Here is a 57,671-nt window from a genome sequence, read left to right as displayed (position 1 = left end):
GTGGCATCGTGATGTGGTTCATGGCGTTGAGCATGGCGGCTTGGACCTTCTGGGCTCCTTTTTATGCACGCACGCGTGTGCTGGTGCGCTTCGACCGTCCGAAGTGGGCCGTGATCAAGCGCTTGATCAGCATTGGCCTGCCGATCGGTATTGCAGTCTTCGCCGAGTCCAGCATCTTCGCGGTCATCGCCCTGCTGATCGGCAGCCTCGGCTCGACCGTGGTGGCCGGGCATCAAATTGCCCTGAACATCAGCTCGCTGCTGTTCATGATTCCTTACTCGCTGGGCATGGCGGTGACCGTGCGGGTCGGTCAGGCACTGGGGGCCGGAAATCCGTATCAGGCGCGCTTCGCAGCGAAAGTCGGGCTCGGCGCGGCACTGGTGTTCGCGGCCTTCTCGGCGGCCCTGATTCTGCTCCTGCGCGAACAAATCGCCTCGATCTACACGCCTGACAGGGCCGTGATCCAGATTGCGTCGATGTTGATTGTATATGCCGCGCTGTACCAGTTTTCCGATGCCATCCAGGTGATTTGCGCGGGCGCGCTACGTGGCTATCAGGACACTCGGGTGACGATGATCCTGACACTGTTCGCGTATTGGGGCATCGGCCTGCCAGTCGGCTACGTGCTGGGACTGACCGATTTGTTCGGTCCGGCGAGTGGCCCGAACGGGCTGTGGGAAGGGTTGATTGCCGGCCTGAGTTGCGCGGCGCTGATGCTGTCGATTCGACTGACGCGCAGTGCACGCAAACGAATTCGACTTAGCCACTCGGCGGGGTGATCGCACAGACAAAAAGACCTGCTTTCGCAGGTCTTTTTTTGTTTGCGTCAAACGGACTTCTTGCGGATCCAGTACAGATAGGTGCCCGCCTCTTCGTGCTGCCCCACCAGTTCATGGTCGAGAAACACGCAGAACTTGGGAATGTCGCGACGGGTCGACGGGTCAGTGGCGATCACCTTGAGCAGGCCGCCAGGCACCAGGTCACGGATGTGCTGGTGCAGCATCATCACCGGTTCCGGGCAGTTGAGGCCAGTGGCATCGAGGGTGCCGTCTACCGGCGTATCAAGCATTTCACTCATGATTAACTCCTGAAACTGGCCGACATTGTCGCGCATTGCCGGGTACTCGGTCATCTCTGGCATAACGCCAGCTTTTGTAGGAGCTGGCTTGCCAGCGAAGGCGTACTGTCAGGTACGCCCTGCCAAATGTGCCACCGCGTTCGCCAGCAAGCCGGCTCCTACAGATCATTCATCGTCCGTCGACTCATCGTTGAACGGAACTTCACCTTCTTCTGTAGGAGCTGGCTTGCCAGCGAAGGCGTACTGTCAGGCACCACGCTGTCAAATGTGCCGCCGCCTTCGCCAGCAAGCCGGCTCCTACAGATCATTCATCGTCCGTCGACTCATCGTTGAACGGAACTTCACCTTCTTCTGTAGGAGCTGGCTTGCCAGCGAAGGCGTTCTGTCAGGCACCGCCCTGTCAAATGTGCCGCCGCCTTCGCCAGCAAGCCGGCTCCTACAGGTTATGCATTGTCCGTCGACTCATCGTTGAACGGAACTTCACCTTCTTCTGTAGGAGCTGGCTTGCCAGCGAAGGCGTACTGTCAGGTACGCCCTGCCAAATGTGCCACCGCGTTCGCCAGCAAGCCGGCTCCTACAGGTTATGCATTGTCCGTCGACTCATCGTTCAGCGGGATTTCGGTTTCTTCACATCCAGCCGGCGCAGGTGACAGGTCACTTCTTCGCGGTCGTGGTACAGCTGCTTGCAACCGATCTCGACCCGAATGCCCCGCGCCTTGAAGCCGTCGGCAATCCGTTCCAGCAAGCGTTTGACCTCGGCATAGCGCTGCTTCATCGGCAGCTTGAGGTTGACCACCGCTTCGCGGCAATGCCCGTCGCCGATCCACTCTTCGAGCATGGCGGCGTTGCGCGCCGGTTTCTCGACGATGTCGCAGACCATCCAGTCCACCGGCTGCTTGGGCTTGAAGGTGAAACCGTCGGCCATCAAGTGCTGTACAAGGCCGGTGTCCATCAGGCTTTCAGCCATCGGACCGTTATCAATGGCAGTGACCAGCATGCCGCGGTTGACCAATTGCCAGGTCCAGCCACCCGGCGCAGCACCGAGGTCGACGCCCGTCATGTCACCGTGCAGGCGCTCGTCCCACTGGTCACGCGGGATGAAGTGGTGCCACGCCTCTTCCAGCTTGAGCGTCGAACGGCTCGGCGCCTCGCGAGGAAACTTCAAACGGGGAATGCCCATCGGCCACATCGCCGAGTTGTTCGACTCCGCCAGCCCCATGAACACTTCGCGACCACTTTTGAACGTCAGCAACAAACGCGGCTTGTGTGCGTCTTCCACCAGTTTGCCGGCGGCCATCAGCGCTTTGCGCAAGTGCACTTCGAATTTTTTGCAGAAGTTCGACAGCTCTTTGCCATCGTTGGTGTCGACCATCTCCAGCCACAGGCTGCCGCACAGCGGAAAGTCGGCCATGTGCGCGAGGATCACGCTGATACGGTCGGTTTCCGGCAGATCAATGAAAATTCCCCGGGCCCACTGGCGCGGGAAGATCAGATCGGCGAAACGCTGACCACGCATCAGGCGCTCGGCACCGTCTTCTTCGGTGCAGACAAATTCGGCGCAGGCGCTGGCAGTCTTGGCCTTGGCATAACCGGCCACGTTCAAACGCGCGGCGAGGTCGGAAATCTCGGAACAGACTTCACCTTCGAAGCCTGGTCGGCAATGCATAAAAAGGGTGTTCATTCTTACTCCTGGGCAATGGCGACCAATTTCAGCCACTGCGCGATGCCCAGACTTGCTCTAAAGCAAAGCCTGTCACGAAAACCCGCGCATGATAGCCGAGTTCGGAACCTTGAACTTGCCCATAGAGTCCAGTTATTAGCCAGCTACTGAAAACAGGACTAGGTTTAAGGCTCTGCCCGTCCCCTCAGTCCGTAACCGTGCGGACTCACAGGAGTGATCGTAATGCTGTCCCTCAATAGCCTGAACGCTCTGAAAGAACTGCAAGTCGACGCCAAGACCTACCACTATTTCAGCCTGCCGGAAGCCGCCAAGACCCTGGGCGATCTGGACAAGTTGCCGATGTCGCTGAAGGTGCTGCTGGAAAACCTGCTGCGCTGGGAGGACGAAAAGACCGTCACCGGCGCCGACCTCAAGGCGATTGCCGCATGGCTCAAGGAGCGTCGCTCGGATCGCGAAATCCAGTACCGCCCGGCGCGGGTCCTGATGCAAGACTTCACCGGCGTGCCCGCCGTGGTCGACCTGGCCGCCATGCGCGCGGCGATGGCCAAGGCCGGTGGCGATCCGCAACGCATCAACCCGCTCTCCCCCGTCGACCTGGTGATCGACCACTCGGTGATGGTCGACAAATTTGCGACCAGCAGCGCCTTCGAGCAGAACGTCGACATCGAGATGCAACGCAACGGCGAACGCTATGCCTTTCTGCGCTGGGGCCAAAGTGCTTTCGATAACTTCAGCGTGGTGCCGCCGGGCACCGGGATCTGCCATCAGGTGAACCTGGAATACCTGGGGCGCACGGTGTGGACCAAAGATGAAGACGGTCGCACCTATGCCTTCCCCGACACCCTGGTCGGCACCGATTCCCACACCACCATGATCAACGGTCTCGGCGTCCTCGGTTGGGGTGTCGGCGGTATCGAGGCGGAAGCCGCGATGCTGGGGCAACCGGTGTCGATGCTGATACCCGAAGTGATCGGTTTCAAACTGACTGGCAAACTCAAGGAAGGCATCACCGCCACTGACCTTGTGCTGACAGTGACGCAGATGCTGCGCAAAAAAGGCGTGGTGGGGAAATTCGTCGAATTCTATGGTGACGGCCTCGCCGACCTGCCATTGGCCGACCGCGCGACCATCGCCAACATGGCCCCGGAATACGGCGCCACCTGCGGCTTCTTCCCGGTGGACGAGGTGACGCTGGACTACCTGCGCCTGTCCGGCCGCCCCGCCGAGACCGTAAAACTGGTTGAGGCGTACAGCAAGGCTCAGGGTTTGTGGCGCCTTCCGGGCCAGGAACCGGTGTTCACCGACAGCCTGGCGCTGGACATGACCAGCGTCGAAGCCTGCCTGGCAGGGCCGAAACGTCCACAGGACCGCGTTGCACTGCCCAACGTTGCGCAAGCGTTCAGCGACTTCACTGACCTGCAGTTCAAGCCCACCAGCAAGGAAGAAGGCCGACTCGAAAGCGAGGGCGGTGGCGGTGTCGCCGTCGGCAACGCCGATCTGGCCGGTGAAGCGGATTACCACTATGAAGGCCAGACCTATCGCCTGAAAAACGGCGCCGTGGTCATCGCCGCGATCACGTCCTGCACCAACACCTCAAACCCGAGCGTGATGATGGCCGCCGGGTTGCTGGCGAAGAAGGCCGTGGAAAAAGGCCTCAAGCGCAAGCCATGGGTGAAAAGCTCGCTGGCGCCCGGCTCGAAAGTCGTCACCGACTACTACAAAGCGGCAGGCCTGACGCACTACCTTGATGAGCTGGGTTTTGCCTTGGTCGGTTACGGCTGTACCACGTGCATCGGCAACTCGGGTCCGTTATCGGAGCCGATCGAAAAAGCTATCCAGCAAGCCGACCTGACGGTGGCATCGGTGCTGTCGGGCAATCGCAACTTCGAAGGGCGCGTGCATCCATTGGTCAAAACCAACTGGCTGGCCTCCCCGCCCTTGGTGGTGGCCTACGCCTTGGCCGGGACGGTACGGATCGACATCAGTCGCGAACCCTTGGGCGAGGACAAGGACGGCAACCCGGTTTATTTGCGGGACATCTGGCCGAGCAGCAAGGAAATCGCTGACGCGGTGAACCAGGTCAACACGGCCATGTTCCACAAGGAATACGCCGAAGTGTTTGCCGGTGACGAACAGTGGCAAGCGATCAAAGTCCCGCAAGCGGCGACCTATGTCTGGCAGGACGATTCGACCTACATCCAGCATCCGCCGTTCTTCGATGACATTGCTGGCCCGCCGCCCGTGGTCAAGGATGTCTCGGGGGCGCGGATCCTCGCACTGCTCGGCGACTCGGTGACCACCGATCACATTTCCCCGGCCGGCAACATCAAGGCCGACAGCCCGGCAGGACAATACCTGCGCGACAAAGGCGTGGAGCCACGGGACTTCAACTCTTATGGCTCGCGCCGTGGCAACCATGAAGTGATGATGCGCGGCACCTTCGCCAACATCCGCATTCGCAACGAAATGCTCGGCGGCGAAGAAGGCGGCAATACGTTCTACATCCCGACCATGGAAAAGATGCCGATCTACGACGCGGCCATGCGCTATCAGGCTGCGGGCACACCGTTGGTGGTGATCGCCGGCCAGGAATACGGCACCGGTTCAAGCCGCGACTGGGCGGCCAAGGGTACCAATCTGCTGGGTGTAAAAGCCGTCATCGCCGAGAGTTTCGAACGGATCCACCGCTCCAACCTGGTGGGCATGGGCGTGTTGCCTCTGCAGTTCAAGCTGGATCAAAACCGCCAGAGCCTGAACCTGACCGGCCGGGAAACGCTGGACATCCTCGGTTTGACCGGCGTCGAACTGACGCCGCGGATGAATCTGACCCTGGTCATCACCCGCGAGAATGGCACCCGCGAGCGAATCGAAGTGTTGTGCCGGATCGATACATTGAATGAAGTGGAATACTTCAAGTCAGGAGGGATTCTGCATTATGTGTTGCGGCAGTTGATTGCGTCGTAATCGGCAGTTGTTACAAACACCGCCTTCGGGCGGTGTTTTTGTTTGGACGCTACCCCGTACAATCGCGCCTTTATGTTCGCGAACATAATCCGTGCAGGCCCGCAAAATTTCGGACACAAGGATTTTCAATGCTCGCCCTGCCATGGACGCTTCTGGCCCTTCTCTCCCTCGGTTACGGCATGGCGCTGGCTTACGGCCACCTCAGTGGGTTCGCCGGAATCTCTGTCGCATTGCTCCTCATTGCCGGCCTTGCCGTTCGCCAGCAAAAACTCCAATTTGGCCGCTTTCTCGGTCACAGCCTGTTCATCTTCCTGGCCCTGGCCTTGGCGATGCACTGGTTACCGGGTTTCTATAACGGTCGTGTGATACCGCCCCAGCGTTTTACCGACGATGCCGTCACGTTCGCGATGCATTTGAATCTGGACAAGCCACTGATCGGCTTCTGGTTGTTGATCGCCTGTCCCTGGATCGTCTCCCGGCGTTCGCTGCGGGCTTCCCTCTCTGCAACTGTCGTGGCGCTCTTCTTGAGCGTCGTCCTCGCACTCGGAGGTGCGATGCTGCTGGGTGTCATCGCTTGGGCGCCCAAATGGCCGGAGCACGCCTGGTTATGGCTGCTGAACAATCTGCTCATGGTGACGCTGGTCGAAGAAGCGCTGTTCCGCGGCTACATTCAGGGCGGATTGAGCCGGTGCATGAAACATCTGCCCCAGGGCGAAAACCTTGCCTTGCTGCTGGCAGCATCGATCTTCGGCCTGGCTCATGCAGGGGCAGGATGGCAATGGGCGCTGCTGGCGACCCTGGCCGGCATGGGTTACGGCCTGGCCTACCGTTTTGGCGGATTGGCTGCGGCCATTGCCACTCATTTTGGCTTGAACCTGCTGCACTTCGGCCTGTTCACCTATCCGATGCTTGCGCGCTGACGCAAGGGTCATTTTGCGACGCACTGCCGACTATCAAAAAATAACCTCAATAAATGCCGGGAGATGCCGATACAGCGCTTGAAAGCCTTGCGGATTAAATATGCCATGCGTAACAACCAGCCCATTACCCAACGCGAACGGACCTTCCCGGCTCAGCAGCGGTTGATTTCCACCACCGATGCCAAGGGCGTGATCACCTACTGTAACGACGCATTCGTCGAAATCAGCGGGTTTTCCCGTGAGGAACTGATCCGTGCACCGCACAACCTGGTGCGTCACCCTGACGTCCCGTCGGCGGTCTTCGCGCACATGTGGGGCACACTCAAACAAGGCTTGCCATGGATGGGCATCGTCAAGAATCGCTGCAAGACCGGCGACCATTACTGGGTCAACGCCTACGTCACGCCGGTCTTCGATGGCAATCAGGTAATCGGTTACGAGTCGGTCCGGGTCAAGCCCACCGCCGAACAGATCCGCCGTGCCGAAGCGCTCTACCAACGCATCAACCAGGGCAAGTCAGCCATTCCCTCCTCGGATAAATGGCTGCCGGTTCTGCAGGACTGGCTGCCGTTTATTCTGGTCAGCCAACTGAGCTTCATGATTGGCGCGTCGCTCAACTCCCACTGGGGCTTCGCCCTGGCGGCCGGCCTCTCGGTGCCGCTGGGCCTGATGGGCTTGAGCTGGCAACAGCGCGGCCTCAAGCGCTTGCTGCGCCTGGCTGAGCAGACCACGTCTGACCCGCTGATTGCGCAGATGTACACCGACAGCCGTGGCGCCCAGGCACGTCTGGAGATGTCGATCCTCAGCCAGGAAGCACGCCTGAAAACCTGCCTGACCCGTCTGCAGGACACCGCCGAACACTTGACCGATCAGGCCAGACAGTCCGACGCCCTGGCGCACAAAAGCTCCAGCGGTCTGGAGCGCCAACGCGTCGAGACCGAGCAAGTGGCGACCGCCGTCAACCAGATGGCCGCGACCACTCAGGAAGTCGCCAGCCATGTGCAACGCACCGCCGACGCCACCCAGGAAGCCAATCGCCTGACCGGCCGTGGTCGTGACATTGCCGGGGAAACCCGCGAAGCCATCCAGCGCCTGTCGGTGGTGGTCGGTGAAACCGGCCAGACCGTGACCCAACTGGCCAAGGACAGCAACGAAATCGGTGGCGTGGTCGATGTGATCAAAGGCATCGCCGACCAGACCAACCTGCTGGCGCTGAACGCCGCTATCGAAGCGGCCCGTGCCGGTGAGATGGGTCGCGGCTTTGCGGTGGTCGCCGATGAAGTTCGTCAGCTGGCGCAACGCACCACCGAATCCACCGGGCAGATTCACGCGCTGATCGCCAAGCTCCAGCAAACCGCCGGCACCGCCGTGCAAACCATGGAAGCCGGGCATCGTCAGGCGGAAGAAGGTGTGGCGCGGGTGCTGGAAGCGGATCAGGCGTTGGTGGGGATCAGCGAGGCGGTGGCCAACATCACCGACATGACCACCCAGATCGCCGCTGCGACCGAAGAACAAAGTGCCGTGGCCGAAGAGATCAGCCGCAACATCAGCAATATCTCGGAACTGGCGGACCAGACCTCGGAACAGGCGCAGAACTCGGCGTTGTTGAGTGAAGAACTGACCCGCACGGCGAATACCCAGTACTCGTTGGTGGAACGGTTTAACCGCTAGGCCTTGATACCGCCATCGCTGGCAAGCCAGCTCCTACAGAGACCGCAATCCCCTGTAGGAGCTGGCTTGCCAGCGATGAGGCCCTGACTGCTGGCGAAAACTTTACTGAATAAACACCGCGACTTCCCCCGCCACTGACCAAAACACGATACTGCCTGGAAGGCCGCCTTCGCTGGCAAGCCAGCTCCTACAGAAACGCTGCAACCTTCTGCGCTGCAGCCGCCAAATGCTGCTCATGGGTAAACCCGGAAACCTTCAACGGTTTCAAATCATGATCCCCCGCCACCAGCCAGAACACCTCGATACTCGGCGATAGCGCATAACCCTCGACCGCCTCGCGATTGCCCAGCGCATCCCGCTCGCCTTGCACGATCAATGTCCGGGTTTTCAGGGAAGCCAAATGCTCGACCCGCGGTTTCTCCGGCTTGCCCACGGCATAAAACGGATAACCCAGGCACACCAACGCATCCGCCTTCAATTCATCGGCCAGCAAACTGGCCATCCGCCCGCCCATGGACTTGCCGCCAATGGCCAGCAACCCAGTGACATGGCGTCGCACCTGGGCATACACCTCGCGCCAGCATTCCAGCAGTTTCGGGGCCGGATTCGGTGGGCGTTTACTGCCGTCGACACGCCGCTGCGCCATGTACGGAAACTCGAAGCGCAACACGTTCACGCCTTGTGCCGCGAGGCGTGCAGCCATGTCGCTCATCCAGCTACTGTCCATCGGTGCGCCGGCGCCGTGGGCAAGAATCAGCGTCGCCGAAGCCTTGCCGGCAGCGGCATTCCACAGCCATCCATGATCCTGCACGCACTGCGCCCATTGATCCCCGTCAATACTGGCCTTGTGCTGTTTGTCCATGCTTGCCTCGCTTTTAGTCTGCCTATAACTCCAGGCGAAGGATGCGCCGTTTGCGCTCACTTCGGCTGAACCGTGGATGGGGAACCATGAACACTTCTATCAGTACCGCCTACAACTACAAGGTGGTCCGCCAATTCGCCATTATGACGGTGGTGTGGGGCATCGTCGGCATGGGGCTCGGGGTTTTTCTCGCGGCCCAGTTGGTCTGGCCCGAACTCAACTTCAATTTGCCGTGGACCAGCTTCGGCCGCTTGCGCCCGCTGCACACCAATGCGGTGATCTTCGCCTTTGGCGGCTGCGCACTGTTCGCCAGTTCGTTTTATTCGGTGCAACGCACCTGCCAGACTCAACTGTTCGCGCCGAAAATCGCCGCGTTCTGCTTCTGGGGCTGGCAACTGGTGATTCTATTGGCAGCGATCAGCCTGCCGCTGGGCTACACCAGTTCCAAGGAATACGCCGAGCTGGAATGGCCGATCGACATCCTGATCACCATCGTCTGGGTCGCCTACGCCGTCGTGTTCTTCGGCACGATCATGAAGCGCAAGACCAAGCACATTTATGTGGGTAACTGGTTCTTTGGCGCGTTCATCGTCACCGTGGCGATCCTGCATATCGTCAACAACATGGAACTGCCGGTCAGCTTCACCAAGTCCTACTCGCTCTACTCAGGCGCCACCGACGCGATGGTGCAGTGGTGGTACGGGCACAACGCCGTGGGCTTTTTCCTCACCGCCGGTTTCCTCGGGATGATGTACTACTTCGTGCCGAAACAGGCCGAGCGTCCGGTGTACTCCTATCGCCTGTCGATCGTGCACTTCTGGGCGCTGATCACCCTGTACATCTGGGCCGGTCCGCACCACTTGCACTACACCGCGCTGCCAGACTGGGCGCAATCGCTGGGCATGGTGATGTCGCTGGTCCTGCTGGCACCGAGCTGGGGCGGCATGATCAACGGCATGATGACCTTGTCGGGCGCCTGGCATAAGTTGCGCAGCGACCCGATCCTGCGCTTCCTCGTGGTGTCGCTGGCGTTCTACGGCATGTCGACCTTCGAAGGGCCGATGATGGCGATCAAGACCGTGAACGCCCTCTCCCACTACACCGACTGGACCATCGGCCACGTACACGCCGGTGCGCTCGGCTGGGTGGCGATGATTTCCATCGGCGCGCTGTATCACATGATCCCGAAAGTCTTCGGTCGCGAGCAGATGCACAGCATCGGCCTGATCAACGCGCACTTCTGGCTCGCCACCATCGGCACCGTTCTGTACATCGCCTCGATGTGGGTCAACGGCATCGCCCAGGGCCTGATGTGGCGTGCAGTGAACGAAGACGGCACGCTGACCTACTCCTTCGTCGAGACGCTGGTGGCCAGCCACCCTGGCTTCGTCGTGCGACTGGTGGGCGGCGCGATCTTCCTCAGCGGCATGTTCCTGATGGCCTACAACACCTGGCGCACCGTGCGGGCCTCGCAGCCTGCCGAAGCCGCCGCTGCCGCGCAGATGGTCTGAGGAGTCCGCCATGAAACACGAAACTATCGAGAAAAACGTCGGCCTGTTACTGCTGCTGATGATCCTGGCGGTGAGCATTGGCGGTCTGACCCAGATCGTCCCGCTGTTCTTCCAGGACGTAACCAATAAACCGGTGGAAGGCATGAAGCCCTACACCGCGCTGCAATTGGAAGGTCGCGATATCTATATCCGCGAAGGCTGCGTCGGCTGTCACTCGCAGATGATCCGGCCGTTCCGCGCCGAGACCGAGCGCTACGGCCACTACTCGGTGGCCGGCGAAAGCGTCTGGGATCACCCGTTCCTGTGGGGCTCGAAACGCACCGGTCCGGACCTGGCCCGTGTCGGCGCGCGCTACTCCGATGACTGGCACCGCGCGCACTTGTACAACCCGCGCAACGTCGTGCCCGAGTCGAAGATGCCGGCCTACCCATGGCTGGTGGCCAACCCGGTCGACAGCAGTCATACCGAAACCAAGATCAAGGCCATGCGCACTTTGGGCGTGCCGTACACCGACGAAGACATCAGCGGCGCCGTCGCTTCGCTCAGGGGCAAAAGCGAGATGGATGCCCTGGTCGCCTACCTGCAAGTGCTCGGCACTGCCATCAAGAGCAAGAGGTGAGCAATGTTTGAATTGAGCACCGGCATGATCCGCGGCCTTGGCACCGTCGTCGTGTTCGTCGCGTTCATAGGCCTGACCCTTTGGGTGTTCAACGGCAAGCGCGGCCCGGAATTCGCCGAAGCACGCCTGCTGCCCTTCGCCGACGAGCCGCAACCCGACACCACTGAACAACCTGCGACAAGGAGTACCCGGTCATGACCACCTTCTGGAGTACGTGGATCTGCGTACTGACCATCGGCAGCCTGATCGGCCTGACCTGGCTGCTGCTCAGCACCCGCAAGGGCGAAACCAAGGGCAGTGTCGACCAGACCATGGGCCACAGCTTCGACGGCATCGAGGAGTACGACAATCCATTGCCGCAATGGTGGTTCATGCTGTTCGTGGGCACCCTGGTGTTTGCCGTCGGTTACCTGATCCTTTATCCGGGCCTGGGCAACTGGAAAGGCATCCTCCCCGGTTATGAAAACGGCTGGACCGGCGTGCACGAGTGGGAAAAGGAAATGGCCAAGGCCGACGCGAAGTTCGGGCCGATCTTCGCCAAATTCTCCGCCATGCCCCTGGAAGAAGTCGCCAAAGACCCGCAAGCGCTGAAAATGGGCGGCCGCCTGTTCGCCTCCAACTGCTCGGTGTGCCACGGCTCGGATGCCAAGGGTGCATACGGCTTCCCCAACCTGACCGACAGCGACTGGCGCTGGGGCGGTAGTCCGGAAACCATCAAGACCACCATTATGGGTGGGCGGGTGGCCGCCATGCCGGCCTGGGGTGAAATCCTCGGTGAAGACGGCGTCAAGAACGTTGCCGCCTATGTTCGCCATGACCTGGCCGGCCTGCCGCTGCCTGCCGACAGCAAGGCTGACCTGCAAGCAGGCCAGCAGGCGTTCAACACCACGTGCGTCGCTTGTCACGGGGCCAAAGGCCAGGGCACTGAAGCGATGGGCGCGCCAAAACTGACGCACCCGGGCGGTTTCATCTACGGCACCGGCCTGACGCAGCTTGAACAAACGATTCGTCATGGCCGTCAGGGCCATATGCCGGCGCAGAACGAACTGCTCGGCAACGATAAGGTGCAGTTGCTGGCTGCCTACGTTTACAGCTTGTCTCACGCTGCCGGTTCCGAGCATTTGCTGGCGGAGGACAAAGCCGAATAAATCCTGACCGCTCTACTGCCGCATTCATCTGGATGCGGCAGCTCCCCCTCCCTTTGCGACGCATTGTCGCACCCTCATTGCATCTTCCTTTCGGTTCACCGGATTCGGGTCTAAGCTTGCTCCGATGCGGACCGGCGAGCACCGGTTGCAGGTCGACCTTAACCGATGTGTTCGATGCTTCTGCCCGATGACAGGCCGCAAAGGCCGGGAATACCGGCTATCGCGCCAATTGCCGTCGGTCAACCGGCCGTTGCGTTTGAACACACCCCGTTACATGCGACCTGAACCCCTCGCCTATTTCCTCCGCGAAGACATTTTGCCCTTGGGCAATTTTGTCCTTACGCGGCGCATGGAAAGGCCGCAGAATCAGCATTTGAAAGCATTGACCCACGTCATGGCGCGTTGCAATGACCCCCTGCTTTCTCCATACTTGCGGCCGATTTTTAATCCTAATAAAACACCCAAACCGTGGAACCTTAGAATGAGCACAGCAATCAGTCCGACTGCTTATAACTATAAGGTAGTCCGCCAGTTCGCCATCATGACGGTGGTCTGGGGGATCCTTGGCATGGGGCTCGGTGTCTTCATCGCCTCGCAACTGGTCTGGCCGGAGTTGAACTTCGGTCTGCCATGGACGAGCTTTGGACGCCTGCGCCCGTTGCACACCAACCTGGTGATTTTCGCCTTCGGTGGATGTGCACTGTTTGCCACTTCTTATTACGTCGTGCAGCGAACCTGCCAAACGCGACTGATTTCCGACAGCCTCGCGGCCTTCACCTTCTGGGGATGGCAAGCGGTGATCGTCGGTGCTGGTATCTCCTTGCCGCTGGGTTACACCACCAGCAAGGAATACGCCGAACTGGAATGGCCCCTGGCTATCCTGCTGGCCATTGTCTGGGTTACCTACGCTTTGGTGTTCTTCGGCACCATCGTCAAGCGCAAGACCAAGCACATCTATGTCGGTAACTGGTTCTACGGTGCCTTCATCCTCGTGACTGCGATGCTGCACATCGTCAACCACATATCGCTGCCGGTCAGCCTGTTCAAGTCCTACTCGGCCTACGCCGGTGCGACTGACGCGATGATCCAGTGGTGGTACGGCCACAACGCCGTGGGCTTCTTCCTGACCACCGGCTTCCTGGGGATGATGTACTACTTCGTGCCGAAACAGGCCGAACGTCCGATCTACTCCTATCGCCTGTCCATCGTGCACTTCTGGGCGCTGATCACCCTGTACATCTGGGCCGGTCCGCACCACCTGCACTACACCGCTCTGCCGGATTGGGCTCAGTCCCTGGGCATGGCGATGTCGATCATCCTGCTGGCTCCGAGCTGGGGCGGCATGATCAACGGCATGATGACCCTGTCGGGCGCCTGGCATAAGCTGCGCACCGACCCGATCCTGCGCTTCCTGGTGGTGTCCCTGGCGTTCTACGGCATGTCGACCTTCGAAGGTCCGATGATGGCGATCAAGACCGTGAACTCCCTGTCGCACTACACCGACTGGACCATCGGCCACGTACACGCCGGCGCCTTGGGCTGGGTTGCGATGATCTCGATCGGCGCGGTCTACCACATGATCCCGAAACTGTTCGGTCGTGCGCAGATGCACAGCACCGGCCTGATCAACACCCACTTCTGGCTCGCGACCATCGGTACCGTGCTCTACATCGCTTCGATGTGGGTCAACGGCATTACCCAGGGCCTGATGTGGCGTGCAATCAACGATGACGGCACCCTCACCTACTCGTTCGTCGAAGCGCTGCAAGCCAGCCACCCGGGCTTCATCGTCCGTGCCCTGGGCGGTGCATTCTTCGCCGCCGGCATGCTGTTCATGGCCTACAACGTATTCCGCACCGTACGTGCCTCGAACCCGGCTGATGCCAAAGCCGCCGAACAGATTGCCGTAGTTGGAGCTCACTGATGAAGCATGAAGCAGTCGAGAAGAATATTGGCCTGCTGGCCTTCTTCATGGTCATCGCCGTCAGCATCGGCGGCCTGACCCAGATCGTTCCGCTGTTTTTCCAGGATGTCACCAACAAGCCGGTCGAAGGCATGAAGCCTCGCACCGCCCTTGAACTGGAAGGCCGGGACGTTTACATCGCCAACGGTTGTGTCGGCTGCCACTCGCAGATGATCCGTCCGTTCCGTGCTGAAACCGAACGCTACGGCCACTACTCGGTCGCCGGTGAAAGCGTCTGGGACCACCCGTTCCTGTGGGGTTCCAAGCGTACCGGTCCGGACCTGGCCCGTGTCGGCGGTCGTTACTCCGATGACTGGCAGCGTGCGCACTTGTACAACCCGCGCAACGTGGTGCCTGAGTCGAAAATGCCGGCCTACCCGTTCCTCGTGGAAAACAAGCTCGACGGCAAAGACACCGCCAAGAAAATGGAAGTCTTGCGCACGCTCGGCGTCCCTTACACCGACGAAGACATCGCCGGTGCCAAGGATGCTGTGAAGGGCAAAACCGAAATGGACGCGCTGGTGGCCTATCTGCAAGGCCTGGGCACCATCATCAAAAGCAAACGGTGATTTAGATGGATATCGGGATGATTCGTGGCCTGGGCACCGTTGTTGTGATGGTGGCCTTCATCGGTCTGGCGCTGTGGGTATTCAGCCCCAAGCGCAAGTCGGAGTTTGAAGACGCGACCTTGCTGCCTTTCGCGGATGATCCCGAAGCCATCAAGCACGTCGAGCAAGCTTCTAGGAGTAACAAAGAATGACTACGTTCTGGAGTCTGTACGTCACAGTCCTCAGTCTGGGTACCATCTTCGCCCTGACCTGGCTGCTGCTGTCGACCCGTAAGGGGCAGCGCAGCGAACAGACAGATGAGACGGTTGGCCACTCCTTCGACGGGATCGAGGAGTACGACAACCCGCTGCCGAAATGGTGGTTCATGCTGTTCGTCGGCACCATCATCTTCGCACTGGGCTACCTGGCGCTGTATCCGGGCCTGGGTAACTGGAAAGGCCTGCTGCCGGGTTACGGCTACCTCGATAACGAGAAGCAGACCCCGTTCGCCAACGGCCAGAGCGGCTGGACTGGCGTTCACGAGTGGGAAAAGGAAATGGCCAAGTCGGACGCCAAGTTCGGTCCGATCTTCGCCAAATTCGCTGCCATGCCAATCGAAGAAGTGGCCAAGGATCCGCAAGCCTTGAAGATGGGTGGCCGCCTGTTCGCCTCCAACTGCTCGGTTTGCCACGGTTCCGACGCCAAGGGCGCTTATGGCTTCCCTAACCTGACCGACGCCGACTGGCGCTGGGGCGGCGACGCACAAGCCATCAAGACCACCATCTTGGGTGGCCGCCACGCGGTCATGCCGGCGTGGGCTGAAGTGATCGGCGAGCAAGGCGTTGCCGACGTGTCTGCGTTTGTCCTGACCAACCTCGATGGGCGCAAGCTGCCTGAAGGCGCCAAGGCTGATCCGGTTGCCGGCCAGAAGCTGTTCGCTGCCAACTGCGTCGCGTGCCACGGCCCACAAGGCAAAGGCACTCCGGCCATGGGCGCACCTGACCTGACTCACCCGGGCGCGTTCATCTACGGTTCGAGCTTCGCTCAACTGCAGCAGACCATCCGTTACGGCCGTCAGGGCCAGATGCCTGCGCAAGAAGCCATGCAAGGTAACGACAAGGTTCACCTGCTGGCCGCTTACGTCTACAGCCTGTCTCACGGTGAGAAAGCTGCGGCGGAAGATGCCAAATAAGGCAAACGCTTGAAGCAACAAAAAACGGCCCCGCCAGGTAACTGACGGGGCCGTTTTCATTTCCACCTGGAACTGGCTTTCAATTAATAAAACATTTATCGAACGCCACACCGAAACAAACACTATCAATACAAACACAACACACCCTAGCGCCTGCAAGCGCACACCCCTACAGTCAAATCCGCGGAATATCAGAAATAAAAACCCATTATTCATAGAAAAGGATTTCCATGAAAAACCCAATCAATTTGAAATTTTTACCCGTCTTGTTGTTTGCCTACGGCGTATCGATCATGCATTCATTTGCCGCAGATACACCTCCTGCCCACATCGTATTTGCTGCGAGCCCGAAATACCCTTCCAGTGAAACTTCCGACAACGGCGAATCAGAATCCACCGCCGATACGGAGACCCGCTCCCGATGGCTGATCGATGCGCAATACACCAGCATTGCCGATTTCCGCATGCAATCGGGCGGGCATGCCGCCGTTCCCGTCATGATCAACGGCGACCTGACCAGCACAGGCCAATCCAGTGAGCGCGCCTACATCAAAACGGTGTTGCAGAAGACACTGAACAACGTCTACGACTACGGCTTGGGCAATCACGATTACAACTTCAATGCCGGTAGTTGTTCCAGTTGCGCGGCCGGCAGTGTCGATGACCTCAAGGAACGTTACTGGGGAAAGGTCCAGAACATGGACCTTGCGGCCCAGGCCTCCGGTCTGACGAAAACCTGGTATGGAAGCCTCGCTTACTCCCGGGACTTCGGTGATGTTCACCTGATTCAGTTGCATAACCAGCCAACCTATTCGGTGAATTTTTCCACGCAGTCCTTATTCAACACGACAGCTTACGAAATCACTCCGTCCCTAGACTGGCTGGAACGTGATCTGCGGCAGGCGCGCTCACAAGGAAAAATCATTCTGCTGAATTTGCACCAGGCGTTTCACTGGCCAACCAGGGAGACTGAAATCATTCGTTTCAAAAAGCTGATTGATGATTATGGCGTCACCGCCGTGTTCTCCTCCGATGCGAACAAGCAGCACGGAATGTACCCGCCCAACTATATCTACGGCGATGTGCCGCTGTTCACGAGTGGCTCGGCAGCCCGAAAAACCTGGTTGTACGCAAAGATCTCTGACGACAGAACACAACTGACGGTCAATGTCGTCGCCGACAACGATTGGCGCAATCCTGTCGCCCGCCATACCATCGCCGTCAGGTAAGACGTCCAGCGACGCCAATGGATACCTGATTGGCGTCGTTACCTGCGGTTCGACGGCTATACTCGACAAGTCAATTGACCTGCATCATGTTTTGTTACATCTGCTACACCATCCATTGTTTTTCCCCAACGCGACCAAAGGTCGCACCCGCGAGCTAGAGCGACAGGCGTATCATTGCGCCACTGTAAGCCCCCTTTTTGACCGCGGTTGGCACGTACTGGCCGGGGCAATTTTTCCACTGCCGTGGGATGCAACTGATGAGCAACCAGATTCCGGTACACGACGTCACTCCACCCAACAAGAACGCGAACAACAGCGTCGATCTCTACGCCTCTCGGGAAAAAATCTACACCCGCGCCTTCACCGGCCTGTTCCGCAACCTGCGGATGACGGGTGGTGCCGTGCTGTTTCTGCTGTACTTCGGTACGGTCTGGCTGAACTGGGGTGGCCATCAAGCCGTCTGGTGGAACCTGCCGGAGCGCAAGTTCTTCATCTTCGGTGCAACCTTCTGGCCCCAGGACTTCATCCTGCTGTCCGGCATGCTGATCATCGCCGCGTTTGGCCTGTTCTTCATCACGGTGTACGCCGGGCGGGTCTGGTGTGGCTACACCTGCCCGCAAAGTGTGTGGACCTGGATCTTCATGTGGTGCGAAAAGGTCACCGAAGGCGACCGCAACCAGCGCATCAAACTCGACAAGGCGCCCATGAGCGCCAACAAGATAGTGCGCAAGCTCAGCAAGCACACAATGTGGCTGCTGATCGGCTTCGTGACCGGCATGACCTTCGTCGGCTATTTCTCGCCGATCCGCGAACTGGTGATCGAATTCTTCACCGGCCAGGCCGATGGCTGGTCGTACTTCTGGGTCGGTTTCTTCACCCTCGCCACCTATGGCAACGCGGGCTGGCTGCGTGAGCAGGTGTGCATCTACATGTGTCCGTACGCACGCTTCCAGAGCGTGATGTTCGACAAGGACACCCTGATCGTGTCCTACGACCCGCGCCGTGGCGAAAGCCGTGGCCCGCGCAAGAAAGGCATCGACTACAAGGCCCAGGGCCTGGGTGATTGCATCGATTGCACCATGTGCGTCCAGGTCTGCCCGACCGGTATCGACATCCGTGACGGCCTGCAAATCGAATGCATCGGTTGCGCCGCCTGCATCGATGCCTGCGACGCGATCATGGACAAGATGGAATACCCGCGCGGCCTCATCAGCTACACCACCGAACACAACCTGTCCGGGCAGAAAACCCATAAACTGCGTCCGCGCCTGATCGGCTATGCCGTGGTGTTGCTGGCGATGATCAGTTTGCTGGCCACGGCCTTCGTCATGCGTTCGCTGGTGGGTTTCGACGTCAGCAAGGACCGCGTGCTGTACCGCGAGAACGCCGAAGGCCGGATCGAAAACGTCTACAGCCTGAAAATCATGAACAAGGACCAGCGCGACCACACCTACATCCTCGAAGCCTCGGGCCTGCCGGATCTCAAAATGCAGGGCCGGCGCGAGATCAAGGTCGCGGCCGGCGAGATTGTCAGCCAGCCTGCCGAGTTGTCGGTCGCACCGGAAAAACTGCCGTCGAGCACCAACGAGGTGAAATTCATCCTCAAGGATGCCGATGACGACAGCGTCCACATTGAAGCCAAGAGCCGGTTCATCGGCCCACAAAATCGTTAAGAGAACTGATCATGCCCGCAGCAACTGCCGCAAGTCCCTGGTACAAGCACCTCTGGCCGTGGATCATCATCGGGATCCTGGCCTGCTCGGTGACCCTGACCTTGTCCATGGTGACCATTGCGGTGAATAACCCGGACAACCTGGTCAACGACAACTATTACGAAGCCGGCAAAGGCATCAACCGCTCCCTCGACCGTGAACTGCTGGCACAGACCCTGCTGATGCGCGCCAGCGTGCACCTGGATGGCGTGACCGGCGAAGTCGACCTGCACCTGAGCGGCAACAGCCAGCCCAAAACCCTGGAACTCAACCTGATTTCGCCGACCCAGCCAGAGAAGGATCGCAAGATCATCCTGACCCGCAGTGAAACCGAACAGGGCCGTTACATCGGCCAGTTGAGCGACAAGATCGAAGGCCGTCGCTTTATCGAATTGCTCGGTACCCAGGACGACCATATCTGGCGCATGTTCGAAGAAGAGCTGGTCAGCCATGACAAGGATCTGTTGCTCGGTGACGAACCCCTTCAGGGCGCCGAAGACCTGAAGAAATAAAGCCGCGCTTCGCGCATCGCCGGCAAGCCGGCTCCTACAGAATCACGCGAACTCTGTAGGAGCCGGCTTGCCGGCGATGAGGCCCTCCTGAACGATGTAGACTCCACTTCATGACCACCCCAACCCCCTGCTACCACTGCGCCCTGCCCGTCCCGGCCGGCAGCCGCTTCACCGCCGTCGTGTTCGGGCAGGCCCGCGAATTCTGCTGCCCGGGTTGCCAGGCCGTGGCCGAAGCCATTGTTGCCGGCGGCCTGGAAAGCTATTATCAGCACCGCAGCGAAGCCTCGGCCAACCCACAGGCATTGCCGGTGCAACTGGTGGACGAGCTGGCGCTGTACGACCGCGCCGACGTGCAAAAGCCCTTTGTCCGCCACGAAGGCGAACTCGCTGAAACCACCCTGCTGATGGAAGGCATCAGTTGCGCCGCCTGCGGCTGGCTGATCGAGAAGCACCTGCGCACCTTGCCGGCCGTCGCCGAAGCACGCTTGAACCTGTCCAACCATCGCCTGCATGTACGCTGGACCGACGCGCAACTCCCCCTGAGCCAGATCCTCAGCGAGCTGCGTCACATCGGTTACGCCGCCCACCCCTACCAGGCCGACCGCGCCAGTGAACAACTGGCCAGCGAAAACCGCCTGGCCCTGCGTCAACTCGGGGTGGCCGGGTTGTTGTGGTTCCAGGCGATGATGGCGACCATGGCCACCTGGCCGGAATTCAACATCGACCTCAGCCCGGAATTGCACACGATCCTGCGCTGGGTCGCGCTGTTCCTCACCACGCCGATTGTGTTCTACAGCTGCGCGCCGTTCTTCAAGGGCGCCATGCGCGACTTGCGCACCCGCCATCTCACGATGGACGTTTCGGTGTCGCTGGCCATCGGCAGCGCCTACATTGCGGGGATCTGGACCTCGATCACCGGGGTCGGCGAGCTGTATTTCGACGCCGTGGGCATGTTCGCGCTGTTCCTGCTGGCCGGGCGCTACCTGGAGCGTCGCGCCCGTGAACGCACCGCCGCCGCCACGGCGCAACTGGTGAATCTGCTGCCCGCCTCGTGCCTGCGCCTGAGCTCCGACGGCCAGAGCGAGCGCATCCTGCTCAGCGAATTGCGCGTGGGAGATCAGGTGCTGGTGCATCCGGGCGCCATTCTGCCGGCCGACGGCAAGATCATCGATGGCCAATCCAGTGTCGACGAGTCACTGCTGACTGGCGAATACCTGCCGCAGCCTCGGACCCTCGGTGACTCGGTCACTGCCGGCACCCTGAACGTAGAAGGCGCTCTGACGGTCGAGGTCCAGGCGCTCGGCCAGGACACACGCCTGTCGGCCATCGTCCGCTTGCTGGATCGCGCTCAGGCGGAAAAACCACGACTGGCGGAAATCGCCGACCGCGCCGCGCAATGGTTTCTGTTGTTGTCGCTGATTGCCGCTGCCGCCATTGGCCTGTTGTGGTGGGAACTGGATGCCTCGCGGGCATTCTGGATTGTGTTGGCCATGCTGGTCGCGACCTGTCCGTGCGCGTTGTCGCTGGCCACGCCGACCGCCCTCACAGCCGCTACCGGCACCCTGCACAAACTCGGTTTATTGCTGACTCGTGGCCATGTGCTCGAAGGCCTGAACCAGATCGACACAGTGATTTTCGACAAGACCGGCACCCTGACCGAAGGTCGCCTGGCACTGCGCGCCATCCGGCCACTCGGCGCACTCGACAGCGATCAGTGCCTGAGTCTGGCCGCCGCGCTGGAAAACCGCTCAGAACACCCGATTGCCCGTGCGTTCGGCCGCGCGCCAACGGCCGCCGAAGAAGTTCACAGCACGCCGGGGCTGGGCCTCGAAGGCCTGGTGGACGGGCAACGCCTGCGTATCGGCCAACCCGGTTTTGTCTGCGAACTCAGCGGCGCCGACGAACCAGCGATGCCGGACGAAGCGGGCCAATGGCTGCTGCTCGGCGATAGCCACGGTCCACTGGCGTGGTTCGTTCTCGATGACCGCTTGCGTGCCGACGCCCCCGCACTGCTGGCGGCGTGCAAGGCGCGTGGCTGGCGTACGCTGCTGCTTTCTGGCGACAGTTCGCCGATGGTCGCCAGTGTCGCCGCCGAGCTCGGCATTGATGAAGCTCGGGGCGGATTGCGCCCGGACGACAAACTGCAAGTCCTGCAACAGCTGCACAAGGAAGGTCGCAAGGTGTTGATGCTCGGCGACGGGGTCAACGATGTGCCGGTGCTGGCGGCTGCCGACATCAGCGTTGCCATGGGTTCGGCCACCGACCTGGCGAAAACCAGCGCCGACGCCGTGCTGTTGTCCAACCGTCTCGATGCCCTGGTGCAAGCGTTCAGCCTGGCACGGCGCACCCGTCGGGTCATCATCGAGAACCTTCTTTGGGCCGCGCTGTACAATGGCCTCATGTTGCCGTTCGCGGCCCTCGGCTGGATCACGCCAGTGTGGGCTGCGGTCGGCATGTCCATCAGTTCGTTGACCGTGGTACTGAACGCCCTGCGCCTGACTCGCCTGCCGAGTGCGCCGGTAACCCAGGCCACGCCAGAAACCCGTCCGTTGCCGGCCTGAGCCGCGCGGGCATGGAGTCCAGATGCCAGCTCTTTACGTGATGATCCCGGCCGCACTGCTGATCGTGGCCATCGCCGTCTACATCTTCTTCTGGGCGGTCGACAGCGGCCAGTACGACGACCTCGACGGCCCGGCCCACAGCATCCTGTTCGACGACCAGGACCCGAAGCACACCGCTGCCGTCGATGAGGCCAGCGGTCACCCGGCCAAACCGGACGACAAGGCACCGCCCCATGCTTGAACTGGCGCCACTGCTGGTGTCGGCGGTGATCCTCGGTTTGCTCGGCGGCGGCCATTGCCTTGGCATGTGCGGCGGTTTGATGGGCGCCTTGACCCTGGCGATCCCCAAGGAACAGCGCAGTCGGCGCTTTCGCCTGCTGCTGGCCTACAACCTGGGACGAATTCTGAGTTATGCCACCGCCGGATTGTTGATCGGTCTGGCAGGCTGGGCGCTGGCCAACAGTCCGGCGGCGATGTTCCTGCGCGTTCTCGCCGGACTGCTATTGATCGCCATGGGCCTGTACCTCGCCGGATGGTGGAGTGGACTGACCCGCATCGAAAGCCTTGGTCGCGGGCTGTGGCGACACATCCAGCCCGTGGCCAACAAGTTGCTGCCAGTCTCAAGCATTCCCCGCGCACTGTTGCTGGGCGCTCTGTGGGGTTGGCTGCCTTGCGGCCTGGTTTACAGCACCCTGTTGTGGTCAGCCAGCCAGGGCAATGCGCTGGACAGCGCGTTGTTGATGCTCGCGTTCGGGCTCGGCACGTGGCCGGTGTTGCTGGCGACAGGCCTTGCCGCCGAAAGGGTGACGGCACTGTTGCGCAAACGCAGCGTGCGCATGACCGGTGGGTTGCTGGTGATGCTGTTCGGCATCTGGACATTGCCAGGCCCACATCAGCATTGGTTGATGGGGCACTGATTGTGGTGAGGGGGCTTGTCCCCGTTGGGCTGCGCAGCAGGCCCATCTCTTTGGGGCCGCTACGCGCCCCAGCGGGAGCAAGCTCCCTCGCCACAAAAACCCATCACAGCCAATAACCACTCTTGATGCAAATCAAGATGCCCTCACCCGCCTGCGCATAAAGTGAGCAGCATTGCCAGCCTATCCGGGGGAATGCCCGCATGATGCTCGACGCCATTCGTTGGGACACCGATCTGATCCGCCGTTATGACCTGGCGGGACCCCGCTACACCTCATACCCCACTGCCGTGCAATTCCACAGCCAGGTCGGCACCTTCGATCTGTTCCACGCCTTGCGCGACAGCCGCAAGGCCCTGCGTCCGCTGTCGCTGTATGTGCACGTGCCGTTTTGCGCGAACATTTGCTACTACTGCGGCTGCAACAAAGTCGTCACCAAGGACCGCGGCCGCGCACTGCCTTACCTGCAACGTCTGGAGCACGAAATCCAGTTGATCGCCTGCCACCTCGACCCCACGCAAAAAGTCGAGCAACTGCACTTCGGTGGCGGCACGCCAACCTTTCTCAGCCACGACGAACTGCGTCAGTTGATGGCGCACCTGCGCAAGCACTTCAACTTGCTGGACGACGACTCCGGCGACTACGGCATCGAAATCGACCCTCGCGAGGCCGACTGGTCGACCATGGGCCTGTTGCGCGAACTGGGTTTCAACCGGGTCAGCATCGGCGTGCAAGACCTTGATCCGGCCGTGCAGCGAGCGGTCAATCGCCTGCAAAGCCTGGAAGAAACCCGCGCGGTGATCGACGCTGCTCGCACCTTGCAGTTTCGCTCGATCAACATTGACTTGATCTACGGCCTGCCGAGACAGACGCCGGATAATTTTGCCCGTACCGTCGAAGAAGTGATCAGTCTGCAACCGGACCGGTTGTCGGTGTTCAACTACGCGCACCTGCCGGAACGCTTCATGCCGCAACGGCGCATCAACAGCGACGAGCTGCCGACGCCCAGCCAGAAACTGGAAATGCTGCAACGCACCATCGAACAACTGACCGCTGCCGGTTACCGCTACATCGGCATGGACCATTTCGCCCTGCCCGACGATGAGCTGGCGATCGCCCAGGAAGAATCAACCCTGCAACGCAACTTCCAGGGCTACACCACCCACGGTCATTGCGACCTGATCGGCCTCGGCGTATCGGCGATCAGCCAGATCGGCGACCTGTATTGCCAGAACAACAGCGACCTGAACCAATACCAGAACGCCCTCGCCTCGTCGCAGCTGGCCACCAGCCGCGGACTGCTGTGCAATGCCGACGACCGTTTGCGGCGCGCAGTCATTCAGCAACTGATGTGCCACTTCAACCTGGAATTTTCCGACATCGAGCAGGCGTTCAACATCGACTTCCAGGGTTATTTCGGTGAACTCTGGCCCCAGTTGCAGGAAATGGCCAAGGACGGGTTGATCGAGCTGGATCGCGACAGAATCACCATCCTGCCCGCCGGCCGGCTGTTGGCGCGATCGGTGTGCATGGTCTTCGACGCGTACCTGGAGCAACACAGTCGCCAACGTTTTTCACGGGTAATCTAATTCTGCAAGCAAGCGCCACAGACTGGCCTCGATATCCTTGGGTGGGTTACCCTTACGCCTTATGTGTGATTTCCCACAAGGATTGAAGAAATGTCCGAGCCAGTAAAACTGCGCACACACAATCAGGCCCACTGCAAGGATTGCAGCCTGGCCCCTCTGTGCCTGCCACTTTCGTTGAATCTGGAAGACATGGATGCACTGGACGAAATCGTCAAACGTGGCCGGCCGCTGAAAAAGGGCGAATTTCTGTTTCGTCAGGGCGATACCTTCGATTCTGTCTACGCCGTCCGTTCCGGCGCGCTCAAAACCTTCAGCCTGAGCGACACCGGTGAAGAACAGCTCACCGGCTTCCACCTGCCCAGCGAACTGGTCGGTCTGTCGGGCATGGACACGGAAAAACATCCAGTGTCTGCCCAGGCGCTGGAAACCACTTCCGTGTGTGAAATCCCGTTCGAGCGCCTCGATGAACTGGCCCTGCAACTGCCGCAACTGCGTCGTCAGTTGATGCGCGTGATGAGCCGTGAAATCCGCGATGATCAGCAGATGATGCTGCTGCTGTCGAAAAAAACCGCCGACGAACGCATCGCCACGTTCCTGGTCAATCTCTCGGCCCGCTTCCGTGCGCGAGGGTTTTCGGCCAATCAGTTCCGCCTGAGTATGTCGCGCAACGAAATCGGCAACTACCTGGGCCTGGCCGTCGAGACGGTGTCCCGCGTCTTTACCCGATTCCAGCAGAACGAACTGATCGCGGCCGAAGGCAAGGAAATACACATCCTTGACCCGATCCAGCTGTGCGCGCTGGCCGGTGGTTCGCTGGAAAGCTGATACAAACCATTGCGGCTGAGCGAAACGGCTCAGCCGCCGTTATACTGCGTCGTTTGCAGCCTGCCAGGACACCTCGACGATGGTCTTCGACTCCTTCGACATCAAATCCCTCATCCGCCCTGTCATCGACTTCCCGAAACCGGGCGTGATCTTTCGCGACATCACCCCCCTGTTCCAGTCGCCGAAAGCCCTGCGCCTGGTGATGGACAGTTTCGCCCATCGTTACGTCGAGGCTGACTTCACCCACATCGGCGCCATGGATGCCCGCGGCTTCCTGATCGGTTCGGTATTGGCCTATCAACTGAACAAGCCGCTGGTGCTGTTCCGCAAACAAGGCAAGCTGCCCGCCGACGTGCTGGCCGAGGGTTACGCGACCGAATACGGTGAGGCCTTCCTGGAGGTGCACGCTGACAGCCTGTGCGAAGGTGATTCGGTAGTGATGTTCGATGACCTGATCGCCACCGGCGGCACGCTGATTGCCGCGGCCAACCTGATCCGCCGCATGGGCGCGCGGGTGCATGAGGCGGCGGCAATCATTGATCTGCCAGAGCTGGGTGGTTCGCAGCGTCTGGAAGACATGGGCATTCCGACGTTCTGCCTGACGCAGTTTGCCCTTACCGACAAGTAAGCGGCGCCTGTACTGACGCCTCGCCGGCAAGCCGGCTCCTACAGTCGAGCGCGTCTTGTAGGAGCTGGCTTGCCAGCGATGGCGTCGGTCGCCGCACTGCAAAACTCAAAGCCCCATCTGCTTGCTGATGATCTCGTTCATCACTTCCCGCGTCCCGCCCCCGATGGACAGAATCCGGTTATCGCGATACAGCCGCTCCACCAGGTTTTCACGCATGTAACCCAAACCGCCCAGAATCTGCACCGCATCGTTGACGATCCGGTCCGCCGTGTCCGTCGCGAAATTCTTGGCCATGGAAATCTCCTTGATCACACTCTGACCTGCCGCCATTTTCGCCGCCTGCCGGTAAGTGAACTCCCGGGACACCTCCAGCGCCGTGGCCATTTCGGCAAGGCGATGCTTGATCACTTGAAACTTGCCGATGGGTTTGCCGAAGGCTTCACGCTCTCTGGCCCATTTCAGGCTCTCTTCCAGAGCAAGCTGCGCAGTCATGTTGGCCATCAGCGCCAAGGCCAGCCGTTCACTCTGAAAGTTGCCCATGATGCAGGCGAACCCCATGTTCTCGGCACCGATCAGGTTTGCTGCGGGTACCCGGCAATCGTCGAAAAACAGTTCGGCCGTGTCCGACGCCCACCAGCCCATTTTCTTCAACGGCCGCCCCACGGTGAATCCGGGAGTGCCCTTCTCGATCAATAACAGACTGATGCCAGCAAAACCCGGCTCACCGGTTCGCACCGCGACGGTGTAGTAATCCGCACGGACGCCGCTGGTAATAAAGGTTTTACTGCCACTGACCCGATAGAAATCGCCGTCACGCACGGCACGGGTTTGCAGGTTGGCGACATCGGAGCCGCCACCGGGCTCGGTGACCGCCAGGGCGCTGATCTTCTCGCCGGCCAGCACCTGTGGCACCACACGCTCACGAACGTCAGGTCTGGCCCATTTGAGAATCGGCGGTAAACCGATATCGAGCGATCCGAGGCCTGCCACCAGGCCTCCAGAGCCACAACGCATCAGCTCTTCGCTGGCGGCGACCTTGGCGAACAGATCGCCTTCATGGCTGCCGCCCAGCGCCTCCGGGTAGCCGATGCCGAGAATCCCTGCGGCGCCAGCCTTGAGGTAGAGCTCACGGGGGAAGCCTTCAGCTTCTTCCCACTGGTCGATGTCCGGAAGAATTTCGCGCTCGACGAAACGCCTGACGCTGTCGCGGACCAATTGGTGGCTGGGATCGAAGTATTCCTGAAAGGCAGGCATCGGCGAGCTCCACTGAAGGGTTCAGCGAAGTTAACCGAGCGCTTGCTTGGTTTTCAAGCAATGAATCCGAGTATCAAAAGATCGGAGGCTGCGATCTTTTGCTTTAGTCAGAGACTGATCGGCTTACGCCCCGCAAACGAATGCGCCAACGTCCCGCCATCCACCAGCTCCAGCTCACCACCCAGCGGCACGCCATGGGCGATGCGCGATGCAATCAGGCCTTTGCTGCTGAGCAATTGGGCGATGTAATGCGCCGTCGCCTCGCCTTCCACAGTCGGGTTGGTCGCGAGAATGACTTCGGCAAATGTACCGGCCTCTTCGATCCGCGCCATCAGCTGTGGGATACCGATAGCGTCTGGCCCCAGCCCGTCCAGTGGCGACAGGTGACCCTTGAGCACGAAGTAGCGCCCACGGAAACCGGTCTGTTCGACCGCATAGACGTCCATCGGGCCTTCCACTACGCAAAGCACGGTGTCGTCGCGACGAGTGTCGGCGCATTGCGGGCAAAGGTCATCTTCGGTCAACGTGCGACACAATCGGCAGTGACCGACCCCTTCCATGGCCTGGCTCAACGCCAGCGCCAGTCGCGAGCCACCGCTGCGATCACGTTCGAGCAACTGCAATGCCATGCGCTGGGCAGTTTTCTGACCCACACCAGGCAGAATTCGCAGGGCGTCGATCAGTTGGCGAATCAAAGGGCTGAAGCTCATGGTGGAAAAGTCCGACAAAACAACGAGACGCGGTTTATACCCGCGCCTCGAATGAGCGTCAATCAGTCCTGGGCGACGCGCACCACCAGCTTGCCGAAGTTGCGTCCTTCCAGCAGGCCGATGAATGCCTCGGGAGCGTTCTCCAGACCGTCGACCACGTCTTCGCGGAACTTCACCTTGCCATCACGCACCCATGGCGCCATTGCGCTGATGAACTCCGGCTGACGGTCACCGTAATCGTCGAACACGATAAAACCCTGGATTCGCACACGCTTGGTCAACAGCGTGCGCTGCAACAGTGGCAGACGATCCGGACCGCTCGGCGCTTCATGGGCGTTGTAGGAAGCGATCAAACCACACAGCGGAATCCGTGCCTTGGGGTTGAGCAATGGCACCACCGCATCGAACACCTTGCCGCCGACGTTTTCGTAGTAGATATCGATGCCCTTGGGGCACGCCTGCGCCAGTTCATCGGCGAAGTCCGGGCTCTTGTGGTCGATGCAGGCATCGAAGCCCAGGTCCTCAACCACATAGCGGCACTTGTCCACACCACCCGCCACGCCGACTACCCGCAGGCCTTTGATCTTCGCTACCTGGCCGACCACAGAACCCACAGCACCGGAAGCTGCCGCGACCACCAGCGTCTCACCGGACTTGGGCTGCCCGATGTCCATCAGGCCCATGTAGGCGGTCATGCCCGGCATGCCCAGCACACCCAAGGCCAATGAGGCGCTGGGCAATCCGTTCGGAACGGGAATGATACTGCGACCGTCATTGATGCTATGGCTCTGCCAGCCTGTGGCGCCCACGACCAGATCGCCTTCCTGAAACTTGGGATTGAGCGAACGCTCGACCCGGCTGACAGCGCCACCGGTCATCACCCCGCCGATTTCCACCGGGGCGGCGTAGGACGGCGCATCACTCATGCGTCCACGCATGTAGGGATCCAGCGACAGGTAGACGGTCTTGAGCAGCACCTCGCCATCGGCCAGGTCCGGCAACGCCACCCGCTCCAGACGAAAATTCTCCGGCGTCGGCGCGCCTGCCGGGCGCGAGGCAAGGACGATGCGTTGATTGAGGGTCATGGGGTCGGACATGGTGGCGTCTCCTTTGATCGATGAGTGACTATAGGGGAGCAGACCTTTGTGGCGGTGTGGCGTTCGATGTTTCTTCTGGAACCGAGTCGACTCCATCGCGAGCAGGCTCGCTCCCACATGGGATCTATGCCGTATACAAATCCAATGTGGGAGCGAGCCTGCTCGCGAAGCGATCTCACAGAGACTGTCATCCCAAATGCAGATACAAAAATGCCAGGCGCAATGCCTGGCATTTTTTTGTAGCCCATCCGACGCGTTTTAGCGAATCAGAACGGCAGTTTCATGCCTGGCGGCAGTTGCATGCCAGCGGTCACGCTGCCCATTTTGTCCTGGCTGTTGGCTTCGATCTTGCGCACGGCGTCGTTGACGGCGGATGCGATGACCGCTTCCAGCATTTCCTTGTCGTCTTCGCTCATGCCTTCTACCAAGCTTGGGTCGATGGTCACGCTTTTAACGTCGTGACGACCGGTCATGACCACAGTGACCATATCGCCACCGGCCTTACCGATGACTTCGGCGTTGGCCAGTTCTTCCTGCATCTTGGCCATTTTTTCCTGCATCTGCTGTGCCTGCTTCATCAGGCCGGCCATGCCACCTTTCATCATGGGAATCACCTCAAAAGTACTTGGATCAAAACGGCGCCCGGCCTGTTCGGCCGAGCGCCTTCAGTTATTAGCCCTGAGTGACCAGGACGTCGACAGGTTCAATAGTATCGTTTCGGACCACCGCACCGAACTGCTGCATCATCTGCTGGATGAACGGATCACCGTGGATCGATTCCTCCGCCTCGCGCTGACGGTTGGCGCGGCGGCGCGAAGCCGCTTGCGCCGGGGTTTCCTGCTCAGGCTTGATCAGCTCGATGCTCAGGGTCAGCGTGCGTTGATGATACTGATTCAACGCATCGTTCAGGCGACGCTGCTGAGTGGCGTTGAACAAGGCGCTGTGGGCCGGGTCCAGGTGCATCAGCCAGCTATCGCCTTCCACCGAGATCAGCGTGCAGTTGGCGGCGATGCTGCCGGTCATGCCGGAGATCGGCAGTTTCGGAAACAGTTCCAGCCATTGCAGGGCCAGGCCGGTGGCCGGCATCGCTGCAGGTTCAGGCTCGGGTTCCGGTGCCGGCTCGGCGGCGTGTTCGCTGGCCAGGTCATCCAGATAACTGTAAGCCGAATCCATGTCCGGCTCGATGTAGTCCTCGTCCAGCGGCGGCTCGTCGTCCGCATCCATGCCAGGCGTCGCGGCATCGACCTCGGCCACCGATGGCTCGGGAATCGGCGCGGCAGCCCACTCAGGCGCCTCCGGCACCACGCTGTCCGGCGTCGGCAGCGGCATCGGCGGCAGCTCGGGTTGCTCGCTGGCGGTTTCCAGCACCGGTTCAATGGCGGGTTGCTGAACGGGCGCGGTCTCTACCGGGTCATTCCATGGCAGATCGATGACTTCTTCGACCTCGACGGGTTCTGGCTCAGCAACAACCTGCGGCGCAACGGGCACAGGCACAGGTTCAGGGACCGGTGCGGGCGCAACCACAGGCGCTGGAGACGGTGCCACCGGTGCAGCCGCCACCGGCGCAATAACCGGTGAGGCAGCCACTGATTTGGCGGAATCAACCGTGGCCTGGCTGATCCCCACTGGCTTTAGTGGCTGTCTCGGTGCGTCGGCGGTATCGGCGGGCCGGAATGCAAGCATCCGCAGCAGGACCATTTCGAAACCACCGCGAGGGTCCGGCGCCAGCGGCAAATCGCGGCGGCCGATCAAGCCCATCTGGTAATAGAACTGCACGTCTTCGGCCGGCAACGCCTGAGCCAGCGCCAGCACCCGGTCACGATCGCCGTGACCATTGTCGACGCCTTCAGGCAAGGCCTGGGCGATGGCGACACGATGCAGCACGTTGAGAATTTCCGAGAGCACGCCGCTCCAGTCCGGGCCTTGTTCGGCCAGATGACGGACAGCTTCGAGCAACGCCTTGGCGTCACCTTCGATCAACGCGTGCAAAACGTCGTAGACCTGACCGTGATCGAGCGTACCGAGCATCGCCCGCACGTCGGCGGCCATGACCTTGCCTTCACCGAAAGCGATGGCCTGGTCGGTCAGGCTCATGGCATCGCGCATCGAACCGTCGGCGGCACGACCCAGCAGCCACAGTGCATCGTCTTCGAACGGCACGTTCTCGACACCCAGCACATGGGTCAAATGCTCGACCACCCGTTCCGGCGTCATGTTCTTCAGGGAGAACTGCAGACAACGCGACAGAATCGTTGCGGGAAGTTTCTGCGGATCAGTGGTCGCCAGGATGAACTTGACGTAGGGTGGCGGCTCCTCAAGGGTTTTGAGCAGCGCGTTGAAGGAATGGCTCGAGAGCATGTGCACTTCGTCGATCAGGTAGACCTTGAAGCGCCCACGGCTCGGGGCATATTGCACGTTATCGAGCAACTCACGGGTGTCTTCGACCTTGGTGCGGCTCGCGGCGTCGATCTCGATCAGGTCGACGAAGCGGCCTTCATCGATCTCGCGACAAACCGAACATTCGCCACACGGCGTGGACGTAATACCCGTTTCACAGTTCAGGCATTTGGCGATGATCCGTGCGATGGTGGTCTTGCCGACCCCACGCGTACCGGTAAACAAGTAGGCGTGATGCAGCCGCTGGCTGTCCAAGGCATTGATCAGAGCCTTGAGCACATGGGTCTGGCCGACCATTTCGCGGAACGAGCGCGGACGCCATTTACGTGCAAGAACCTGATAACTCATCGAAAACCGTCGCAGCGAAGGAAGCAGAAGCGGCTAATGCTAGCGGAGCAAGGCACAAATTGCATCCGGTGTGCTCGTCTATTCTGGTCAAGCTGTAATTTGCAGGCCTTTAACTGAGCGTTTATGCGGTCAGCCTTGGGGGGCACTGCTGTTGATCAGCCTGGCTACCCAGGTCGGCGTCGCGATTGGGCCTTAGCAGCCGACAAAAAACGCGCACAGCAAAATACCGCCGCTGGACAGGATCCATGGCAGACAGATTAAAAGTATTGTTTCGATAGACGCGCGAGCGAGGACTCACAAGGCGTTAAGGTGGTAACCCCACCAGCCACACCCCGGCACACAATGTTCCCGCTGTGGCTGCTGCCTTCCGGCTCTGACCAGGTTCACGGGTAATCGTTGCGGGGGGACCGATGGGGTCACCATAACGACGCTCACCTGTCGGCGAGCCGCGCCATTGTACCTATCTGAAGCGAAGTTACAACCGTCCAGACAGATTAAAAAACATGAATCAGGTCAAGGACATGCGCAGCCTGGAAAGATCGCAGCCTGCGCCAGCTTCTACGAGTCTTGCAGCACCTCGTCCGCCCTGCCGCCCTGTTGCTGGATCACCAGGTGGATAAAGTGCAGCCTGGCGATCACCGCCGATGGCAGGACGAATGGATAGAAGTCCGGCTGGCCCATGCTGCGTGACAATTCGTTGAGCATTCCGGCCAACTCGATCCATGCATTGACGAACGACAGGAACGCCGCACCGCCAGGATGCTGCGGATCGTAGAGGGTCTCTAGCGTAAACGGCTGGTAGTCGAAGTCCATTTCCCGGGCACTCATGCCGAACCCCAGTGCGGTGTCCACCGCATCCATCATGTGCAGGTAATGCGCCCAGGTTTCCGCCCAGTCTTCCCACGGATGCATGGTGGCGTAGGCGCTGACGTAGCGCTGTTGCCAGTCCAGCGGTGCACCTTGTTGATAATGCCGTTCGAGTGCGTCGGCGTAACTGGCGCGCTCGTCACCGAACAAGCAGCGAAACGGCTCAAGCCAATGGCTGTTGGCGATCAGCCGATCCCAGTAATAGTGACCGACCTCATGGCGAAAATGCCCAAGCAAGGTGCGATACGGTTCGTGCATTTGCACCCGTACCTGCTCGCGGTGAGCGTCGTCAGCTTCCCTGATATCGAGGGTGATCAAGCCATTGGCATGGCCGGTGGTCGGGGGTTTTCCGTCAAGGTCTTCGCCGATGAAATCAAATGCCAGCCCGATTTCTTCGTCATCGATTTTGGCAATGACCGGCAGCCCCAGCGTGATCAATTGCGCGACCATCCGGCGCTTGGCGGTTTCCACCTTGCGCCAGCGTTCGTGGTTTTCGGTGATCGACAGGTCGGGAATGGTGCGATTAAGGCGACAGGCGATGCACAGCGTTTCGCGCAGACCGGCAGGAAGCAGCCAGTTGCACGCGGCAGGTGAATCGAGGTTGGCACAGCGGCGGTACACACCCGCCTGCGGGTCGGCGTCGAGCACCCAGGTATCCGCCAGCTCACCCGGTTGCAGCGAGGTTAAACGGCTCTGTTCAGGCTGATAACCCAAAGCTGCCGAACACGCCAGGCACTGGCTGTTGCGAAAGAACAGCGACTGCCCGCAACGACAGGGCCAGACCTTGCTGTTGCGCGAGTGCTCGCCCATGAACGGGGCGGCAATGCGCGAGCTGAGTTGCTCGAAGAAACGGTACATGGCGATCTCTCCCTGAGGCTTGCAGAGACTAGATCATTCCCGCTTCAAGAACGTTCCCCTTTTTTGTAGGAGTCGGCTTGCCGGCGAAGGCGGTCTTGAGCCTTGCACCAATCTTTCTGGCCTCTTCGCTGGCAAGCCAGCTCCTACAAGGGTTGCGTAGATCTGTAGGGCATCACACGGTAATACCGTGCGTGCTCAAAAACGCCACAAACGCCTCTTCATCCAGCACCTTCAACCCCAGCTCACTGGCCTTGGTCAACTTCGACCCCGCTCCCGGCCCGGCAACAACACAATGGGTTTTCGCAGAAACCGAGCCGGCGACTTTCGCTCCCAGGCTTTCGAGCTTGTCCTTGGCGATATCGCGACTCATCAATTCCAGCGAACCCGTCAACACCCAGGTCTGCCCGGCCAGCGGCAGGCCTTCGACGACTTTCTTTTCGCTCAGCCAGTGCATGCCGAAATCGGCCAGTTGCTTCTCGGCGGCTTCGGCCAATTGACGATTTTCCTCGACCGCAAAGAACTCGCGCACCGAATTGGCCTGCTTCTCCGGGAGCGCCTGACGCATGTCCAGCCAGTCTGCGCCGATCACTGCTTGCAGCGAGCCGAAGCGGTCAGCCAGTTTCTGAGCCCCGCCCGGCCCGACCGATGGAATGTGCAGCTTGTCGAGGAAACCACCCAGGGTGGTACTGGCCGCGAACTCGGCACCCAACTCACCCTGATCCTGAATCTGCAAACCATGCTTGAGCAGTTCCGCGATCACCTGCTGGTTGTGCGTGTCTTCGAAGAAACTGTGGATCTCATGCGCGACTTCCAGGCCGACATCCGGCAAGTACGTCAGCACTTGCGGTAGCGCCTGCTGCACGCGCTCCAGCGAACCCAGCGAGCGGGCCAGGACCTTGGCCGTCTCCTCACCGACATCGGGAATCCCGAGGGCATAGATGAAGCGCGCCAGTCCCGGTTTCTTGCTGTCTTCGATGGCGCTGAGCAGTTTCTTGCTCGACAGTTCGGCAAAGCCTTCCAGGTCGACAATGTCTTCGAATTTCAAGGCATACAGATCGGCCGGCGAACTGACCAGACCTTCATCCACCAACTGCTCGACGCTCTTGTCGCCCAGGCCTTCAATGTCCATGGCGCGACGGGAAACGAAATGGATAATCGCCTGCTTAAGCTGCGCGCCGCAGGCCAGGCGGCCGACGCAGCGGTACACCGCGCCTTCGCTGACGGTCTCGCGACCCTTGCTGCGCTTGATCAACTGTGTGCGCTCGACATGGGAACCGCACACCGGGCATTGCTCGGGAATCTGCACCGGCCGGGCATTTTCCGGACGACGATCCATGACCACCTGCACCACTTGCGGAATCACGTCACCGGCACGACGGATGATCACCGTGTCGCCGATCATCAGACCGAGACGCGCCACTTCGTCCATATTGTGCAGCGTGGCGTTGGCCACGGTGACACCGGCAACCTTGACCGGCTTCAAGCGTGCCACGGGCGTCACCGCACCGGTGCGACCGACTTGAAACTCCACATCCAGCAGCTCGGTAAGCTCTTCCATGGCCGGGAATTTGTGGGCGATGGCCCAACGCGGCTCACGGGCGCGAAAGCCCAGCTCACGCTGGGAAGCGATGCTGTTGACCTTGAACACCACGCCGTCGATTTCATAGGGCAGCGCGTTGCGGCGCTCACCAATGTCACGATAATAATCGAGGCACTCATCAATGCCATTGGCCAGTTTCAGCTCATGACTGATCGGCATGCCCCAGGCCTGGAGCTGCTGCAAATTGCCGATATGCGTATCGGCAATGTCCGCCGACACCTGGCCGATGCCGTAGCAGCAGAATTCCAGCGGACGATTGGCGGTGATCTTCGAGTCCAGCTGACGCAAGCTGCCTGCCGCCGCGTTGCGCGGGTTGGCGAAGGTCTTGCCGCCAACTTCCAGTTGCGTGGCATTGAGCCGCTCGAAACCGGCCTTGGACATAAAGACTTCGCCACGCACTTCCAGGGTTTGCGGCCAGCCCGTGCCATGCAGCTTGAGCGGAATATTGCGCACGGTGCGCACGTTGACGCTGATGTCTTCGCCGGTCGTGCCGTCGCCCCGCGTTGCGCCACGAACCAATACGCCATTCTGATACAACAGGCTGACCGCCAGGCCATCGAGCTTGGGTTCGCAGCTGTATTCAACCGTTGCGCCACCACCGAACAGGTCGCCGGCCGGCAGATCCAGACCTTCGGTCACCCGGCGATCAAACTCGCGCATGTCGGTTTCTTCGAAGGCGTTGCCGAGGCTGAGCATCGGCACTTCATGACGCACCTGGGTAAACGCCGACAGCGCCGCGCTGCCCACTCGCTGGGTCGGCGAGTCGCTGGTGATCAAGTCGGGATTGGCCGCTTCGAGGGCCTTGAGCTCGTTGAACAAACGGTCGTACTCGGCGTCCGGAATGCTCGGCTCGTCGAGGACGTGGTAACGGTAGTTGTGCTGATCAAGCTCGGCGCGCAGCGCTAGAACGCGGTTTTCGGCGGCAGTCATGGGTGTTCTCTCATAATGCAAAAGAGCAGCCGAGGCTGCTCAATCTGTTGATGCGGCGCAGATTCATTGTAGGAGTCCGGCTTGCCGGCGATGGCGGTTTCAAGTCCGCATCGCCAGCAAGCCGGCTCCTACAGCGCGTGGCAGTCATGCCCACACACGTCCAAATTCAACGCTTCTGGGTCAGTGCACGACGTTCGAACTCGACGATGCGCTGACGGTAGTGCTCGATCGTCTGGGCAGTCAGTACGCTGCGCTGATCGTCCTTCAGTTCGCCATTCAGCTCCTGGGACAATTTGCGCGCCGCTGCCACCATCACGTCAAACGCTTGCTTCGGATGACGCGGACCCGGCAGACCGAGGAAGAAGCTCACGGCCGGCGTGCTGAAGTGGTCGATGTCGTCCAGGTCAAACACGCCTGGCTTGACCGCGTTAGCCATGGAGAACAGCACTTCGCCGTTGCCGGCCATGCTTTCGTGCCGATGGAAAATGTCCATCTCGCCGAAACGCAAACCACTCTCCAGAATGTTCTGCAACAGCGCCGGGCCCTTGAAGCCTGCCGCGTCACGGCAGATCACGCTGATCACCAGGACTTCTTCAGCTTGCGGCTGATCTTTTTCGCCGACCGATGGCGAAGCCTTGGTGTCATCCGGGAAATCGTCGTCACGGCTGCTGAAGCTCGGGCCGCCGTCCAGATCCAGGCTGAGGTTCATGTCACCCTGCGAAGGTTCGCTGTGACCCCGCTTGCCGCGCTTGGAGCCCGACTCGCGAGGCTCACGGGCAGGCATGCTCACCGACGGCAGATCGTGCTCGTCCAGTTGCGGCTCTTTATGCGTATCCAGCACACGCGGCGGGCCCAACAGCTCAGCGCTGGTGTCCTCGTCCGGCAGGTTGGACAGGTTTCGATCAAGGCGGAACTTCAATTTTCCCTTGCCACCGCGCATACGGCGCCAGCCATCGAAAAGAATACCGGCAATGACAATAATGCCGATGACGATCAGCCACTCGCGCAGACCGATTTCCATGTAATCCCGTGCCTCTATAAAAATGCTGAAAAATAAGGGGTTTACAGCCTGTAAACCGCTTTAAAACGTGGCGCCAACCCTATGTTCTGACAGGCGTTTTGTGCCACGTATACGAAAAATTGACATTAAACTAGCACGACCAAAGGCAACTTTACACCGTCTACAGCCCCGGCTTACGCGAATATGTCGATTGGCCAGCAAGTCGATACCCGTAAACAAGTCCTACAGACCATACACAATCGTCCTGCAAGCCTCGACTCAGGCATCCACCATCGCCATCGCCTCCTCCACATCCACGGCAACCAATCGCGAACAACCCGGTTCGTGCATCGTCACCCCCATCAATTGCTCCGCCATTTCCATGGCGATCTTGTTGTGGGTGATGTAGATGAACTGCACCGTTTGCGACATTTCCTTTACCAGCCGTGCGTAGCGTCCAACGTTAGCGTCATCCAGTGGCGCGTCAACTTCATCGAGCATGCAGAACGGCGCCGGGTTCAACTTGAAGATCGCAAAAACCAGTGCCAATGCGGTCAGGGCTTTTTCGCCACCGGAGAGCAAATGGATGGTGCTGTTCTTCTTACCTGGCGGCTGCGCCATGATCGTTACCCCTGTATCGAGTAGATCTTCGCCCGTCAGTTCCAAATACGCGCGCCCGCCACCGAAAACTTTTGGGAAAAGCGCCTGTAAACCGCCATTGATCTGATCAAAGGTATCTTTGAAACGGTTACGGGTTTCCTTGTCGATCTTGCGAATCACGTTCTCAAGCGTTTCAAGGGCTTCCACCAGATCGTCGTTCTGTGCATCCAGATAACGTTTACGTTCTGATTGTTGCTGGTACTCGTCAATGGCCGCGAGGTTGATCGCACCAAGGCGCGCAATCCGCGCGGCGATGCGCTCGAGCTCTTCCTCGGCGTCTTTCTCGTTGGCCTCGGCGGTCAGCGTGGCGAGCACGCCGTGCAAGTCGTAGCCGTCTTCCAGCAACTGGTCCTGCAACGCCTTGCGGCGCACGGTCAGGGCCTGCCATTCCATGCGCTGGGTTTCGAGCTGGCTGCGAATCAGTTGGGATTGTTGCTCGGCCTGGCTGCGGCGCTTCTCGGCGTCGCGCAGTTCGCGGTCGGCGTCTTCCATGGCGATCTGTGCAGTCTTGAGTTCTTCGTCGACGGTCATGCGCTTGTCGAGCAACTCTTCGAGTTTCAGGCGCAGCTCTTCGAGTGGTGCCTCGCCCTCCTCCAGATTGAGGCTCAGCTGTTCGCGCTTTTCGGTCAGGCGTTCGGACTGCATCTCCAGGCGCTCCAGCGCCTGACGCGTCGAATCGTGCTGGGCCTTGAGCGAGCCCAGGCGCACCGCCAATTGATGCGCGTGATCTTTGTGCTGCCGCGCTTCCTGACGCACCCGGTCCAGACGTTCGCGCAAGCTGTCGCGCTGGGCCAGCAGCAATTCGCGCTGCTCGGTGTCCAGCGCCATGCTGTCGAGGGCCTCCTGCAATTGCAGGCGCGCTTCGCCGATGTTTTCGTGTTCCAGCGCACGCTGTTCGTCCAGCTCGACGAGCTCGTCGTCGAGACGTGTGCGACGCAAGGTCAACTGTTCCGCCTTGGCTTTACCGGCAGACAATTGCGCCTTGAGCTCACCTTGCTGACGCGCTTCGTCCTGCAGCAGACGACGCAGATGTTCGCGACCGTTTTCCTGCTGACGCTGCTGCGCCCTGAGATTCTGAAGCTGGGTTTCCAGGGCTTCGACGGTGGCTTCGCGCTCGTCGCGCTCAAGCCCCAACTGCTGGATTTCCTGACCGCGGGCAAGCACACCGCTTTCGGCCTCACTGGCTCGACGCACCCGCAGGAAATGTCGACCGACCCAATAACCATCGCGACTGATCAGGCTCTGGCCGGCGGTCAATTGAGCGCGCAACGCCAGGGCCTGCTCGAGACTGTCGACCGGTTTGACCTGCCCCAGCCACGGCGACAGATCGATCTGGGCCTCGACCTTGTCGAGCAGGCTGCCCGCCACCCGCACGCCATCGCCAGCCGGACTGAGCAAACGCAGGTCGCCCTGGGTGAACCCGGCCAGATCAAAACCTTTGAAATCATCCACCAGCACCGCTTGCAGATCGGCGCCAAGCACGGTTTCCACCGCCAGCTCCCAACCTGCTTCAACCTTCAGGCCTTCAGCCAGGCGTGGGCGATTCGCAAGATTCTGTTCGCGCAGCCATTCGGCGGTGCCGGTGCCAGGGTCAAGCGCGGCTTGCTGCAAGGCTTCCAGCGAAGCCAGTCGACCATTGAGCCGCTGCAAATCACCCTGCGCCTGCTGTTGCGCCGACAGCGCTTGCTGTAGTTCCTGCCGCAATTGCTCAAGCTTTTCGACCTGTGCTTCTTCGCTGGTCTGCAAATCCTCGAGCGTCGCTTCGGATTCAGCGAGCTGTTCGCTGAGCTCCATGATCGCTGCGTCTTCCGGATCGGCCGAAAGCAAGGCGCGTTCTTCGCCGAGACGCTTCTGCCGTTCGGCCAGCCGTTCCAGGCTGGTTTCCAGTTGCTGGATGCGCGACTGCTGCACTTCGGCCTGACGCCGAGGCTCGGCGGCGGTGAGGTTGAAGGTATCCCACTGCTCTTGCCAGCCGTGCATGGTGGTTTCGGAGTCTTCCAGCGCAGCGGCGGCTTCTTCTGCAGCGGCGCTGGTAACTTCCTGCTCTGGCGTGAGCATGTCCAGCTCTTCGCCGAGGGTCAGCAACAGCGTGCGGTCGTGGCCCAGGTGAGATTCGGTTTCCAGGCGCGCGCGTTCGGCTTCTTTCAGATCGTCCTGCAACTGGCGCAAGCGCTGCTGACCGTGCTGGATGCTCTGCTCGACCCGGGCGATGTCGCCGCCGACCGAATAGAAGCGCCCCTGGACCAGATTGAAGCGCTCGGACAGATCATGATGGCCATCGCGCAAGCGTTCGATGCTCGCATCGGCATTGCGCTGCTCGGCCACCAGCGCTTCGAACGAAACTTCCTGAGTGCCGATGATTGCTTCACGCTGCCCGACCTGGTCGTTCAGCGCCTGCCAGCGCAGGGCCGAGAGCTGGGCCTTGAGCTGTCGCTCCTCGCCTTTGTATTCCTGATATTTCTTGGCGGCCTCGGCCTGACGGTGCAAGCGTTCGAGCTGGCGCGTCAGTTCTTCGCGCAGGTCGGTCAGACGCTCGAGGTTTTCGTGGGTGCGGCGGATGCGGTTTTCGGTCTCGCGCCGGCGCTCCTTGTACTTGGAGATGCCTGCGGCTTCTTCAATAAAGTTGCGCAGGTCTTCAGGCTTGGACTCGATCAGCTTGGAGATCATCCCCTGCTCGATGATCGAATAGCTGCGCGGGCCGAGGCCGGTGCCGAGGAAGATGTCGGTGATGTCGCGACGGCGGCATTTGGTGCCGTTGAGGTAGTAAGTGGTCTGGCTGTCGCGCGTTACTTTGCGGCGAATGGAAATTTCCGCGTAGGCGGCGTATTCGCCGAGCAATGTGCCGTCGGAGTTATCGAACACCAGCTCGATGCTCGCCTGACTCACCGGTTTGCGACTGGTGGAGCCGTTGAAGATGACGTCAGTCATCGATTCGCCACGGAGGTTCTTCGCCGAACTCTCGCCCATCACCCAGCGAACGGCGTCGATGATGTTCGACTTGCCGCAGCCATTGGGGCCGACAACCGCCGCCATGTTACTGGGGAAGTTCACCGTGGTCGGATCGACGAAGGACTTGAACCCCGCGAGCTTGATGCACTTTAGCCGCACGCTTAAGCATCCGTCAGGGCAGAGATCACCAGATCGCAGCTGCGCTGGGCATACGCCGTCAGCACTTCGCGGATCTGTGCAATATCACGGGCCAGCACGGCCGCAAGCAGACGCTCGAACAGTTCCAGATACTCGCTCATCGACGCCTTGCGCTGATCCAGGGCGAGAAAATACGCGCGGCTCATGGCCGGCTGCAGATTCTCGACGGTTTCCTGCAAATACGGATTGTCGGCGAACGGATACGCAGCGCGCATCACATTGAAACTGTCGTCGACGAAGGTGCGGATGTCCTGCCGCTCGAAACTGTCGGTCAGGCGCTGCTGGATCTGTACGAACGGCGCCATGTCGGCTTGAGTCTTCCAGCCACTGGCCACGGCGTTGCCGAGCAGGATGTACAACTCGCTCATCAGCGTGCACAGGCTTTGCACTTTATGCGCAGTGAGCTCCGTCACGTGGGCGCCACGTCGCGGCAGGATGGCGATCAGGTGCCGACGCTCAAGGATCAGCAATGCCTCGCGAACCGATCCGCGACTGACGTTGAGAGCCAGCGTGACCTTCTGTTCCTGGATGCGCTCACCGGGCTTCATTTCACCGCGAATGATGCGTTCGGCGAGGTGGTGAGCAATTTGCTCGGCGAGGCTGTCCGGCGCCTTGAACGTCATGGTTGTCCTTCAAACTCTTCGATCTGCACAAGCGGCGCAGTGTAGCGCAATTGGTACGTCATGGCGCAGGGCCTGCCCGGTGGTTTTGGCACGATTCAAGCACAAAGCAGGCAATTGAAGGAGGGTCAATAATGAACAAAGGAGTCATTGACCATCAAACTGCACATTCCTGACCTTTAAGTCAGAAAACCATTGACCGAAAAGTCAGACCTGCTAAATTCAGCTCCAATCGGCTAACAACAATAATGAGTCTGCGAGGTCTTCCGTGATCCAGTTTTTACTCAACCAGGAACTCCGTAGCGAGCACGCCCTGGACCCGAACCTGACTGTGCTCAACTATCTGCGCGATCATGTGGGCAAACCCGGCACCAAAGAAGGCTGCGCCAGCGGTGACTGCGGCGCCTGCACCGTGGTGGTCGGCGAGTTGCAAACGGATGACGATGGCCGCGAACACATTCGCTATCGCAGCCTCAACTCGTGCCTGACATTCGTCTCGTCCCTGCACGGCAAGCAGTTGATCAGCGTTGAAGACCTCAAGCACAAAGGTGAGCTGCACAGCGTGCAGAAAGCCATGGTCGAATGCCACGGCTCGCAGTGCGGCTTCTGCACTCCCGGGTTCGTGATGTCGCTGTTTGCACTGCAAAAGAACAGCGATGCACCGGATCAGGCCAAGGCTCACGAAGCACTCGCCGGCAACCTCTGCCGTTGCACTGGCTACCGGCCGATCCTGGAAGCTGCCGAGCAATCCTGCTGCGCCAAGCAACCGGATCAGTTCGACGCCCGCGAAGCCGACACCATCGCTCGCCTGAAAGCCATCGCGCCTACTGACACCGGCGAGCTCAACAGCGGCGACAAACGCTGCCTGGTGCCCCTGACCGTGGCTGACCTGGCCGACCTTTACGATGCCTACCCACAAGCCCGCCTGCTGGCTGGCGGCACCGACCTGGCGCTGGAAGTCACCCAGTTCCACCGCACGCTGCCGGTGATGATCTACGTCGGCAACGTCGCCGAGATGAAGCGCATCGAACGTTTCGACGATCGCCTGGAAATCGGCGCCGCCACTTCGCTTTCCGATTGCTACGAGGCGTTGAACGCCGAGTACCCGGATTTTGGTGAATTGCTGCATCGCTTTGCGTCCTTGCAGATCCGCAACCAGGGCACCCTTGGCGGCAACATCGGTAACGCTTCGCCGATTGGTGACTCACCGCCCCTGCTGATCGCCCTTGGCGCACAAATTGTGCTGTGCAAAGGCGAAACCCGCCGCACCATGGCGCTCGAAGACTACTTCATCGACTACCGCGTCACGGCGCGTCAGGAGAGCGAGTTCATCGAGAAGATCATCGTGCCGCGTGCCAGCGTCGAAAAACTGTTCCGCGCCTACAAAGTTTCCAAGCGTCTGGACGATGACATTTCTGCCGTGTGCGCCGCCTTCAACATTCGCCTGGAAAACGGCGTAGTGGCTGAAGCCCGCGTCGCCTTCGGCGGCATGGCCGCCATCCCGAAACGCGCCGCCACCTGCGAAGCCGCGCTGGTCGGTGCGCCGTTCAACAACGCCACCATCGAACGCGCCTGCGCCGCCCTGGCCGAAGATTTCACGCCGCTCTCGGACTTCCGTGCAAGCAAGGAATACCGCCTGCTGAGCGCGCAAAACCTGCTGCGCAAATACTTCATCGAACTGCAAACACCGCACATCGAGACTCGGGTGACCGCTTATGTCTAATCATCACGCCGTAGAGAAGACCCAGGCCGAACTGGCTGAACTGTTCGCCAAGGACCTGACCACCGGTGTCGGCCGCAGCGTCAAGCACGACAGCGCCGCCAAGCATGTGTCCGGTGAAGCGCAGTACATCGACGACCGCCTGGAGTTTCCGAATCAGTTGCACGTCTATGCACGCCTGTCGGACCGCGCCCACGCGAAAATCATCAGCATCGACACCTCGCCCTGCTACGCCTTCGAAGGCGTGCGCATCGCCATCACCCACGAAGACTTGCCGGGCCTGAAAGACATCGGCGCGTTGCTGCCGGGCGATCCGCTGCTGGCGATTGATACCGTGGAGTTCGTCGGTCAACCGGTGATCGCCGTTGCCGCGAAAGACCTGGAAACCGCACGCAAGGCGGCCATGGCCGCAATCATTGAATACGAAGATCTCGAACCGGTTCTGGACGTGGTCGAGGCCCTGCGCAAACGCCACTTCGTGCTCGACAGCCACACCCATCAGCGCGGCGATTCGGCCACTGCTTTGGCGTCTGCCGAACACCGCATCCAGGGCTCACTGCACATCGGCGGCCAGGAACACTTTTACCTGGAAACCCAGATCTCTTCGGTGATGCCGACCGAAGACGGCGGCATGATCGTTTACTGCTCCACGCAGAACCCCACCGAAGTGCAGAAACTGGTGGCCGAAGTGCTGGACGTGTCGATGAACAAAATCGTCGTCGACATGCGGCGCATGGGTGGCGGTTTCGGTGGAAAGGAAACCCAGGCAGCGAGCCCGGCGTGCCTGTGCGCCGTGATCGCGCACCTCACCGGCCAGCCGACCAAGATGCGCCTGCCGCGTGTCGAAGACATGCTGATGACCGGCAAGCGTCACCCCTTCTACGTCGAGTACGACGTGGGTTTCGACAGCACTGGCCGCCTGCACGGCATCAATCTGGAACTGGCCGGCAACTGCGGTTACTCACCTGACCTGTCAGCGTCGATCGTCGACCGCGCGATGTTCCACTCCGACAACTCGTACTACCTGGGCGATGCGACCATCAACGGTCATCGCTGCAAGACCAACACCGCGTCGAACACCGCTTACCGTGGCTTCGGCGGCCCGCAAGGCATGGTCGCCATCGAAGAAGTGATGGACGCCATCTCTCGCCATCTGGCCCTCGATCCGCTGGCCGTGCGCAAGGCCAACTACTACGGCAAGACCGAGCGTAACGTCACCCATTACTACCAGACCGTCGAGCACAACATGCTCGAGGAGATGACCGCCGAACTGGAAGAAAGCAGCCAGTACGCCGAGCGCCGCGAAGCGATCCGTCACTACAACGCGAACAGCCCGATCCTGAAAAAAGGTCTGGCGCTGACGCCGGTCAAATTCGGTATTTCCTTCACCGCCAGCTTCCTCAACCAGGCCGGTGCCCTGGTGCACGTCTACACCGACGGCAGCATCCACCTGAACCACGGCGGCACGGAAATGGGCCAGGGCCTGAACACCAAGGTCGCGCAGGTCGTGGCCGAAGTGTTCCAGGTGGAAATGGACCGCGTGCAGATCACCGCGACCAACACCGACAAAGTACCAAACACCTCGCCGACCGCCGCTTCCAGCGGTGCCGACCTGAACGGCAAAGCGGCGCAGAACGCGGCAGAAACCATCAAGCAACGCCTGGTGGAGTTCGCTGCCCGTCACTACAAGGTCAGCGAAGAAGACGTGGAATTCCACAACGGTCATGTGCGCGTTCGCGATCACATCCTGACCTTCGAAGCGCTGATCCAGCAGGCGTATTTCGCCCAAGTGTCGCTGTCGAGCACCGGGTTCTACAAGACCCCGAAAATCCACTACGACCGTAGCCAGGCCCGTGGTCGTCCGTTCTACTACTTCGCCTTTGGTGCGGCGTGCTGCGAAGTACTGGTCGACACCCTGACCGGCGAGTACAAGATGCTGCGCACCGACATCCTCCACGACGTCGGTGCCTCGCTGAACCCGGTCATCGACATCGGTCAAGTCGAAGGTGGTTTCATCCAGGGCATGGGGTGGCTGACCATGGAAGAACTGGTGTGGAACAACAAAGGCAAGCTGATGACCAACGGCCCGGCCAGCTACAAGATCCCGGCCGTGGCGGACATGCCGCTGGACCTGCGGGTGAAACTGGTGGAAAACCGCAAGAACCCGGAAGACACGGTGTTCCATTCCAAGGCTGTCGGTGAACCGCCGTTCATGCTCGGCATCGCCGCGTGGTGTGCGATCAAGGACGCCGTGGCGAGCCTGGGTGACTACAGGCATCAACCGAAAATCGACGCACCGGCGACCCCGGAGCGGGTGTTGTGGGGCTGTGAGCAAATGCGCCAGCTGAAGGTGGCGAAGGCTGTCGAGGCTGAAACCGAGTTGGCTTCGCTCTAAGACCGAGGCGCCTGTATCGCCAGCAAGCCGGCTCCTACAGATAGGCGGTGCATCGCGATTCTGCGACCGACACGAAACCTGTAGGAGCCGGCTTGCTGGCGAAGACGGCCGAACAGACAACAGAGATGTTGAGGTGTTTATGTACAACTGGATCGACGCCCTCGCCGACCTGCAAAACCGGGGTGAGCCCTGCGTGTTGGTGACCATCATCGAAGAGCTTGGCTCTACGCCGCGCAACGCTGGCTCGAAGATGGTCATCAGTGCGAGCCAGTCCTTCGACACCATCGGTGGCGGACACCTGGAATACAAGGCGATGAAAATCGCCCGCGAAATGCTCGTCAGCGGCAAGCAGGACACACATCTGGAGCGCTTCAGCCTCGGCGCCAGCCTCGGTCAGTGCTGCGGTGGCGCGACAGTGTTGCTGTTCGAACCGATGGGGCAGGTGCAAGCACAGATCGCTGTGTTCGGCGCCGGCCATGTCGGCCGCGCCTTGGTGCCGTTGCTGGCCAGCCTGCCCTGCCGGGTGCGCTGGATCGATTCGCGGGAAGATGAATTCCCCGAGCAGATCCCCCACGGCGTGCGCAAGATTGTCAGCGAAGAACCGGTGGATGAAATCGACGATCTGCCCCCCGGCAGCTACTGCATTGTCATGACCCACAACCACCAGCTCGACCTCGAACTCACCGCCGCAATCCTCAAGCGCAACGACTTTGCCTACTTCGGCCTGATCGGCTCGAAGACCAAACGGGTGAAATTCGAACACCGTCTGCGTGATCGCGGTTTCGACAGCAGCGTCGTGCAACGCATGCGCTGCCCGATGGGCATCGGCGAAGTCAAAGGCAAACTGCCTGTGGAAATCGCCATCTCCATCGCCGGCGAAATCATCGCCACCTATAACGCGAATTTCGGCCAGCAGACGTCCAGCGCCGAACCGATCGCCAAACTGCTGCCCGCGTCACGCCGCAGCCACGCGTCGAAGCAAGCTGCCTCGAACTGACAAGAACGACACTAGAGAACCCCCATGCCTCTGACTCGCAAAGCCTACCGCGCCGCCATTTTGCACAGCATCGCCGACCCGGCCATCGTTGGTATCGAAGCCTCTTACGAGTATTTCGACGACGGCCTGCTGGTGGTCGAAAACGGCAAAATCAGTGCCATTGGCCACGCCAGCGACTTGCTGCCGACCTTGCCAACCGATATCGAGATCACCCATTACCAGGACGCACTGATCACGCCTGGTTTCATCGATACCCACATCCACCTGCCACAAACCGGCATGGTCGGCGCGTATGGCGAGCAACTGCTGGACTGGCTCAACACCTACACCTTCCCTTGTGAACGCCAGTTCGCCGACAAGGCCCATGCCGACCAGGTCGCGGATATTTTCATCAAGGAACTGCTGCGTAACGGCACGACCACGGCGCTGGTGTTCGGCAGTGTGCATCCGCAGTCGGTGGAATCGTTCTTCGAAGCCGCTGAACAGCTCGACCTGCGGATGATCGCCGGCAAGGTGATGATGGACCGCAACGCGCCGGACTACCTGACCGACACCGCCGAATCCAGCTACGTCGAAAGCAAGGCGCTGATCGAGCGCTGGCACGGCAAGGGCCGCTTGCACTATGCGGTCACGCCGCGCTTCGCACCGACCAGCACCCCGGAACAACTGACTCTCGCGGGCCAATTGCTGACCGAATACCCGGATCTGTACATGCAGACCCACATCAGCGAAAACCTCAAGGAAATCGAGTGGGTCAAGGAGCTGTTCCCGGAGCGCAAGGGTTACCTCGACGTCTACGACCATTACCAGTTGCTCGGCGAGCGCTCGGTGTTCGCCCACGGCGTGCACCTGTGCGATGACGAATGCGCGCGCCTGGCGGAAACCGGTTCGGCCATCTCATTCTGCCCGACCTCGAACTTCTTCCTCGGCAGCGGTCTGTTCAACCTGCCGATGGCCGAAAAGCACAACCTCAATGTCGGCATCGGGACCGACGTCGGCGGCGGCACCAGTTTCTCGCTGCTGCAAACCCTGAACGAAGCCTACAAGGTCATGCAACTGCAAGGTGCACGCCTGAGCCCGTTCAAGTCGCTGTATCTGGCGACCCTCGGCGGTGCTCGCGCACTGCGCCTGGAAGACAAGATCGGCAACCTGCAACCGGGCACCGACGCCGACTTCCTGGTGCTGGACTACAACGCCACACCGCTGCTGAGCTATCGCCTGAAACAGGCCAACAACATTGCCGAGACGTTGTTTGTGCTGATGACGCTGGGCGATGACCGGACGGTGCAACAGACGTATGCGGCGGGGAATCTGGTGCATCAGCGCTAGGTTTTTCCGGGCATAAAAAATCCCCCGGCGCTTTGCAGCCTGGGGGATTTTTATTGCCTGCCCTAACGTCATCGCCAGCAAGCCGGCTCCTACAATGATTCACGCCGCTCTTGTAGGAGCTGGCTTGCCAGCGATGGGGCGCGACGTGATCTTTCAGAGCTTGGCAGTCGAACGCCCAGGCTTCTTGGTCTGCAACAAGTGCGAGAACACCGCGTGCAAATCATCCGACGCACTTTCTTCGTCGAGGTTGAGTTTGCTGTCGATGTGATCCATGTGATGCATCATCAGATTCACGGCCAACTCAGCGTTGCGTGCCTCGATGGCATCGATCAGCTGGGTGTGCTCGTCGTAAGAGCAGTGAGAACGGTTGCCGCTTTCGTACTGGGCGATGATCAGCGACGTCTGGGATACCAGGCTGCGCTGGAAACTGATCAACGGCGCGTTTTTCGCCGCCTCGGCCAGTTTCAGGTGGAATTCGCCCGACAAACGGATACCGGCACCGCGATCGCCACGGGAGAAGCTGTCGCGCTCATCGTTGACCATCTGCCGCAACTCGGCGATCTGCTCGGCGGTAGCGTGCTCAACGGCCAGTTCAGTGATCGCTCGCTCCACCAGACGCCGGGCCATGAACACCTGGCGGGCTTCTTCGACGCTCGGGCTGGCGACTACCGCGCCACGATTCGGACGCAACAGCACCACGCCTTCATGAGCAAGACGCGACAGGGCGCGGCGAATGATGGTGCGACTGACCCCGAAAATTTCCCCCAGCGCTTCTTCGCTCAACTTGGTGCCGGGCGCCAGGCGCTGTTCGAGGATGGCCTCGAAGATATGCGCGTAGACGATATCGTCCTGAGTACCGCTGCGACCTGCTTTGCCTGCTCGCGGTTGTTTCTTTAGGGGTTGCAACTGTTCGTTCATGGGCGCTCGAATCGGGAAAACTGCGGCGAATTGGCGGTGGCTGTAATACGGCACAGTGGGTCGCTGGCAAGTATCGCGTAAAAAACACCGCGATTGTACACAATGAAAGGTGGCAACACGACTGTACGGCTGAATGTCGCCTTGGCTGTATCGCAACGTCCAGTTCCTTTTGAGTTTAGGCTTAAACCCGAAATCCGTGATTTGCGCACAATTTCTGTAGGCGCTGCCGAAGGCTGCGCCTACGCAGGGGATCGCAGACATTTTCATCTGTATTAAGGAACATAGCCGTCATGAATGACGCCACGCACACGCAATTGCGCCCACTCGCCGATACCTCGCCTTCCGCGATTGTCGCCGGATTCATCGCCATGATGACGGGCTATACCAGTTCCCTGGTGCTGATGTTCCAGGCCGGGCAAGCTGCCGGACTGACGAGCGGGCAGATTTCTTCGTGGATCTGGGCGATTTCAATCGGTATGGCGGTATGTTCCATCGGCTTGTCCCTGCGTTACCGCACCCCCATCACCATCGCCTGGTCGACCCCGGGCGCGGCGTTGCTGATTACCAGCCTAGGCGGTGTCACTTATGGCGAAGCCATCGGCGCCTACATCACTTGCGCCGTGCTGGTAACCCTCTGCGGCCTGACCGGCAGTTTCGAGCGCCTGGTGAAAAAGATCCCGGCCTCATTGGCTGCCGCGTTGCTGGCCGGGATTCTGTTCAAGATCGGCAGCGAAATTTTCGTCGCGGCTCAGCATCGCACGGGATTGGTGCTGGGTATGTTCTTCACTTACCTGTTGGTCAAGCGCCTGTCGCCACGCTATGCCGTGCTGGCGGCATTGTTGATCGGCACGGCCCTGTCCGGTCTCATGGGCCTGCTGGACTTCAGCGGATTCCACCTGGAAGTGGCCACGCCCGTCTGGACCACGCCGCATTTCTCCCTGGCCGCGACCATCAGCATCGGCATCCCGCTGTTCGTGGTGGCCATGACCTCGCAAAACATGCCCGGTATTGCTGTATTGCGCGCCGACGGCTACACCGTGCCAGCCTCGCCGCTGATCACCACCACCGGCATCGCGTCGTTGCTGCTGGCGCCGTTCGGCTCCCACGGGATCAACCTGGCGGCCATCAGCGCGGCGATCTGCACCGGGCCCCACGCCCATGAGGATCGCAACAAGCGCTACACGGCGGCGGTGTGGTGCGGGGTTTTCTACGGGATCGCCGGGGTGTTCGGCGCAACACTCGCGGCGTTGTTTGCCGCGCTGCCCAAAGAACTGGTGCTGTCGATAGCGGCACTGGCGTTGTTCGGGTCGATCATCAACGGCTTGAGCATCGCCATGAGCGAGGCGAAGGAACGTGAAGCGGCGCTGATCACCTTCATGGTCACGGCATCGGGGCTGACGCTGTTTTCCATCGGTTCGGCGTTCTGGGGGATTGTCGCGGGGGTTATTACATTATTGATTTTGAATTGGCGTAAAGCCTGAAAGATCGCAGCCTCGTTCCACTCGACAGCTCCTACAGGATTACACCGCCCCGAAGGCTGCGATCTTTTGATCCACGAAAAAAAACGGCGACCCGAAGGTCGCCGTTTTTTTCAGTATCACTTAGCCGCGTTGATCGGCTTTTCCGGATACCAAACGTCCAGCAGCGGGCTGATTTCAGCCTTGGTCAGCTCGGAACGGTTTTTCAGCCAGGCTTCAACAGCAGCGCGCTGCTCTTCGGAGACCGAGCCACGCTTCTGCAGGCATACCAGACCGAAGTCGTCGCCGCCAACATAACCCAGACCATTGGCTTCCATGGCTTCTTTGATGAAGGCTTCGAGGAAAGCGTCAATGGCTTCTTCGGACAAATCTTCCTTGAAATCCAGGTTCAGTTCGAAACCCAGCTCTTGAAATTCATCGACGCACAATTTTTTGCGCAGACGCTGGGAACGGTTAGTCGCCATTGGAACAATCCTCATAAGTAATAACGGGCCGCACTTTAGCATTTTAAGCCGGCGATTGCCCGACTCTCTGGGCCGCGACGTCTACCGTCGGTAAAAAAATAGCGGGCAAGAGGACCAAGGCACGGCACAAGTCATGACACCTTGGGGCATAATGCCGACACTTTCATGACCATTGAGGGAATTTATCTTCATGCCCTCACCTTATTTTCCCTCGGCTGTAGGGTTTTATTACAGATGATCAAATCTTTGCGCTCCTTGTTTCTGGCCGGTCTTCTTCTGCCCCTGGCCTTCCCGGTATCCGCTGCAACCATCAACACCGCCCTCACGCCCAATGTCGAAAAGGCCCTCAAGGCCAGCAAGTTGCAGGACAACGCCCTGTCGCTGGTGATGATCCCCCTCACCGGTCCCGGCAATGCGACGGTGTACAACGCTGATGTGTCGGTCAACCCGGCCTCCACCATGAAACTGGTCACCACGTATGCGGCCCTGGAAATGCTCGGCCCCAATCACCAGTGGAAAACCGAGTTCTACACCGATGGCACGCTCAGCGGCGGCATCCTCAACGGCAACCTCTACCTCAAGGGCGGCGGCGATCCCAAGCTGAACATGGAAAAACTCTGGCTGCTGATGCGCGACCTGCGCGCCAACGGCGTGACCCAGGTCACCGGAGACCTGGTGCTGGATAAAAACTTCTTCGTGCAACCGCAACTGCCCGAGTTCAACGACGACGGCAACGACGATAACAAACCGTTCCTGGTCAAACCCGATTCGCTGCTGGTCAACCTCAAGGCCCTGCGCTTTGTCGCGCGCAACGACTCGGGCAAGGTCCTGGTATCGGTAGAGCCACCGATTGCCAGCATCCGCATCGACAACCAGGTCAAGGCCATCAACGGCAAGCAATGCACCGGTGGCGTGCGTTACAACCCGGTGACTCAGCCCGATGGCAGCGTGACCGTGACGGTCGGCGGCCAATTGGCCGAAGGTTGCAGCTCGCAGACTTACCTGTCGCTGCTCGACCACGCGACCTACACCGCCGGCGCCGTGCGCGCCATCTGGAAGGAGCTGGGGGGCAGCATTCAGGGCAAGGACGTTCTGGCGCCAACGCCTAAAAATGCCAAGGTACTGGCTCGGGCCTTTTCACCAGACCTGGCGGAAATCATCCGCGACATCAACAAATACAGTAACAACACCATGGCCCAACAGCTGTTCTTGAGCCTTGGGCAACGTTTCCGTACCGACGCCGATGGGGATGACGCCAAGGCAGCCCAGCGTGTCGTGCGTCAGTGGCTGGCGAAAAAAGGCATCACCGCGCCGCATCTGGTGATGGAGAACGGCTCTGGCCTGTCCCGTGCCGAACGCGTCAGCGCCCGGGAAATGGCTTCGATGCTGGAAGCGGCATGGCACAGCCCGTATGCCGCCGAGTACATCAGCTCGATGCCGATTGCCGGGACCGACGGCACCATGCGCAAACGCCTGAAGACCACCGCGATGCGCGGTGAAGCCCACGTCAAGACCGGCACCCTGAACACCGTCCGCGCCATCGCCGGTTTCAGCCGCGACGTCAACGGCAACACCTGGGCGGTGGTGGCGATCCTCAACGACAAGGCTCCGTTCGGCGCTTCGTCAGTGCTGGATCAGGTGCTGCTGGACCTGTATCGCCAGCCGAAACTGCCACAGACGGCTTCGACGCTCTAAACACGGCATTGCCTTCCGTAGGAGCAAGCTTGCTCGCGATAGCGGTATGACAGTCAACATCACTGTTGAATGTAAAACAGCTATCGCGAGCAAGCTCGCTCCTACAGGGATTGCAGGCAATTCTTAGTTTATCTCCGCCTCAACCCGATCCCTTCCTGCCTGCTTCGCCGCGTAAACCCCCGAGTCTGCGCGCAGCAGCAAGGCATCCACGCCCTCCCCGACCCGCCAACTGGCAATGCCGAAACTGGCGGTGACCGTTCCGACGCCGTCGATCGGTGAACTGCGCAACCCTTGCCATAACTGCTGGGCCAACATATAGGCTTGCTCGCCGCTGATGTCCGGGCACAGCACCATGAACTCTTCACCGCCCAGACGACAGAACACGTCCGTGCGACGTAACCGATGACCGATCCGCTCACACACCACCTGCAAGACACGGTCACCGACGGCATGACCATGCTGGTCGTTGATGCGCTTGAAGTGGTCGATGTCGAGCATGATCACCGACAACGCCCCTCCACCACGCTCCACCCGCGCCATTTCAGTGATGAGACGCTCCTGGAAGTAGCGGCGATTGTGGATACCGGTCAGGGAGTCGGTGATAGACAGCGCACGCAATTCCTCTTCCACGCGCTTCATGTCGGAAATGTCCGAGATGTAGCCATGCCAGAGCACGCCGCCACCGGGCAGTTCCTCCGGCGTCGCTTCGCCGCGCACCCAGCGCAGACCACGCGAAGGCAGTTGCACGCGATACTCCTCGCGCCAAGGGCTGAGGGTGTCGGCCGAGGCCCGGATCGAAGCGCGGACTCGGGTGGTGTCCTGAGGATGTATCCGGCTGAAAATCGCTTCGGCATCGAGCAACAGAACGTCCGGGGCGAGTTCGAAGATCTCGCGAATACCGTCGCTGGCATAAATCACGCTGAAGCGTCCGTCGAACTCCATCTTGAACTGATAGATACCACCGGGCACATGGGCGCTGAGTTTCTTCAACAGCAAGTCCCGAGCGGCCAGTGCCTCATGCACCCGTTTGCGCTCAGTGATGTCGATGCAAACCGCCAGGTGCCCGACCCACAGCCCCTGTTCGTCAAGCACCGGCGTGGCCAGCATGTTGACCGTCAAATGGCTGCCATCGCCACGAACCAGTGTCCATTCCCGCGCCTCGTGTCCGCCTTCGTCTTCGCCCTCCACCAGCATCGCCTGACAGGTCGGCACCGGTTTACCGTAGCGCACGCTCAGTTCTGCCGAACGGGCCACCAACTCCCGAGGCAGGTGCAGGCTTTCCAGGGTCATGCGGCCCACCACCTCGGCGCTGGCATAGCCGAGCATTTGCTCGGCGCCGGCGTTGAAGGTGCTGATGACGCCGCGCAGGTCGGTAGCAATGATCGCCACCTGAGTCGCGGCGTTCAGCACGCTGCGCAACTGACCATGGGTGCGGCGCAGTTCCTGCTCGCGATCTCGTAACTCCTGGGTGCGCTGCTCGACCAGTTTCACTGCCCGTTGCCGCTGACTCACCAACACATAAAGCAACACGCTGAGTAACGCGCTGAGCAAACCGCCCAGCACCACCAGACTGCTCACCGACGAATGATTGGCCTGCACGAAGGCATCGCTGGGCTGGATATCGACCTGGTATTCATGGTCGGCAAGGCGCAGCAAACGGGTGGACGACAGCTCGCTGACGGCCGGTGGATTGGGCGATTCGAACAGGACTTCGTGCTGATCGTCGATCGACAAATCGAGAATGCGGACCGAGAGATAATCACGGCTCGCCTCTGGCAACCCGTCCGCCAGCAATTGCCGCATGCTGATCACCGCCACCACATAACCATAAGGTTTCGTCGCTGCCGTATCCCGGCGATTGCGCTGCGTGACCGGTGCGACCAGCAACACACCTCGCGCATAAGCTGCTTCGACGTTCACCAAATGTATCGGTTGCGACACCGCCATGCCGCCATGTTGATCGGCCCGTTCAAGCGTCGCGCGACGCATCGACTCCGACAGCAAATCGTAACCGAGGGGCGAAGCGAGCGTGCTTTGGGTCTGGCTGTAAAGCACCGCCACGTACTCATCCCGCTCGGCCGCCAATTGCAACTGGCCGTCAGCATTGAGTTCGCGCACAGAGAAATGACTCAAACCCTCATCCCCTACACGCTGCTCGAACGCGGACCGCTCGGCACGGCTGACCCGCTCGGCGTAGAAGTACCTCTGGGTGCGATGCAATAAAGGTTGGGTGTAGCCATCGAATTCCGCTCGGGACACCGAATCGGAGTTGGAAAAAAATCGGCGCAGGCCATCGAGGCGCTGTTCCTGATCTTCAAAACGTTCTTCGATACGGCTGTAACGTTCACTGGCCAGCAGTTGGAAACGTTGCCGCAATTGTTGGTGGAACAGGTTCTGCGTCGACCACGCCAGCAACCCCGTGAGAATCCCGCCGATCAGCAAAACCAGCATCGCGACCAGCCAGGCCGAAACGTCTTCACTGATAATGCCCAGGATCTTGGGACGCACGGCGTGCAACGACATAAAACGCAACTCACAACGCCAGGTGCGGGAAAGCCCTTTGGCCATGAGTTGAGTTATAGCTATTAGCCACTAATTTGACCAGCGCTGTAGGCGCGAGCTCTGCTCGCGCCTACAGGGTCTGCGTATCAACGTGCCATGATTTTCCAGGCACGGTGGATCTTGGCGTTGCGCGCAAAATCCGGGTCGATGGTCTGGGCGGTGATTTCCTCGACGGCGTAACGCTCGCTGAGGTTCGGCTCCAGTTCGAACTTGCGGAAGTTGTTGGAGAAGTACAACACCCCACCCGGCGCCAGTCGTGCCATCGCCAGGTCGATCAACTGCACCTGATCGCGTTGCACGTCGAAGATGCCTTCCATGCGCTTGGAGTTGGAGAACGTCGGCGGATCGATGAAGATCAGGTCGTACTCGTCACGGCTGGCGTCAAGCCAGGCCATCACATCGCCCTGCTCCAGACGGTTCTTGTCAGAGAAACCGTTCAGCGCCAGGTTGCGACGTGCCCAGTCCAGGTAGGTTTTCGACAGGTCGACACTGGTGGTGCTGCGCGCGCCGCCCTTGGCTGCATGTACGCTGGCAGTGGCGGTGTAGCAGTACAGATTGAGGAAACGCTTGCCGGCCGCCTCTTTCTGAATGCGCATGCGCATCGGACGATGGTCGAGGAACAGACCGGTATCGAGGTAGTCGGTGAGATTCACCAGCAGTTTGATCCCGCCCTCATTGACCTCGACGAACTTGCCCTGTGCCGCCTGGCGCTCGTACTGCTTGGTGCCGCTCTGACGCTCGCGGCGCTTGACCACCACGCGGCTCTTGTCGATGTTCAACGCCTGCGGAATCGCCGCCAGGGCATCGAACATGCGCGCCGAGGCTTTTTCCGGATCGATGGATTTCGGTGCGACGTATTCCTGGACGTGGACCCAATCGTGATACAGGTCGATGGCCATGGAGTATTCCGGCATGTCGGCATCGTAGACGCGATAGCAATCAATGCCCTCACGCTTGACCCACTTGCCCAACGCCTTGAGGTTCTTTTGCAGGCGGTTGGCAAACATCTGCCCGCCTTCGCTCAGGCGCGGCTGCTCGATCACCGGGGCCGGGGCTGGAGCCGGCTTGATCGGGTTGCCGTTTTTGTTGTACTGGCGCTCTTGCGGCTCGCTCGGTGCCTCATCGTAAGCCGCCTGTTCACGCTCGGCCTGACGCTGTTCCGGCGTGCGACGCTCGCCCGTGACGAATTGATCCGGCAGTACCTTGATCAGCAGCAGCTTGCACGGCAACGCGCCGTTCCAGAACGAATACTGCTTGTGGCTGCGGATGCCCATGCGCTTGCCCAGGTCCGGCGCACCGGTGAACACCGCCGCTTCCCAGTTCAGGCAGGCCTGACGCAGGCGTTCGCCGAGGTTCTGATAGAGGTAGAGCAGGCTCGCCTCATCGCCCAGACGCTCGCCGTATGGAGGGTTGCAGATCACCAGGCCTTTCTGGTTCTGGTCCGGACGCGGCTCGAAGGTCGCGACTTCGCCCTGGTAGATCTTGATCCACTCGCTCAGACCGGCACGCTCGACGTTGTTGCGACCCGGTTGAATCAGGCGCGGGTCGGCTTCGTAACCGCGAATCCACAGCGGTGGCTTGGCCAGACCGGCGGCAGCGCGCTCGGACGCTTCCTCGTGCAACTTCTTCCACAGCGCTGGCACGTGACCGAGCCAGGCGGTGAAGCCCCACTGCTCGCGGCGCAGGTTTGGCGCGATATCGGCGGCGATCATCGCCGCTTCCACCAGGAATGTACCGACACCGCACATCGGGTCGGCCAGTGCGCCGCCTTCGGCCGCAATGCGAGGCCAGCCGGAACGGATCAGGATGGCTGCCGCGAGGTTTTCCTTCAGTGGCGCCGCGCCTTGCTGCAGGCGATAGCCACGCTGGTGCAGGCTATGGCCGGACAGGTCGAGGGAGAGAATGGCTTCGCCACGGTCCAGACGCAGGTGAATGCGCAGGTCCGGGTTGAGCTTGTCGATGGATGGACGGTCGCCCTGCGGGGTGCGCAGTTTGTCGACGATGGCATCCTTGACCTTCAACGCACCGAAGTGGGTGTTGTCGATGCCAGAGCCGTGGCCGCTGAATTCGACGGCCAGGGTGCCGTCGTTGAGCATGTGGTCTTGCCACTCGATGTCCAGCACGCCGTGATAGAGGTCTTCGGCGTCCTTCATCTGGAAACGCTTGAGCACCAGCAGCACGCGGTTGGCCAGACGCGACCACAGGCACAGGCGGTAAGCGGTTTCCATGGTCGCCATGCCGCGCACGGCAGACGTGTGCTCACGCGCCTCCTCAAGGCCAAGCCCGACGGCTTCCTCGATGAGCAGGCCTTCAAGGCCTTTGGGGCAAGTGAGGAAGAGTTCGAAACGATCGGACATGGGAATTCCAGAACCTTTAGCTGAGTGACCGGGCAACGCATTGCCGGTCCGGGTTTCAATCAGGCGCTTTTCTCGAAGAGCGCCCGCGTGGCACGAAGGTGTGCCGTTCCACCCTTGCTGCCCGGGTTAAATGAGCTTAGA

The 57,671-nt window shown here is 60.3% G+C and carries 44 protein-coding genes and 1 other RNA gene (1 of these 45 cut by a window edge); 27 read left to right on the top strand and 18 right to left on the bottom strand.

All coding sequences use genetic code 11. The features are described from left to right. Positions 1-779, top strand: the 3' portion of a protein-coding gene (locus QYH43_RS10705; protein WP_095059425.1) for an MATE family efflux transporter. It extends 571 nt beyond the left edge of the window; 779 of the gene's 1,350 nt are visible here — the last part of the coding sequence; its start codon lies off the left edge, out of view; it ends in the stop codon at positions 777-779. A 47-nt stretch (positions 780-826) separates the two neighbouring features. Here QYH43_RS10705 and tusA read toward each other — a convergent pair whose 3' ends face one another. After that, a complete protein-coding gene (tusA, locus tag QYH43_RS10700) occupies positions 827-1,078 on the bottom strand; it encodes a sulfurtransferase TusA (protein WP_095059424.1) in 252 nt (83 codons plus the stop codon). Positions 1,079-1,685: 607 nt separating this feature from the next. Next, positions 1,686-2,759 (bottom strand): 23S rRNA (cytidine(2498)-2'-O)-methyltransferase RlmM, encoded by a 1,074-nt coding sequence (gene rlmM / locus QYH43_RS10695; RefSeq protein WP_095059423.1) that lies wholly within the window; start codon positions 2,757-2,759, stop codon positions 1,686-1,688. A gap of 222 nt (positions 2,760-2,981) precedes the next feature. Here rlmM and acnA point away from each other — a divergent pair, with 222 nt between their 5' ends. The 3 genes from acnA (at position 2,982) to QYH43_RS10680 (ending at position 8,314) form a co-directional block, all read left to right on the top strand. After that, a complete protein-coding gene (gene acnA, locus QYH43_RS10690; protein ID WP_301157030.1) occupies positions 2,982-5,723 on the top strand; it encodes an aconitate hydratase AcnA in 2,742 nt (913 codons plus the stop codon). Between the two features lie 128 nt (positions 5,724-5,851). After that, a complete protein-coding gene (locus QYH43_RS10685; RefSeq protein ID WP_095059421.1) occupies positions 5,852-6,643 on the top strand; it encodes a CPBP family intramembrane glutamic endopeptidase in 792 nt (263 codons plus the stop codon). Between the two features lie 105 nt (positions 6,644-6,748). Continuing rightward, positions 6,749-8,314 (top strand): PAS domain-containing methyl-accepting chemotaxis protein, encoded by a 1,566-nt coding sequence (locus QYH43_RS10680; RefSeq protein ID WP_095059443.1) that lies wholly within the window; start codon positions 6,749-6,751, stop codon positions 8,312-8,314. 187 nt (positions 8,315-8,501) lie between these two features. Here the strand turns inward: QYH43_RS10680 and QYH43_RS10675 are convergent, their stop codons facing one another. Further along, positions 8,502-9,176 (bottom strand): alpha/beta fold hydrolase, encoded by a 675-nt coding sequence (locus QYH43_RS10675; RefSeq protein ID WP_095059420.1) that lies wholly within the window; start codon positions 9,174-9,176, stop codon positions 8,502-8,504. Between the two features lie 86 nt (positions 9,177-9,262). On the opposite strand from QYH43_RS10675, the gene ccoN (QYH43_RS10670) reads away from it, so the two are divergent. The 17 genes from ccoN (QYH43_RS10670) (at position 9,263) to QYH43_RS10590 (ending at position 26,127) form a co-directional block, all read left to right on the top strand. After that, entirely contained in the window at positions 9,263-10,687 is a 1,425-nt protein-coding gene (ccoN, locus tag QYH43_RS10670) for a cytochrome-c oxidase, cbb3-type subunit I (RefSeq protein ID WP_095059419.1), read from the top strand. 10 nt (positions 10,688-10,697) lie between these two features. Continuing rightward, positions 10,698-11,306: a cytochrome-c oxidase, cbb3-type subunit II gene (gene ccoO / locus QYH43_RS10665; RefSeq protein ID WP_301157029.1), complete on the top strand. Its 609-nt coding sequence runs from the start codon at positions 10,698-10,700 to the stop codon at positions 11,304-11,306. Between the two features lie 3 nt (positions 11,307-11,309). Beyond that, on the top strand, positions 11,310-11,504 hold the full coding sequence (locus QYH43_RS10660) for a cbb3-type cytochrome c oxidase subunit 3 (protein WP_095059418.1): 195 nt from the start codon (positions 11,310-11,312) through the stop codon (positions 11,502-11,504). Beyond that, a complete protein-coding gene (gene ccoP / locus QYH43_RS10655) occupies positions 11,501-12,454 on the top strand; it encodes a cytochrome-c oxidase, cbb3-type subunit III (RefSeq protein ID WP_095059417.1) in 954 nt (317 codons plus the stop codon). Before QYH43_RS10660 ends, ccoP (QYH43_RS10655) begins: the two co-directional genes overlap by 4 nt. Before the next feature lie 481 nt (positions 12,455-12,935). Further along, positions 12,936-14,378, top strand: coding sequence for a cytochrome-c oxidase, cbb3-type subunit I (ccoN, locus tag QYH43_RS10650; RefSeq protein WP_095059416.1), 1,443 nt, complete (start codon positions 12,936-12,938; stop codon positions 14,376-14,378). Then, positions 14,378-14,986 carry a cytochrome-c oxidase, cbb3-type subunit II gene (ccoO, locus tag QYH43_RS10645; RefSeq protein ID WP_009042961.1) on the top strand — a complete coding sequence of 203 codons (609 nt, stop codon included), beginning with the start codon at positions 14,378-14,380 and terminating at the stop codon, positions 14,984-14,986. Before ccoN (QYH43_RS10650) ends, ccoO (QYH43_RS10645) begins: the two co-directional genes overlap by 1 nt. Positions 14,987-14,991: 5 nt before the next feature. Further along, positions 14,992-15,177, top strand: coding sequence for a CcoQ/FixQ family Cbb3-type cytochrome c oxidase assembly chaperone (locus QYH43_RS10640; RefSeq protein WP_003175465.1), 186 nt, complete (start codon positions 14,992-14,994; stop codon positions 15,175-15,177). After that, positions 15,174-16,157 carry a cytochrome-c oxidase, cbb3-type subunit III gene (gene ccoP, locus QYH43_RS10635; protein WP_095059415.1) on the top strand — a complete coding sequence of 328 codons (984 nt, stop codon included), beginning with the start codon at positions 15,174-15,176 and terminating at the stop codon, positions 16,155-16,157. Before QYH43_RS10640 ends, ccoP (QYH43_RS10635) begins: the two co-directional genes overlap by 4 nt. Positions 16,158-16,387: 230 nt before the next feature. Continuing rightward, positions 16,388-17,386 carry a metallophosphoesterase gene (locus QYH43_RS10630; protein WP_301157028.1) on the top strand — a complete coding sequence of 333 codons (999 nt, stop codon included), beginning with the start codon at positions 16,388-16,390 and terminating at the stop codon, positions 17,384-17,386. Positions 17,387-17,643: 257 nt separating this feature from the next. Continuing rightward, positions 17,644-19,059 (top strand): cytochrome c oxidase accessory protein CcoG, encoded by a 1,416-nt coding sequence (gene ccoG, locus QYH43_RS10625; protein WP_095059414.1) that lies wholly within the window; start codon positions 17,644-17,646, stop codon positions 19,057-19,059. A gap of 11 nt (positions 19,060-19,070) precedes the next feature. Beyond that, positions 19,071-19,610, top strand: a complete 540-nt coding sequence (locus tag QYH43_RS10620) for a FixH family protein (protein WP_095152677.1) — start codon at positions 19,071-19,073, stop codon at positions 19,608-19,610. 110 nt (positions 19,611-19,720) lie between these two features. Next, positions 19,721-22,171, top strand: a complete 2,451-nt coding sequence (locus QYH43_RS10615) for a heavy metal translocating P-type ATPase (RefSeq protein WP_095059412.1) — start codon at positions 19,721-19,723, stop codon at positions 22,169-22,171. A gap of 22 nt (positions 22,172-22,193) precedes the next feature. Beyond that, on the top strand, positions 22,194-22,412 hold the full coding sequence (ccoS, locus tag QYH43_RS10610) for a cbb3-type cytochrome oxidase assembly protein CcoS (RefSeq protein WP_019579896.1): 219 nt from the start codon (positions 22,194-22,196) through the stop codon (positions 22,410-22,412). Beyond that, positions 22,405-23,088 carry a sulfite exporter TauE/SafE family protein gene (locus QYH43_RS10605; protein ID WP_095059411.1) on the top strand — a complete coding sequence of 228 codons (684 nt, stop codon included), beginning with the start codon at positions 22,405-22,407 and terminating at the stop codon, positions 23,086-23,088. The genes ccoS and QYH43_RS10605 overlap by 8 nt, the downstream gene beginning before the upstream one ends. A gap of 203 nt (positions 23,089-23,291) precedes the next feature. Then, a complete protein-coding gene (hemN, locus tag QYH43_RS10600) occupies positions 23,292-24,674 on the top strand; it encodes an oxygen-independent coproporphyrinogen III oxidase (protein ID WP_095059441.1) in 1,383 nt (460 codons plus the stop codon). Between the two features lie 90 nt (positions 24,675-24,764). Next, positions 24,765-25,499: a fumarate/nitrate reduction transcriptional regulator Fnr gene (fnr, locus tag QYH43_RS10595; protein ID WP_095059410.1), complete on the top strand. Its 735-nt coding sequence runs from the start codon at positions 24,765-24,767 to the stop codon at positions 25,497-25,499. A 79-nt stretch (positions 25,500-25,578) separates the two neighbouring features. Next, entirely contained in the window at positions 25,579-26,127 is a 549-nt protein-coding gene (locus QYH43_RS10590) for an adenine phosphoribosyltransferase (protein ID WP_003223345.1), read from the top strand. 105 nt (positions 26,128-26,232) lie between these two features. Here QYH43_RS10590 and QYH43_RS10585 read toward each other — a convergent pair whose 3' ends face one another. The 11 genes from QYH43_RS10585 to QYH43_RS10535 all read right to left on the bottom strand — a co-directional run bounded on the left by QYH43_RS10585 (position 26,233) and on the right by QYH43_RS10535 (position 41,618). Next, on the bottom strand, positions 26,233-27,381 hold the full coding sequence (locus QYH43_RS10585) for an acyl-CoA dehydrogenase family protein (RefSeq protein ID WP_095059409.1): 1,149 nt from the start codon (positions 27,379-27,381) through the stop codon (positions 26,233-26,235). Positions 27,382-27,488: 107 nt separating this feature from the next. Then, positions 27,489-28,091 carry a recombination mediator RecR gene (recR, locus tag QYH43_RS10580; RefSeq protein ID WP_095059408.1) on the bottom strand — a complete coding sequence of 201 codons (603 nt, stop codon included), beginning with the start codon at positions 28,089-28,091 and terminating at the stop codon, positions 27,489-27,491. 62 nt (positions 28,092-28,153) lie between these two features. Further along, positions 28,154-29,188 carry an NADP-dependent oxidoreductase gene (locus QYH43_RS10575; protein WP_301157027.1) on the bottom strand — a complete coding sequence of 345 codons (1,035 nt, stop codon included), beginning with the start codon at positions 29,186-29,188 and terminating at the stop codon, positions 28,154-28,156. A 266-nt stretch (positions 29,189-29,454) separates the two neighbouring features. Beyond that, entirely contained in the window at positions 29,455-29,793 is a 339-nt protein-coding gene (locus tag QYH43_RS10570) for a YbaB/EbfC family nucleoid-associated protein (RefSeq protein WP_095059406.1), read from the bottom strand. A 67-nt stretch (positions 29,794-29,860) separates the two neighbouring features. Next, the gene (dnaX, locus tag QYH43_RS10565; protein ID WP_095059405.1) at positions 29,861-31,933 is read right to left on the bottom strand and encodes a DNA polymerase III subunit gamma/tau; all 2,073 of its coding nucleotides are present in this window, start codon (positions 31,931-31,933) and stop codon (positions 29,861-29,863) included. A 316-nt stretch (positions 31,934-32,249) separates the two neighbouring features. Next, an RNA gene (gene ffs, locus QYH43_RS10560) (signal recognition particle sRNA small type) lies at positions 32,250-32,346 on the bottom strand. A 145-nt stretch (positions 32,347-32,491) separates the two neighbouring features. After that, a complete protein-coding gene (locus QYH43_RS10555; RefSeq protein ID WP_301157026.1) occupies positions 32,492-33,658 on the bottom strand; it encodes a putative zinc-binding metallopeptidase in 1,167 nt (388 codons plus the stop codon). A 172-nt stretch (positions 33,659-33,830) separates the two neighbouring features. Continuing rightward, on the bottom strand, positions 33,831-36,188 hold the full coding sequence (ligA, locus tag QYH43_RS10550; RefSeq protein WP_301157025.1) for an NAD-dependent DNA ligase LigA: 2,358 nt from the start codon (positions 36,186-36,188) through the stop codon (positions 33,831-33,833). 166 nt (positions 36,189-36,354) lie between these two features. Further along, positions 36,355-37,209, bottom strand: coding sequence for a cell division protein ZipA (gene zipA / locus QYH43_RS10545; protein WP_095059402.1), 855 nt, complete (start codon positions 37,207-37,209; stop codon positions 36,355-36,357). Positions 37,210-37,467: 258 nt separating this feature from the next. Then, positions 37,468-40,956 (bottom strand): chromosome segregation protein SMC, encoded by a 3,489-nt coding sequence (gene smc / locus QYH43_RS10540; protein ID WP_095059401.1) that lies wholly within the window; start codon positions 40,954-40,956, stop codon positions 37,468-37,470. A 2-nt stretch (positions 40,957-40,958) separates the two neighbouring features. Continuing rightward, on the bottom strand, positions 40,959-41,618 hold the full coding sequence (locus QYH43_RS10535; RefSeq protein WP_095059400.1) for a GntR family transcriptional regulator: 660 nt from the start codon (positions 41,616-41,618) through the stop codon (positions 40,959-40,961). Between the two features lie 265 nt (positions 41,619-41,883). Here QYH43_RS10535 and xdhA point away from each other — a divergent pair, with 265 nt between their 5' ends. The 4 genes from xdhA to guaD all read left to right on the top strand — a co-directional run bounded on the left by xdhA (position 41,884) and on the right by guaD (position 48,056). After that, complete coding sequence (xdhA, locus tag QYH43_RS10530) at positions 41,884-43,338, top strand: xanthine dehydrogenase small subunit (RefSeq protein WP_301157024.1); 1,455 nt, start codon at positions 41,884-41,886, stop codon at positions 43,336-43,338. Next, entirely contained in the window at positions 43,331-45,730 is a 2,400-nt protein-coding gene (xdhB, locus tag QYH43_RS10525; RefSeq protein ID WP_095152690.1) for a xanthine dehydrogenase molybdopterin binding subunit, read from the top strand. The genes xdhA and xdhB overlap by 8 nt, the downstream gene beginning before the upstream one ends. 139 nt (positions 45,731-45,869) lie before the next feature. Next, complete coding sequence (gene xdhC, locus QYH43_RS10520; protein WP_095059397.1) at positions 45,870-46,727, top strand: xanthine dehydrogenase accessory protein XdhC; 858 nt, start codon at positions 45,870-45,872, stop codon at positions 46,725-46,727. A gap of 24 nt (positions 46,728-46,751) precedes the next feature. Then, positions 46,752-48,056, top strand: coding sequence for a guanine deaminase (gene guaD, locus QYH43_RS10515; RefSeq protein ID WP_095059396.1), 1,305 nt, complete (start codon positions 46,752-46,754; stop codon positions 48,054-48,056). Between the two features lie 153 nt (positions 48,057-48,209). Here the strand turns inward: guaD and QYH43_RS10510 are convergent, their stop codons facing one another. Continuing rightward, positions 48,210-48,974, bottom strand: coding sequence for a GntR family transcriptional regulator (locus tag QYH43_RS10510; RefSeq protein WP_301157023.1), 765 nt, complete (start codon positions 48,972-48,974; stop codon positions 48,210-48,212). Between the two features lie 290 nt (positions 48,975-49,264). On the opposite strand from QYH43_RS10510, the gene QYH43_RS10505 reads away from it, so the two are divergent. Continuing rightward, the gene (locus tag QYH43_RS10505; protein WP_301157022.1) at positions 49,265-50,455 is read left to right on the top strand and encodes a benzoate/H(+) symporter BenE family transporter; all 1,191 of its coding nucleotides are present in this window, start codon (positions 49,265-49,267) and stop codon (positions 50,453-50,455) included. A gap of 116 nt (positions 50,456-50,571) precedes the next feature. Here the strand turns inward: QYH43_RS10505 and QYH43_RS10500 are convergent, their stop codons facing one another. Further along, complete coding sequence (locus tag QYH43_RS10500; RefSeq protein WP_053157451.1) at positions 50,572-50,916, bottom strand: YggL family protein; 345 nt, start codon at positions 50,914-50,916, stop codon at positions 50,572-50,574. 234 nt (positions 50,917-51,150) lie between these two features. On the opposite strand from QYH43_RS10500, the gene dacB reads away from it, so the two are divergent. Continuing rightward, positions 51,151-52,611 carry a D-alanyl-D-alanine carboxypeptidase/D-alanyl-D-alanine-endopeptidase gene (dacB, locus tag QYH43_RS10495; protein ID WP_095059393.1) on the top strand — a complete coding sequence of 487 codons (1,461 nt, stop codon included), beginning with the start codon at positions 51,151-51,153 and terminating at the stop codon, positions 52,609-52,611. Positions 52,612-52,734: 123 nt separating this feature from the next. Here the strand turns inward: dacB and QYH43_RS10490 are convergent, their stop codons facing one another. Further along, positions 52,735-55,134 (bottom strand): diguanylate cyclase, encoded by a 2,400-nt coding sequence (locus QYH43_RS10490; protein WP_301157021.1) that lies wholly within the window; start codon positions 55,132-55,134, stop codon positions 52,735-52,737. A 125-nt stretch (positions 55,135-55,259) separates the two neighbouring features. Then, positions 55,260-57,530, bottom strand: a complete 2,271-nt coding sequence (rlmKL, locus tag QYH43_RS10485; protein WP_095059391.1) for a bifunctional 23S rRNA (guanine(2069)-N(7))-methyltransferase RlmK/23S rRNA (guanine(2445)-N(2))-methyltransferase RlmL — start codon at positions 57,528-57,530, stop codon at positions 55,260-55,262. Between the last annotated feature and the right edge of the window lie 141 nt (positions 57,531-57,671).

Source organism: Pseudomonas sp. C32 (assembly GCF_030417915.1).
Lineage (GTDB): Bacteria > Pseudomonadota > Gammaproteobacteria > Pseudomonadales > Pseudomonadaceae > Aquipseudomonas.
This window is presented reverse-complemented; position numbering and strand designations above follow the sequence as displayed.

What these genes read in the sequence shown, in the direction of transcription:
- tusA (WP_095059424.1), bottom strand. Translation starts at nt 1,078, where the DNA reads ATGAGTGAAATGCTTGATACGCCGGTAGACGGCACCCTCGATGCCACT.
- rlmM (WP_095059423.1), bottom strand. Translation starts at nt 2,759, where the DNA reads ATGAACACCCTTTTTATGCATTGCCGACCAGGCTTCGAAGGTGAAGTC.
- acnA (WP_301157030.1), top strand. Translation starts at nt 2,982, where the DNA reads ATGCTGTCCCTCAATAGCCTGAACGCTCTGAAAGAACTGCAAGTCGAC.
- QYH43_RS10685 (WP_095059421.1), top strand. Translation starts at nt 5,852, where the DNA reads ATGCTCGCCCTGCCATGGACGCTTCTGGCCCTTCTCTCCCTCGGTTAC.
- QYH43_RS10680 (WP_095059443.1), top strand. Translation starts at nt 6,749, where the DNA reads ATGCGTAACAACCAGCCCATTACCCAACGCGAACGGACCTTCCCGGCT.
- QYH43_RS10675 (WP_095059420.1), bottom strand. Translation starts at nt 9,176, where the DNA reads ATGGACAAACAGCACAAGGCCAGTATTGACGGGGATCAATGGGCGCAG.
- ccoN (WP_095059419.1), top strand. Translation starts at nt 9,263, where the DNA reads ATGAACACTTCTATCAGTACCGCCTACAACTACAAGGTGGTCCGCCAA.
- ccoO (WP_301157029.1), top strand. Translation starts at nt 10,698, where the DNA reads ATGAAACACGAAACTATCGAGAAAAACGTCGGCCTGTTACTGCTGCTG.
- QYH43_RS10660 (WP_095059418.1), top strand. Translation starts at nt 11,310, where the DNA reads ATGTTTGAATTGAGCACCGGCATGATCCGCGGCCTTGGCACCGTCGTC.
- ccoP (WP_095059417.1), top strand. Translation starts at nt 11,501, where the DNA reads ATGACCACCTTCTGGAGTACGTGGATCTGCGTACTGACCATCGGCAGC.
- ccoN (WP_095059416.1), top strand. Translation starts at nt 12,936, where the DNA reads ATGAGCACAGCAATCAGTCCGACTGCTTATAACTATAAGGTAGTCCGC.
- ccoO (WP_009042961.1), top strand. Translation starts at nt 14,378, where the DNA reads ATGAAGCATGAAGCAGTCGAGAAGAATATTGGCCTGCTGGCCTTCTTC.
- QYH43_RS10640 (WP_003175465.1), top strand. Translation starts at nt 14,992, where the DNA reads ATGGATATCGGGATGATTCGTGGCCTGGGCACCGTTGTTGTGATGGTG.
- ccoP (WP_095059415.1), top strand. Translation starts at nt 15,174, where the DNA reads ATGACTACGTTCTGGAGTCTGTACGTCACAGTCCTCAGTCTGGGTACC.
- QYH43_RS10630 (WP_301157028.1), top strand. Translation starts at nt 16,388, where the DNA reads ATGAAAAACCCAATCAATTTGAAATTTTTACCCGTCTTGTTGTTTGCC.
- ccoG (WP_095059414.1), top strand. Translation starts at nt 17,644, where the DNA reads ATGAGCAACCAGATTCCGGTACACGACGTCACTCCACCCAACAAGAAC.
- QYH43_RS10620 (WP_095152677.1), top strand. Translation starts at nt 19,071, where the DNA reads ATGCCCGCAGCAACTGCCGCAAGTCCCTGGTACAAGCACCTCTGGCCG.
- QYH43_RS10615 (WP_095059412.1), top strand. Translation starts at nt 19,721, where the DNA reads ATGACCACCCCAACCCCCTGCTACCACTGCGCCCTGCCCGTCCCGGCC.
- ccoS (WP_019579896.1), top strand. Translation starts at nt 22,194, where the DNA reads ATGCCAGCTCTTTACGTGATGATCCCGGCCGCACTGCTGATCGTGGCC.
- QYH43_RS10605 (WP_095059411.1), top strand. Translation starts at nt 22,405, where the DNA reads ATGCTTGAACTGGCGCCACTGCTGGTGTCGGCGGTGATCCTCGGTTTG.
- hemN (WP_095059441.1), top strand. Translation starts at nt 23,292, where the DNA reads ATGCTCGACGCCATTCGTTGGGACACCGATCTGATCCGCCGTTATGAC.
- fnr (WP_095059410.1), top strand. Translation starts at nt 24,765, where the DNA reads ATGTCCGAGCCAGTAAAACTGCGCACACACAATCAGGCCCACTGCAAG.
- QYH43_RS10590 (WP_003223345.1), top strand. Translation starts at nt 25,579, where the DNA reads ATGGTCTTCGACTCCTTCGACATCAAATCCCTCATCCGCCCTGTCATC.
- QYH43_RS10585 (WP_095059409.1), bottom strand. Translation starts at nt 27,381, where the DNA reads ATGCCTGCCTTTCAGGAATACTTCGATCCCAGCCACCAATTGGTCCGC.
- recR (WP_095059408.1), bottom strand. Translation starts at nt 28,091, where the DNA reads ATGAGCTTCAGCCCTTTGATTCGCCAACTGATCGACGCCCTGCGAATT.
- QYH43_RS10575 (WP_301157027.1), bottom strand. Translation starts at nt 29,188, where the DNA reads ATGTCCGACCCCATGACCCTCAATCAACGCATCGTCCTTGCCTCGCGC.
- QYH43_RS10570 (WP_095059406.1), bottom strand. Translation starts at nt 29,793, where the DNA reads ATGATGAAAGGTGGCATGGCCGGCCTGATGAAGCAGGCACAGCAGATG.
- dnaX (WP_095059405.1), bottom strand. Translation starts at nt 31,933, where the DNA reads ATGAGTTATCAGGTTCTTGCACGTAAATGGCGTCCGCGCTCGTTCCGC.
- QYH43_RS10555 (WP_301157026.1), bottom strand. Translation starts at nt 33,658, where the DNA reads ATGTACCGTTTCTTCGAGCAACTCAGCTCGCGCATTGCCGCCCCGTTC.
- ligA (WP_301157025.1), bottom strand. Translation starts at nt 36,188, where the DNA reads ATGACTGCCGCCGAAAACCGCGTTCTAGCGCTGCGCGCCGAGCTTGAT.
- zipA (WP_095059402.1), bottom strand. Translation starts at nt 37,209, where the DNA reads ATGGAAATCGGTCTGCGCGAGTGGCTGATCGTCATCGGCATTATTGTC.
- QYH43_RS10535 (WP_095059400.1), bottom strand. Translation starts at nt 41,618, where the DNA reads ATGACGTTCAAGGCGCCGGACAGCCTCGCCGAGCAAATTGCTCACCAC.
- xdhB (WP_095152690.1), top strand. Translation starts at nt 43,331, where the DNA reads ATGTCTAATCATCACGCCGTAGAGAAGACCCAGGCCGAACTGGCTGAA.
- xdhC (WP_095059397.1), top strand. Translation starts at nt 45,870, where the DNA reads ATGTACAACTGGATCGACGCCCTCGCCGACCTGCAAAACCGGGGTGAG.
- guaD (WP_095059396.1), top strand. Translation starts at nt 46,752, where the DNA reads ATGCCTCTGACTCGCAAAGCCTACCGCGCCGCCATTTTGCACAGCATC.
- QYH43_RS10510 (WP_301157023.1), bottom strand. Translation starts at nt 48,974, where the DNA reads ATGAACGAACAGTTGCAACCCCTAAAGAAACAACCGCGAGCAGGCAAA.
- QYH43_RS10505 (WP_301157022.1), top strand. Translation starts at nt 49,265, where the DNA reads ATGAATGACGCCACGCACACGCAATTGCGCCCACTCGCCGATACCTCG.
- QYH43_RS10500 (WP_053157451.1), bottom strand. Translation starts at nt 50,916, where the DNA reads ATGGCGACTAACCGTTCCCAGCGTCTGCGCAAAAAATTGTGCGTCGAT.
- dacB (WP_095059393.1), top strand. Translation starts at nt 51,151, where the DNA reads ATGATCAAATCTTTGCGCTCCTTGTTTCTGGCCGGTCTTCTTCTGCCC.
- QYH43_RS10490 (WP_301157021.1), bottom strand. Translation starts at nt 55,134, where the DNA reads ATGTCGTTGCACGCCGTGCGTCCCAAGATCCTGGGCATTATCAGTGAA.
- rlmKL (WP_095059391.1), bottom strand. Translation starts at nt 57,530, where the DNA reads ATGTCCGATCGTTTCGAACTCTTCCTCACTTGCCCCAAAGGCCTTGAA.